This is a genomic window from Paenibacillus sp. GYB006 (genome assembly GCF_036577645.1).
GTDB lineage: Bacteria > Bacillota > Bacilli > Paenibacillales > Paenibacillaceae > Paenibacillus.
Map to the genome: position 1 here is coordinate 288,358 of NZ_JARBDA010000005.1, position 47,628 is coordinate 335,985.

The following is a 47,628-nucleotide window of genomic DNA, read 5'->3' on the forward strand; positions in this document are numbered from 1 at the left end:
GTGTTATATGGACTATCCACTTCTAAATCTTTATAAAGCAGACGTTCTTTCTGCTTACCCAGCAAATATTGAACGGTCGCATCGATTTGGAGCCTCATATTGCTCTCTAACCGGTTATAAATCACACTCGCTACCAAAGGTCTTTCCTCTGGGACGACAACTTCTCTTTCAATCAGTGAGGCCACAGTAAGGAGTTCATGCACCGTGAGGCCTCTTGCTTTTAGTTTGGCCTCAAAATCCGGGATAGAATCCAGTTTTTCCTGCATTTCAGTCAGCATACGTACAATAATATCTTCTGCTGTACTTCCTTTTGCAAGCTCATATGTCTCGGGAAATAAGTAGCCTTCCAGCTTAAATAGATAATCTGTGTTGTCTTTAATCTCAGCTACGATCGGAATACTACTAAATAACTCTGGCTGGTTTACAATATCCATGAAAAGTTCTTTTACTGTCGCACCTTCCGCGTCCAGCTTCTCCGCCATCTGTTTCAGTGTATATCCCTCAGGAATCGTAAATTTCAACGTTTCTTCTTGCTGTACATCTCCATTATTTAAAGCAGTAACAATTTCTTTGTAACTTTGACCAGGAACAAATGCATACGTACCCGCTTTAAAACCCGCACCTTCATTGTTCAGTTTCAAATATACTTTAAAGAATAAACTGTTTCGAATGATTCCATTTTCCTCTAGATTATCAGCGATCTGAGAGGTGCCCGTCCCTTTATCAATCGTGAAAATAACGGGTTCTGTGGATGCTGTAACAGGTTTTGTCGACTGCCATACATATAATGCACTGCCGGCAAGAACTACCAAAATGACCATAAGGATAATGAATCGCCTGAAGTATTTTGCTTTCAAAAAATCACAACCCCTTCACAGCCAAAAAGAGCGGACTGCTCCGCCCTCTCATCAACCGTATTTTAAGTAAGTATACCAAGAATTCTATAATAACATACAAAGCAGGCACCTCGGTAGAGGTGCCTCCTCATATTAACCTTGGTCGTCAGGTAAAGACCATTCATCATAGAGTTCCGCAATATTTTCCCATTCTTCATCATCTTCAATGGTATGAAGCTCTGGATGTCCTTCTGCTGTAAATTCTACACGCAAAAGTTCATATTCCTCGTTCTTACTTGTTAAGGATTGCAATACAGCATAACCCTGACCTTGCACTTCAAACTCAGCGAGCAGTTCATAAGGAACGGATTTACCATTCGCTTCTTCAAGCTCAACCTCTGTTCCAAATGCTTCTTGCAAGCGAGTCGTAATAGTTAGATCCGCTCTTGTAAAAGGAAAATCAGTCATCTATACATTCTCCTCGTCGTCTTCTGAATCGACGAGAGTATTAAAAGTTTCTTCCACAATCGCCCATTCTGCTTCATCTTGAATCATAAACAGCTTGATGTCGTCCCCTTCTTCTTCATAACGGAAGGCATAGACCTCTGACTCATCTTCGTCATCGTTCACATCGACAGGAACAACCATCATATATTTAGCGTCTGATCCATCTACATCGAAGGTCATGAGCACCTCAAACTCTTCGTCATTACCTTCTTCATCCGTAATATATATGATCTCGCGATCCTCTTCCATACCCATTTGAATATCAGTCATAGTAAACTCCCCCTCACCTTGTACTTTTGGCATCTAAATAATTTTGTAATATTAGGCTTGCGGCCATTTTGTCCACAACCTTTTTACGCTTCTTTCGGCTTACGTCGGCATCAACCAGCGTACGTTCCGCCGAAACGGTGCTGAGCCTTTCATCCCATAGGTGTACGGGCAAGTCCAATGTTTCCCGTAGCGTTTCTGCAAATTCGATGCAGATTTCACCACGAGGACCCACGGTGCCGTTCATGTTTTTGGGTAACCCGACGACGATTTCACTAACCTCGTTCATTTTGACAAGTTCAGTGATTCGTGCAATCTCGTCCCCTTCACGGCGCCGTTCAATAACTTCTAAACCCTGAGCAGTCCAGCCAAAGGCGTCACTAAGCGCAACGCCAATTCTGCGGTCGCCATAATCTAAGCCTAAGATCTTCATTCATTTCTCCTTATTCTTATCGGTGATTGGCCAGATAAGAACGTACTAATTCTTCAATCAGTTCGTCGCGTTCTTTTTTGCGGACCAGACTTCTTGCATTGTTGTGGCGCGGGATATAAGCAGGATCCCCGGAAATAAGATAGCCCACCATTTGATTAATGGGGTTGTAATCTTTTTCTTGAAGGGAGTCATACACTTTAAGAAGAATCTCTTGTGCAGAAGCTTCTTCCACATCGCCTTTCACATTAAATTTAACTGTCTTATCCATGGAGTCCATAACGACACCTCGCTTCTGCATAAATCAAAATTATTCATTTTGGTATGCCGAATTGATTTCTTCTTTATAATAACATATTCTGTCCTCTGTAAATATAGCAGGAAAGTGAGAATATTATGTTTTTTGTAAACGTTATAAAACCTTATCCCGCAATAATTTGTTCAGCAAGACGAAGTGCTTCATCAAGTTTAGCCGCATCTTTACCGCCAGCTTGAGCCATATCAGGGCGTCCACCGCCTCCGCCTCCGCATACTGCAGCGACTTCTTTCACGATTTTACCGGCATGCAGGCCTTTTTTCACCTGGTCTTGTGGGACAATGACAACGAAGTTAACTTTCTCCTCTGCTGCAGCACCAAGAACAATCACCGTATCAGGCAATTTCACTTTAAGCTCATCTGCCAGTGTACGAAGTGTATCCATTCCCGCTGCTTCAACGCGAGCCGTAAGTACTTTGGTATCTCCATGCTGAACTACTTTATCCGTAAGTTGTCCTGCTTCAATGGAGCTAAGTTTTCCTTGTAAAGATTCATTCTCACGAGTGAGTTCCTTGACTTGAGCATGCATTGCATCAATACGTTTTGGCACATCATTTAGATTTGATTTAAGCGAAGCTGCTGCTTGTTTCAAAAGATCTAATTGACTTTCCATGTATTCATATGCACCGCGTCCTGTCAAAGCCTCGATCCGTCTTACGCCAGACCCAATTCCGCTTTCACTCACAAGTTTAAACAAACCAATCTCCGACGTATTATTCACATGACAACCTCCGCACAGTTCAAGGCTGTAATCACCCACCTGTACAACGCGAACAATATCACCGTACTTTTCGCCGAATAGAGCCATAGCACCCATTGCTTTTGCTTCGTCAATGGATTTGTATTCGATAACAACCGGAATTTGTCTCCAGATTTGTTCGTTTACTTTACGTTCAATAACAGCCAGTTCTTCTGGTGTAATGCCGCCAAAGTGAGAGAAGTCAAACCGCAAGCGTCCTGGTTCTACAAGGGAACCTGCCTGATTAACATGGTCTCCTAACACTTCTTTTAGTGCCTTATGCAGCAAATGTGTTGCTGTATGATTTTTTACAATCGCTTCACGACTGGTTTTATCTACTTCAGCCTTGATGGAATCTCCAACACGAAGTTCCCCAGAATCGATGGTTGCCATATGAACATGTTGTCCAAGAGGCGCTTTGAAGAGACCTTTTACTTTAGCAAATACACTTTCACCGCGCAAAATACCTTCGTCACTCACTTGACCGCCGCTTTCGGCATAGAAAGGAGTACGGTCTAGAACGATCTGACAAGTATCGCCTTCACTTACGGAATCCACCATCTGTTCGTCACGAATAATGGCTACGACTTTGGCTTCGGTCACGAGGTCATTATATCCAACAAATTCACTTTTAACCGTAAGCTCCGAGATCGCTCCGCCTTGAATTTTCATACTCGCGTTATCTTGGCGTGCTGAACGTGCACGATTCCGTTGTTCTTCCATCGCCTTATCGAAGCCTTCGCGGTCAACCGTAAGTCCATGTTCCGCTGCATAATCTTCAGTAAGATCAAATGGGAAACCATAAGTATCATACAATTTAAAAGCATCGCTGCCGCTGATCATATTTTGTCCGTTTGCTTTTGCTTGTCCGCTAATCTCCGCAAGAATAGCAAGACCATCGCTTAGCGTTTCATGGAAACGTTCTTCTTCTGTTTTGATTACCTTCGCGATGAATTCGCGTTTTTCTACAACCTCTGGGTAGTATACGCCCATTACATCAGCAACCTGCTGAGTCAGCTCATACATGAACGGACGATCGAGCCCAAGCACTTTTCCGTAACGTACTGCACGGCGCAGCAATCTGCGGATAACATATCCACGACCTTCATTAGAAGGAAGTACACCATCACCTACAGCAAAAGCAACCGTACGAACATGGTCAGCAATTACTTTCAGAGCTACATCAGTTTCTACACTGTCGTTATATTTCACACCAGCCATTTCTGCTGTACGCTGAATAGTGGGCTGAAATAGATCTGTATCAAAGTTAGAATCTACGTTTTGCAAAATAGATGCAAAACGCTCGAGTCCAGCACCCGTATCAATGTTCTTGTTCGGAAGCGGAGTGTAGCTGCCATCTTTGTTATGGTTGAACTGGGAGAATACCAGATTCCATACTTCAAGATAACGTTCATTTTCCCCGCCAGGATACAGTTCTGGATCTTCAGGATCATTACCGTACGCTTCTCCGCGATCATAGAAAATTTCCGTACATGGACCACATGGACCTTCACCGATGTCCCAGAAATTCTCTTCTAATTTAATAATACGTTCTGCAGGCAGACCGATTTTTTCATTCCACAGTTTGAAAGCCTCTTCGTCTTCTGGATACACCGTAACTGACAAGCGCTCCGGATCAAATCCGATCCATTTTTTATCGGTCAAGAATTCCCATGCCCAAGTTACTGCTTCTTCTTTGAAATAGTCGCCGATGGAGAAGTTCCCCAGCATCTCAAAGAACGTATGGTGTCTGCGTGTTTTCCCTACATTCTCAATATCGTTGGTACGAATACATTTTTGAGAGTTAGCAATACGCGGATTCTCCGGTTTTACACGGCCGTCAAAGTAAGGCTTAAGCGGCGCCATACCTGCATTGATCCATAATAGAGAAGGATCGTTATGAGGTACAAGCGATGCACTCGGTTCAATTTTATGATTTTTGGTTTTGAAAAACTCGATCCATTTGGAACGGATTTCACTTGCCTTCATGGTCATAACCTCCGGTTTAAATTGTATATTGGATTAGCCGAAAAGATTACCTGCCCGCTAATTTAGGCCGCTTCATGCCCAGCTTGTTTTCCGATCGTCGTTGTTTCTGAAATCTCTGATCCAGTATTGCTTCCTGCTCTAATCATTTCAGAACCAAATACGAACGCTTCGCTTCTTCAAACATGCTGGTCATTACGCTAACGGGTAGCGGTGACATATCTTCCGGGCTAAAAAATATAAAGATTGAAAAGGTTACTCCCTACACTAAAAACAGGAGTAACAGATACAAAAAAACGAGCGGAACTTCTCAAGTAAAAAACAAAAAAACGCCCCTGAATAAATCAGGGACGAGAAGTTCGCGGTACCACCCTGGTTATCGCCATTACATTCTAATGCAAGAACTATGCAGCAAGCATGTCCTGAGCAAAAGAGTAAAACTAGCGATCGCCTTGTTAGAACCCGATAACGGAGGTCATCCGGCGGCTTTTAACCGCACTCCGAAATTAGCTTTCCGCCGCTTCATTTCAGGACTCTTCCAGCCTGCTATCCAAAAAGCACTTCGTACCTTAGATAGTAGGAGTCCCTTCTCTGTAGAAACACCCTGACGTACTTGATTTCATCACTGTATTTTACGATATACATATATATCCGATTATATCTTTAGAGCAGAATGGTGTCAATGCAAGCAGGCTGAGCTCATCAGGTTCTTTACTGATTCTTCACTGGTCCATTAAGGACCTTTTGCAGAGGCATATCTGAGAATAAATCAGCTCTATTTCAGTACTCCTAGTTCCTTCGCTACTCAATGGTTTTACGCTTGATATAGTACAAAAAGAAATGCTGGCATACCACCTTTAACACCGCAAAGACCGGGACAGCCAGAATTAACCCCACAATACCTGCCAGTTCTCCCCCTACCAGCAGGGCAAAAATAATGGTCAGTGGATGTAAATGAAGTGTTCTCCCCACAACCTGAGGAGAGATCACATTACTTTCGAGAATTTGGCATAGTGTATTTACGACAATGACGAAGATCAACATTTTTACGGATATGGTTGAAGCCATCACTACGGCAGGTGCTGCCCCAAGAAACGGTCCCAAATAAGGGACAATGTTAAACACACTCACCATACTTGCTAGAATAAGTGCATAAGGCATACCAATCACCATATATCCAATATAGGCAAATACACCCACAATAATACACACTAGGAATTGTCCTCTTATATAATTACCAAGAGCAGTATCAATCTCTTTGAGAAGCATAACAATCGATTTCCGCTGCGTCCGGGGTAAATAAGAAACAACGGCTTTTTCCATCACATCAAAATCTTTCAGCATATAAAAGATTAAGAAAGGTACGATGAAAATATTGAAAATGGTGCTGATGGTAGCCCCGATATTATCCATAAAGACAGAAATCCCGGAAGCCAGCTTATTCTCCATCTGATACATCCAGCCATTGATTCCTACACGAACGCCTGGTGGAATGAGATTACTGTTCATATTATTCAGCAAGCTTTGAGCATGCATATTCAGCTCAGGCAAATGTTCATTCAGTTGCTCCAATTGTTCTATAAACATCGGTATGACATTCATCAAAATAACAGCCAAAGATGTCAGAAATACAGCGTAGATGAGCAGAACCGCGATGGTACGCGGAACTTTACGTCCCCCAAGCATAGAAACAATCGGATTAAGAACATATGAAATAATTAATGCCACTAGAAAAGGGGCAAATATGGCTTTTAAAAAACCGTAAATTCCCAGCAGCATGGGACGCAGCAGCCACACAAAATACAGAATGACGAGGGCCAACAGCACGAGCAGTCCGTAACGGAACAGCTTGTTTTTCGATAGTTGTTCCACAGTAAGTTTCCTCCTCGGACAGGCTTATCCTTGTAAGTATATGTAATGAGTGGATAAATTAATCCTGAAGATCGAGGGGAAATCTGCTTACCTCATCTATAAAAATATAAAAACACTTGTACAGCTCGAAAAAATCATCTCAAGCTGCGCAAGTGTTTCTATATAGAAAAGCATTCTATTATATTTGATTTTTCATCCCCTATGTACCTTGCCCTGCCTCTAATCAGAAGTGCTAAACTACAATCAAGTCATATCAACGACAAAAGTGTGCCAGACCGTTTATAGAGGAAGTTATTAACAAAGGTTAAGGAGCAAGATGGATTCCTGGATACTCCTGAACGATCTCTTCTCCAAAGAAAAGATCGTCAAGTGAACTCAGTGTACCGTCTTCTTCTACTTGATACACCGACATTTTTTCCCCATTTACATTTAGTTCTATAAAACATCCCCAACAATAGAATTGATGAGAACCAATTTTACCTATATCTTTAGAGTTACAATTTGGACATTTCATTACATTTCCACCTATCCGTTAACAGAATGAATAGCATCTACTAAATGCTGCTCGCTTGCCGTAGGAACTACGACTGTATGTTCACCTATCTTCATTTCATCCGTGCGAGGCAACCATTTTCGACCTTCCATCAGATCCATTACAAAACCATCACTGATTTCAAGTCCTAATATATTCTTCCCCATTTTTTGGTCAAAATAAACATCTGTGATCCGTCCGAGTTGCAGACCTTCCTGCGTCATCACGGTCATATCCCTGAGTTTATGATGTCCTTTTAAATAACTATATTTTATGTTGTCAGCTTCCGTTTTACGGACAGCCTGTTTGTTTCGAATCATCACAGCATCGTTGCCATAAGCAAGGATGTCTTCCCAAGACACCGTTTTGACTTGTTTAGAAAAAAGAGATCTTCCATCCAATTCAATTCCGGTAAGCTGCCAATCTGTTGTTAAAATAAAATCGCAAATTTTACCGATCTTCTTGCCTTCTTCGATATCGAATACAGCAAGTCCAATCATTTCTTGAAATTTCATGACAGGATTATCCCTTCCATCACCTAGAGTCAATTATGAAATCGTATGCTCATCTTAGTATGCACAAGAAAACATATTAAGATTAGATACCTTTCCACTTAGGCTGGTGACAACAGACGTAATAATCCCTCCTTCGTCCTTGTACAAGGAAACCCTTACGCTCTACTACGCAGGCGTTTCAGGATGGTTCCAACTTTTTTTGCCGTATATTCCAAATCTTTTTTACTATTACCCAAACCAAAGCTAAATCGAATCGCTGAATCCATAATTTCTTTTGGCAAATTCATAGCTTCAAGGACATGAGAACGTTCAAGAGAACCAGATGTACAGGCCGAGCCGCTTGCCGCAGCAATCCCTTCTACATCCAAATTCATCAGCATCGTTTCTGTTTTCACTTCTGGAAAACTGACATTCACAATGTGTGATACCGTTTGCTGCGGATGTCCGTTTACAACGACCGCATTTTCTCCTGCTTCTTTTTGTAGCTCTTCAATAAAAAATTGACGCAGAGCCGCATCCTGAAGCATCCGTTCCTCCATCGTCTTCTCCAGGAGTTCCAGTGCTTTAGCAAAACCCACGATCCCCGCCATATTTTCAGTACCCGCACGGCGCTTGCGTTCCTGCAGCCCGCCATGGTTCATCGGCTCAAGCTTCATTCCTTTACGTACATATAGCAGCCCGATTCCTTGAGGTCCGTTGATTTTGTGAGCAGAAAAACTCATCAAATCTACAGGCAGCTGATGCAGATGTATTGGAATAGATCCCAATGCTTGAACGGCATCCACATGGAAAGGAATGTCGTGAGCTTTTGCAATCCGGCCAATCTCCTCAATATTCTGGACCGTGCCTACTTCATTATTGACATACATGATGCTAATTAAAATCGTATCCGGTCTGATCGCTGCCTCTACGTCAGCTGTGTCGATCATTCCATAGGAATCAACAGGGAGATAAGTAACTTCATATCCTTGCTTCTCCAGTGATGCAAGGGCATGAAGCACCGCATGATGCTCAATTTGACTTGTGATGATATGTTTTCCTTTATGCTGCGCAGCAGCTGCTATACCAAAGATGGCTAAATTATCACTTTCTGTTCCGCCTGAAGTGAACACAAGTTCGTCCGGAGAAGAGCCCAAATAAGCCGCCATCTTATCCCTCGCTTCACTTACGGAACGCTTCGCGGCACGCCCGAAAGCGTGCACGCTTGATGCGTTACCGAACTGGCCAGTCATTACCTCAAACATTGCAGTGGCAACTTCTGGATGCACAGGAGTAGATGCAGCATGATCCAAGTAGATATTCACTTTCTTTTCACCCCGCATTAAATATAGAACATATAGTTATCCGCGTCGGATTTTTCTTTATAAGATATGAGATCTTGTAACGTCGTCGAATCGAGTACATCTGCAATACTGTTTCGGATGCGGATCCATAAATCACGTTTTGCCGGATCATCTTCTTCTGTAAAGTCAACCGGTGAGATCGGTCCTTCGAGTACACGTATTACGTCTCCTGCTGTAATCGTGTAAGGTTCACGAGCTAAAATATATCCGCCGTACGCACCGCGAATACTTTTTACAAGTCCCGCATTACGAAGAGGAGCTATCAGTTGCTCTAGATAATGTTCTGAAAGTTGATTTTTCTCTGCAATACTTTTCAGTGAAGTTGGTCCTTCGCCAAAACGACCAGAGAGTTCCATCATAATTGTTAATCCATAACGGCCTTTGGTTGATATTTTCAAAGTAGGTACACCTCATTAATTTATAGTCATTTGTTTGTTATATCAGTAAAAGTCTCTTTGTCTTTTTCTATATTTCACCAATCCACTCTATTCCGATCATAACCCTTTGATAATGGTAACATAAGAATGCTGAATATGGAAAATAAACCTTGACGATAATAGTAAAAATGTCCGTCCTGGAAGGACATAAATACAGCTTTTCCATTCTATCGTAAGTTAACCACGAATGTGTTACAATAAAACGCGTAAAAACATTCTAATTAAAGATGGTGATGACGATGTCTAACGACAACAAAAACACCCGCGTCATCGTCGGCATGTCGGGAGGCGTTGATTCCTCCGTCACAGCACTGCTACTCAAAGAGCAGGGTTACGACGTCATCGGTATTTTCATGAAAAACTGGGACGACACCGATGAATTCGGACACTGCACGGCAGAAGATGATGCGGAAGATGTCCGCCGCGTCTGTGAACAACTGGATATCCCTTATTATACAGTTAACTTCGAGAAGGAATATTTTGATAAAGTATTTTCCTATTTCCTCGATGAATATAAGTCCGGACGGACACCGAATCCTGATGTCATGTGCAACCGCGAGATCAAGTTCGGAGAGTTTCTTAACAAAGCGCTTGATCTTGGCGCAGATTATGTGGCAACAGGACATTATGCAAGACTCGTTCAAGAAGATGGGAAATACACTCTTCTTCGCGGCGTAGACAATAACAAGGATCAAACTTACTTCCTAAATGCCCTCAGTCAAGAACAGCTTTCAAGAGCCATGTTCCCTATCGGGCACCTTCCTAAACCGGAAGTTCGGCGCTTAGCGGAGGAGGCAGGTCTATATACTGCCAAGAAAAAAGACAGTACAGGCGTATGTTTTATAGGTGAACGTAATTTCAAAGAATTCCTTTCTGGTTATTTGCCAGCTAAATCCGGAGACATGGTGGACATCGAAAGTGGTGAAGTAAAAGGCCGTCACGATGGACTCATGTACTACACCCTTGGGCAGCGTCAAGGTCTGGGTATCGGCGGTTCAGGTAACGGACAACCTTGGTTTGTAGCTGACAAAGATCTTACGAAGAACATTCTTTATGTCGTTCAAGGAGATCAGCATCCTAGCCTGTATTCAACAGGACTTATTGCGACAGATGTGAACTGGATTGCGGGCAGCGACCAAACGCCGAAGGAACCATTCCATTGCACTGCCAAATTCAGATATCGTCAGCCTGATCAAGGCGTTACTCTGACATGGCGTGAAGACGGTACTGTTCATGTTGCTTTTGATCAACAGCAAAAAGCGATCACCCCGGGACAAGCCGTTGTTTTCTATGATGGTGACGTTTGTCTTGGAGGCGGAACGATTGATCAAGTTGAAAAAGTGCCCTATGAGTCTAACATCCTGGTATAAAACAGAATTCTAAAATATAAGCCATCCCTCATGTATTACCATGAAGGATGGCTTTTTTCCTGCCTATAAGAAAAATCTTCTCCATTCTATCCCTTAATGAATGAAGATGCTGACAACCCAAATTCCGATCCAAGCAGCGATAAGTCCGAGCGTAACCGAACTGATCACATACATGCAAGCCTTGCGTACCTTATTTGCAGTAATCAGCTGCATCGTCTCATACCCGAATGTGGAGAACGTGGTATACGCTCCGCAAAATCCAGTGCCAAGCACTGCCCACCATACAGAGGATAACAACTCTGCTTTTGATAAAGCGAACAATACACCAAGCAAAAGCGATCCGCTGATATTAATAACCCATGTTCCCAAAGGAAATGGATGCGGCGAATCATCGTGTACCCTTTTCATGATGTAACGTCCTAACGAGTATCTCATAATTGCTCCGGCAATCCCGCCCAATCCTGCTAACCAAATCATCGCTTACTCTCCCTTGGATAGCGGGAGGGAATCATCCGTTCCCCTGCTTTTATACCGATGAGGCTCATGAGCAGCCCAATAACAACACTGAGCAAAATATAGCTTACTGCTAGACCCACTTGACGACCCTGAAACAGATGAATACTATCTACCGAAAAAGTAGAGAAGGTCGTAAATGCACCCGTAAACCCTGTACCGATAAGTAATCTCCATTCAGCAGAGATCTGCCACTTCACAGGGGTAATGGTGAAAAACCACCCTAGAAAAAAGCACCCTGCTAAATTGATCATTAGCACCGCTAGTGGAAAGTTAGAAGATGCAGGTTCCAGCCCTAACTGGACTCCATACCTAAGAACGGTGCCCAGAAAACCACCTGCTCCTACATATATCAGTTCTCTCATAACTCCGAAATTCTCCTCTGTACACATTGCTAGGGCTAGAACCAACACAAATCTCTCTATGCCCGTCCTCATTTAATTCTATGGTCAACGCCCTTGATTACGTATACGCCTACGGTCCTGGTTAATCTTAATCTTCGCTTCATTCCCTTGTTCCGAAGCTTCATAGAAAACGTAATTACTAATTTCTTTAGGCAAATACTGCTGCTCTACATAATGTCCCGGGAAATGATGCGGATATTGATAGCCTACATGACCAAGCTGTACTGAACCTTTGTAATGACCATCTCTAAGATGTAAAGGAACATCGGCAGACTTCAGGTCCTCAATCGCATTCATCGCGCTTGATATGGCTGTATATACCCGGTTCGATTTTGGACTTTCCACAGCAAACAATATAGCCTGCGCAATATTCAGCTTAGCTTCAGGCCAGCCGTTATTTCGGTAGGCATCCAGTGCAGCAACAGCCTGTACCATTGCATTTGGACTAGCCAGTCCAATATCTTCACTGCTTGCCGCAATCAGTCTGCGGATAAATACCATCGGGTCCATACCGAGCTTTTCTACAGCATATAAAAACCAGAATAAAGCGGCATCACTTGATCCGCGGATACTTTTATGAAAGGCGGATAAAACGTCATACTGGGTTGACTCGTCCGCTTTTACAATCGGCCGGCGTATCGATTCCTCCGCTACCGCAAGCGTAATATGCACCGTTCCGTCCTGCTGGGGAGGCGTAGTGAGCGCCGCCAGTTCAAGCGCATTCAGCGCTCTGCGAATATCCCCATTCGCCATCGTGGCAATATGAAGAAGAGCTTCATCATCGGCTGCAAGATCCATAAATCCAAGCCCTTTTTCTGGGTTCTGTAGTGCTCTTCTCATCGCTACTAATGAATGTTCCTTCGTTAAAGATTCCAGCTGAAACAAAGTCGAACGGCTGAGAAGGGCCCCATTTACATAGTGAAAAGGATTTTCCGTTGTTGCACCGATAAAAATAATCGTCCCTTTCTCGACAGCAGGAAGAAGCGCATCCTGCCTTGAGCTGTTAAAACGGTGGACTTCATCCAGAAACAAGATCGTCTTCGTTCCATACATTGCTTTATTATTCTGGGCTTGATCTATCACTTCGCGAACATCTTTAACCGTCGCATCAACCGCATTAAGACGAACGAAATGTCCCTTTGTATGATGAGAAATAATGTGTGCAAGTGTTGTTTTTCCGCATCCAGGCGGTCCATACAGAAGAATGGAAGATACCTGGTCTGCTTCAATCGCTCGTCTAAGCAGCTTTCCCGGACCTACGATATGTTCCTGACCAATATATTCATCTAGGTTCTGTGGCCGCATCCGGTCAGCAAGAAGCCTTGCTTTCGGCTCTGAATCCTGACTAAACGAGAATAAATCCATGATGCATTCACTTCCTTTACTTACTTAAGCCCTTAAACACTCTATCTTCTATGATAACATAGTGCCTTCTTGAGCTTGTTCTTCTGGCAATACATATACATTCTGAATGGGAACCGAGGGTCCATATTGTTTACGAATCACTTTTCTTGCTTCTATGGCAGTTCTGGCTTTTACAATCGTTTCTTTCGTTTGACCGCCTGCTTCTGTAATCACGACGTACCGTTTGGCGCCACATCTCATGAGAACACCTCCATAACAAACTTATTTTCTAACATTCCAGTTCAGCCGCATGAAACCCTTTTTTATATGGTAATATTAGTTAATCTAAACAAAATATAAGAGGGACTCTTTTATGAAAATTTCAAAATATTATCCGATTACCGCAGCCCTATCCGTTAATATCATTTTATTAGGTCGTTTTTTTCTATCTTACCACTATGATAAAGAAATCCTCATGTTACATTACGTTGTTTGCCTTGTCATGACTGTCACACTTTTATCTATCTACTTTAGTAGAGAATATCGTGAGCTAAAAACCGCTGTTTTGACAGATCAAATAATTGCGTCCGAGATGAGGAGTTTTTGGCCAAATTTAGTCACATCGATTCTCGGAATGGTAACAAGTGCTGTACAAATCTATTTTTCAGTCATCTATCATGACTCGATACCCTTGTTGAGAGAACTCGGATCAAAGTCACTAGAACACATTATTACAGATATCATATTCACCATACTACTCCACTCTTATTTACTTGTCCTATGGATCGTAAATCTTATTCGGCTCTATTTTAACCAGCGGGAACTACATCGTAAAAAGAAACAAGCTATAGTGCTCCCACCCCAAGAATCGCGGGAGAACGAGTAAAATGACTTAGAAAATCTTTTCAACTTTAGCTCTAAACAAAAAAGCTGAGGGCGATGCATATCTCTCATAAATGAGATTATGATTTTCCCTCCAGCTTTTTTTATTAGTGACATTCAGGCACAAGGCAGCTTATTCGCTTGGCCAGCCGTGTATTACCACTTCTTTTGCTTCTTGCTCCACGTAAACGGGACGCTCACTGCCATTCATAAGCCACAACTCATGGAGTGCACGGGTACATCCTACATACAGCAGTTTCGCATCCCAAGAGCTGTTTCCATAGTGATCCTGGTCGGCATCAGCTACAATCACTGCGTCGAATTCAAGCCCTTTTGATAAATACACAGGCAATACAGAGTAACCGCCCTCGTACTGCTTTTTCCCATCATCAATTAAATTCACTTCTACTCCAGCGCTTTTCAGCTCCTCGTATAATTCCTTTGCTTCATGAAGGGTACGTGTCACAATGGAAACCGTTCTGTATTCCTTATCGATTAGATGCTGCATCGCCTTTTGGAGCGCATTCTTTCTTGAATCCTCTCCATAATCAATAAGCCTAACCCCGTCACCGCTCCGGAACACCGGAACCGCTGTAATGCCGCTTTGTACCCCTTTTTCGAGAATGGTATTCGCAAACTCAATAATCTCCATGGTGGATCGGTAACTTCGAGTAAGCGCAAAGTAATCATTATGTTTTTCGGCAAAAAGCTGGCTCATCTCTTCCCACCGGTGAACTCCCCGATATGCATGAATTCCTTGTGACAAATCGCCAAGAATCGTGAATGAGTGACCCTTCACAAACAGATCCAATAATGCGATCTGAAACGGCGAGAAATCTTGTGCTTCATCGATAACAACATGATCAAAACGCTGTTCGCCTGAAATTTCATTGACGAGTACGTGTAAGTAAACCAATGCAGGAAGGTCCTCTTCTCGCACCACATTTAGCTTGAGATCCGCTGCCGTCGATTTCATTACCGATTGCGGAATCTGCTTTCGTATTTCGTCTGGAATGACACTTCCGCCTTTAGCTACCTTAAATATATGTTTATACAAAGTAAGAGGCTCATATTTGGGCCATTTATTTGCATATGCTTTTTCTCTTGCTGACGCTTTTTTCTTTCTCTCTTTCTGCACCGCTACAGAAGGGGCCTTTTTCAGTTCCATCTCGATCCAGCGGTGGATCCGGGCCATCACCCGTTCTTTTCGCTTGGCAAGGGGATAAGGTTTATATTCCTCGTCAAACCATTTGATAATCTCTGCCCGCGGCAGCACCTTCCCATCCCATGGAGAGAAATCCATATCAGGAACCGAGGTCATCTCCATCTGCTCTACACAGCTACGCAAGATGTCCATGAACTTCATTGAACCCTTAAACCTACCCGGGACTTCATCCGTAATCTCAGGCAGTTCTCCTTCTCTCTCAAACCAATAATCCAGTGTCTCTGTCGCATCGGCAAGCCGTACATCAAGGTTCAGCATTTGAAGAGCCCAGTCCGAAAATGTACTCTGCTGAATATCCCCTACACCCAGTTCAGGCAGTACATTAGAAATATAATCAAGGAACATATTGTTCGGTGCAAATATGATCATTTTATCTGCAGATACTTGTTCCTTATACTGATACAGTAAAAAAGCAAGTCTATGCAAAGCAACGGTCGTCTTACCACTTCCCGCCACCCCTTGTATGATCAGCGCTGTATTCCGTGCTGCCCGAATGATCCGGTCCTGTTCAGCCTGAATCGTAGATACAATGTCACGCAGTTTATTATCTTTATTCTCACCTAGTCGGTAAACGAGAAACTCATCCGATACAGCCGGCTGATCACTATCCCGATTATAGGTATCTGCCACACGTTCTAAAATTTGTTGTCTAATGACGATATTTCGTTTTAGATATACAAGTCCTTCTACGACCCCTTCTGGAGATTCATACTCCGCAGGCCCTTCTCCCCCGGTAAAGGAATAAAAGAGACTAGCTATAGGGGCACGCCAGTCGATTACGAGCGGCTGGTCTGTATAATCTTCCCGATCTACACCAACCTTGCCAATGTATAGCGGCTTCATCTTGTTTGTGCCTTGTTCTTCAAAATCAAGACGTCCGAAATAAGGCTCTTTTACAATTTTGGAAAGACGCTGACGGCGCTCTTCTCGTCCTGCTTCAAGCACTTGCTCTGTAAAGTCATGCCCTGTATACACAGGTATAGACTTAAACTTAGCGAGCTGCCGGTCTACTTCCTTCATTGTGTTTTTCAGCCTCTGTTCTTCTTCTTGATAGGCACTTTGAAACGTTTCCTCCATGTTCAGTTACCTCCTAAGAATTGTTTTTGCATTCGGACGTTTATCCGTACCGCAAAAGGAGTATCAATATAACACAATTGATGGAAAAAAGCTATTCTGTTTACCTGTCCCTACATTGCATAAAGAAAGAAGCCTTGCCACTTAGGGCGAAGCTTCCATTTACAAATTTCACAGCTTATTTATTTTACAAGATTCAATTTCACAGCACCTTTATATGAGTTATGAAATTGATTCACAAGAGTGCATAAATAATAAAGTTAAGTAAAAACAGGGCCGCAATTCCATACATGACTTTAGGTACTTCTTTTGCTTTTCCAGCAGCGATTTTGGCTACGGGGTATGCAATAAAACCGAAAGCCATCCCATCTACAATACTGTATGTGAATGGAATCATCACCATAATTAAAAATGCCGGAAAAGCTTCCGTGTATTCGGAAAAATCCATATCTTTCACGCTTTGTACCATAAGTCCACCGATTACAATTAGAATTGGAGCAATTGCACTATCCGGAATCAGCGTAAGAACAGGAATGAAGAAAAAGGTAGCACAGAAAAGTATGGCAGTCGTAAACGATGTCAGTCCGGTTCTTCCCCCAGCAGCGATCCCTGCCGTTGTTTCCGCAGCAGCTACGACAGGACTGGTTCCGAAAATACCGGCAAACACATTCGTAATGGATAGAGCACGCAGACTCCCAGGGAATGTTTCAGGCCGGCCAATAATACTCGTGTGAGATGCAATGAGTCCAATGTTCTCGAAGACGACAATAAGCAATAGTAAAAATACAGCAATCCAAAAAGATAACTGTACAAGTCCCCCAAATGACAACTCAGCGAAGAGCTGGCCATATTGCTGAAGAGGCTCTGCCGCCGACATCATTTGTGCAGGAAGTTCCGCCGCTCCCAGCAGATAAGCAAGGGCCGTTCCCGATACCATACTGATCAGTAGACCTCCAGGCACATTTCGAACAAATAGAACAAACGCGAGCAGTAAAGTTATACAGGCAGTCAGCACTCCTGGGTCATCAAAATGTCCGATCGTAACAAATGTCGTTTGATGTGCAACCACGATCCCGCTCTTCTGCAGCCCGATAAACGTAAGGAAGAGTCCAATCCCTACTGTAATTCCATGTTGCAGATTGTGCGGTATTGCCTCACTGATCACTTTATATAGACTCGTAAAAGCAACCACGGCAAACAAGATCCCAGTTACGGTAACTACTGCAAGCGCTTCTTGCCAGCTCAAATTCATAGAGTGAACAAGCGTGTACGTAAAAAATGCATTAATCCCCATACCCGGAACGACAATAATAGGTGATTTACCGATGAAAGCCATCAGTAAACATCCTGCAATGGAAGTCAGAAGCGTACCTACCATTGCTGCCTGCAGCGGCATTCCCGCATCCGCCAGAATAGAAGCATTAACCATCACAATATACACAATGGCAAAATACGAGATGATTCCCGCGCCTATTTCTTTCTTCACTACATCATCCTGCCTCATTCCCAGAGAACGAGTCCACCCATTTTGCTTCATGTTTATGTTCCTCTTTCCTTTCCTACATTCACCTATAGACATAGAAAAGCGTGAACACCAAGCGTTAAGTGTTCACGCGGATAAATCTAGTTTGTACATAGTTCTCTTACATTACACAGAAATGTCAGCGAGCAGATCGCGAATGGCTTCACTGACCATAATAAGCCCAACTACGGGAGGGACATAAGCATTGCTAGCCGGAGGCTGCTTTGCTTTACGAATTTCAGGTGCATTTTCGGGAACAATCTTTTCAGTCACATCTTGACGCGGCTTTATCGGTTGTTCGGTAGAGAAAACGACTTTAACTCCTTTTTTAATCCCTTCTTCTTTACGAAGCTTATTGCGTATTACTCTTGCAATGGGATCCATTGATGTTTTGGAAATATCCGCAACCTCAAATTTGGTTGGATCCATTTTATTCGCTGCGCCCATACTAGAGATCATCGGAATACCTCTCTTACGGCATTCTTTAATCAGATGGATTTTGTAAATAATCGTATCGGACGCATCTAGTACATAATCCAGATCGTATTTAAAAAGTTCTTCATAGGTTTCGTCCGTGTAGAACATATTTAGTGCGATTGCATCACATTCTGGATTGATGAGTTTTACCCGATCTACCATTAGATCCGCTTTTTTCTGACCAATTGTTGTGGTCAGCGCGTGAATTTGACGATTAATATTCGTAATATCCACGACATCTTTATCGATCAGGATAATCCGTCCTACCCCAGATCTTGCCAGGGCTTCGACTGCCATAGAACCTACGCCCCCGATTCCAAGAACAGCTACTGTGCTGTTCTTGAGTTTGTCGAGGCCTTCTGCTCCGATGGCAAGTTCTGTTCTAGAAAATTGATGTAGCATGGTGACTTTTTGTCCCCCTTACTTAATTCTTTTCTGCTTTGACTTTACGTGCCACTCGGATATGAAGTTGCTCGAGTTGTTTCGCATCAACTTCGGAAGGTGCATTCATAAGCAGATCTGTTGCGCTTGCTGTTTTCGGGAAAGCAATCGTTTCACGCAAGTTTGTACGGCCTGCAAGAAGCATAACCAGACGGTCAAATCCAAACGCAATCCCGCCGTGTGGTGGTGTACCATATTCAAATGCTTCCATCAGATATCCAAACTTATCGTTTGCTTCTTCTGGAGACAAACCAATTGCATTAAACATTTTCTCTTGGATGTCACGTTTGTAAATACGCATCGAACCACCGCCTACTTCATAACCGTTGAGTACAAGGTCATAAGCTTGAGCACGAATCTGACCTGGATCTGTTTCGAACAGGTGAAGGTCTTCATCTTTTGGACGTGTGAACGGATGGTGTTCCGCTACATAACGTTTTTCATCCTCATCATATCCGAGGAGAGGGAAGTCTACGACCCAAGCAAACTTAAATTTGTTGTCATCGATCAGACCTAGGTCACGGCCGATTTTCAAACGGAGCGCCCCGAGTACATCGGCTACCACTTTTTTGTTATCCGCGGAGAATAACAGCAAGTCTCCATCTTCTGCGCCTGTACGTTCTCTAATTGCTTCAATTTCTTCCGGGGACATGAATTTTACGATAGGTCCTTTGAATTCCCCTTCTTTTACTTGAATCCATGCAAGCCCTTTAGCTCCATAACGAGCAGCATAAGGTCCAAGATCGTCGATCTCTTTACGCGTCCAAGTTCCGCAGCCTTTTGCGTTTAAGCATTTTACTTCTCCGCCTTTTTCAATGACAGAAGCAAATACTTTCACTCCGCTTGTGGATACAATATCATTCATTTCTACCAGTTCCAGTCCGAAACGAAGATCCGGTTTATCTGAACCGTATTTGCCTATGGCATCAGCATAAGTAATACGTTGGAAAGGAGTCTCAAGTTCAATTCCTTTGGTTTCACGGAACAATTTAACCATGAGTTCTTCCATCATTGGAAGCAGATCATCCTGCTGCAAGAAGGAAGTTTCGATATCGACTTGTGTAAATTCAGGTTGACGGTCCGCACGAAGATCTTCGTCACGGAAACAACGAGCGATTTGGTAGTAACGCTCAAGTCCGCTCACCATTAGCAGCTGTTTGTAGATTTGTGGAGATTGTGGAAGAGCGAAGAACTCTCCATCATGCACACGGCTTGGTACCAAATAGTCACGTGCACCTTCTGGTGAACTTTTCGTCAGAATTGGTGTTTCTACTTCAACAAAGTCTTGTCCGTCTAAAAAGTCACGGAATACTTTTGCTGCTTTTGAACGAAGTTTAAGCGTTTTTTGCATTTCAGGACGACGCAAGTCCATATAGCGATATTTCAGACGCAGAGACTCATCTACTTCAATTCCATCTTCAATGAAGAATGGAGGTGTTTTTGCTGCATTCAGTACTTCGATTTCTGTGATTTGCACTTCAATTTGCCCCGTCGGCAAGTTTGCGTTAACGGTTTCTTCGTCACGTTTCACTACGGTTCCTGATACGGCAATAACATACTCGGAACGAACGCGATCTGCAATACTCAGTGCTTCACCGGAATATGCCGGGTTAAATACAACCTGTACAATACCACTGCGGTCACGCAGGTCAATAAAAAGAACGCCTCCCAAGTCACGGCGAGTTTGTACCCATCCGTTCAGTGTTACCGTTTGTCCAATATGTTCGGTCGTCAGTGTACCGCAATAATGACTTCTTTTCATTTGTGATTGCTCCCTTATAGTTATAATGCACCCACCTAAATCCTCCCTGACAGGGAGGACCCCAGAAGGCGCTGCCCTCTGGACACCCGGAACTAGCGAACTGATCTCAGGTAGTGGATGGTTGAAAAAACTTACGTTTGTGGAAGGAGTCGCTGCTTGTCTTGCGTACTTGCTTTGCAAATACGCAAGGCGCAGCTTCCATGCGCTGAATACGCCTTCGGCTGGTACACTGCTCAGCTTTGCTCGAGCCGCCGGTAAAAACATCTAAAAGAGTTTAAACCCTTGTAGCCTTCGGCGTGTTCTGTCCCGCTTCGCTTGGGGCAGTAAGGGCAAGTGATTCAGACCCTTAGCCTTCGGCGTGTGCTGCCCTGCTTCGCTTGGAGCAGTAAAGGCAAGTGATCCAAACCCTTAGCCTTCGGCGTGTTCTGTCCTGCTTCGCTTAGGACAGTAAGGGCAAGTGATTTAGACCTTAGCCTTCGGCGTGTTCCGCCCTGCTTCGCATAGAGCTGTATGTTAAGTTGTTGTAACTTCTAACGTAATACGGATTCGATATCTGTTAGTTTTACAACTTGTTGCTCACCGGTTTCCATCGACTTGATCGCAATTTCTCCACGCTCAAGTTCATCATCACCAAGAATTGCAGTGTAACGTGCTTTTAAGCGATCGGCAGATTTCATTTGAGCTTTCATTTTACGGCCCAAATAATCTCGTTCTGCACTGAAACCTGCTTGACGCAGTTTGAAGATTTGTTTTCCTATTTCATGTTCAGCAGCTTCACCTAAAGCTACAAAATAAACATCAAGTGGTTTAACCGCCTGCAAATCTACTCCCTGTTTATCAAGGATGAGTAAGATTCTTTCCAGTCCGATACCAAAACCAATCCCTGGCTGATCTGGACCTCCTATACCAGCCACCAGACCGTTATATCGTCCGCCTCCGCCAATGGTATCAATTGCCCCAATTCCTTCGGCTTTGAGTTCAAACGCCGTCATGGTGTAGTAATCTAAACCTCTTACTAAACGGTGATTGAGTGTATATGGAATCTCGATTTCATCCAAGTATTGTTGCACTTTTTTGAAATGAGTCATTTCCTCTTCACTAAGACTATCCAAAATAGAAGGTGCATCTGTAAATTTATCCTGATCCACTTTGCAATCCAGCACACGAAGCGGGTTACGCTCCATCCGAGATTGACAATCCTTACATAAGGTCTCTTTCATTGGATTAAGGAAGCTAAGCAAAGTCTCACGATACGCAGCGCGGCTCTCTGCATTTCCTACAGAGTTTAGCTCTACGCTAACACCTTGAAGCCCAAGTTCACGGCAGAACTGATATCCAAGCGCGATAACCTCAGCATCAATCGCAGGATCTACAGCTCCGAACACCTCAACACCAAACTGGTGAAATTGACGCTGGCGGCCCGCTTGTGGACGCTCATAACGGAACATAGGTCCGGTGTAATACAATTTGGTTACATCCGGTTCTCCATATAACTTGTTCTCTACATAAGAACGAACGACACCCGCTGTTCCTTCGGGGCGAAGTGTCATACTGCGATCCCCTTTATCGCGGAACGTATACATTTCTTTCTCTACTATATCCGTTGTTTCTCCTACTCCGCGTTCAAACAAGTTCGTCTGTTCAAAAATAGGAGTACGAATTTCGCGGTAGTTAAACCTTCTGCAGAGATCCCTTGCTTTCTCTTCGACATACTGCCACTTTTCTACGACACCTGGTAACAAATCCTGAGTTCCTGTCGGTTTTTGAAAAGCCATTTTCATCCCTCCACTACATCCTAATCAATCTTTATACAACAAAAAAATCCCTCGCACTGTTTCATTACTGAAACAGGGACGAGAGATTGCTGAATCGCAAGAATCTACCGTGGTACCACCCACATTTCGAAAGATGAACTAGTACACACCCTTTATACAGGCATGAAAAAAACCAGCCATTCCTTCGCTTCAACGTGTAACGCTCGTCAGCGCGTAATGGCTACTCAAACAAAAACCCATCTAGGATTCCATCTTTCTTTCGCCACTCGTTCTCGAGGAAGTCATTCGTCCGGTCATCATGAGAATCCTTCCAGCCAAAGGGATTCATCTCTAGGCATGTGGGGCACGGAGTACTTGGTCCTGTCATCGAATCATTTATATTATCTATTATTGTTCGATTGTAATGAACCCATACCTCAAAGTCAAGCATTTCACATCATAAATTTACACAACAGGTGAGAGATATCCATTTCAAATTACCTTATTGTGCTGACCAATTAAAAAAAGACAGAAAAAAACCTACAAAAACGGTTTGTAGGTTAAAAGAAAAATATATTAAAAAAGGGGGTCATGCTGTTATTATAAACAGCCCATATTAACGAACGATGTTGTTTATATTACAAGTATGTTACAAATATGAAAACGCTTTAATTATTTTGTCGATTCCTATACATATCATAACAAAAATCATAACAAAACAAGAGCCCTTTCCCCTGGGAAAAAGCTCTTGTTGTCTTGACTGACTATTTGTTATTCAAATGATTCTACAAAACCGCCGTTCTGACGAATTTTGTTGACTACATCATTATATTCTTCATCTTTCACTTTACAAGAAAGTACATACCGGAGTTCGTCATGATCCGCTGATGATACATCCTCCGCATTTAGAATACCGCCTTCCCGGTTACCGTTAATATCAGCAGTAGTCACTTCCCCACGGTCATCATTTGTAATAACAGGTACGATAGGTACGCCTTGAGCTGATCCTGTACCTGCTACCCCAACTCCTCCAGTTCCGCTTGCTGTGCCCGAACCTCCGTTATTCGGTACGAAGGGGAGCAGGATATGTTTTTCCCTTCCTACTCCGGACTCTAATTCACCAACCTCAAGCTGTTCTGTCGCATAGACCTGTAGTGAAGTTCTTGCTCCTTCTGCCTCATTTTCCGTTCTAAAATACGCTTGTATCCTCTTTGACATGACAAACCCTCCTTTAAAGTGATGTATCCAGGTAAAGTGACATATCTAATTAAATTGCTTTTAGAATTTCACGAACAAATGCTGGTTCATCTTCCGGTGTACGGGAAGTAATGAAGTTACCATCAACGACTACTTCTTCATCCACGAATGTAGAGCCCGCATTAACCATGTCGTCTTTCAGCGGTGGATAGGAAGTAATCGTCCGACCGGACAACAGCTCCGCACTCGCTAAAATTTGTGGACCATGGCAGATCGCTGCGATTGGTTTTTTCGATTGATTTACTTCTTTTACAAAATTCAATATGTCTTTATTGCCACGCAGGGCTTCTGGAGAAGAACCGCCTGGAATGACTACACCATCAAAGTCACTTGCTTTAACATCTGCAATTGCTTTGTCAACTTTATATTCTGCTTTCTCTTGTTTCCCTTTAACTGTCTTACCTGCTTCAAGTCCGACAATAACGACTTCGTGTCCTGCTTTTTTCACCTCATCGTAAGGTACCTTCATCTCGGAATCTTCAAATTGGTCTGCTAATAAAAATGCGATTTTACTCATCGATATCGTCTCCTTTCTGGCTAATGTGCCTCGAGATGTAATTACCCTGCTATGCGGAGTTTATAACATAAAAGGTGAAAATACTTGATCATATTCTCTTCATCACGATGCATCAAAAAAAAGCGATCCCCCTTGTTTGACTGAGATTAAGCAGCCAATCAGGAGGATCGCAATAACTTTTATGGGCGAGGCATATTTTCCCTTGCCGGTTTATCCAATTGTCTTGTTTCAAAAATAGCGGGTAGATTGCTCGACGCCTGCCTGGCAAGGTGCATCGCTTCCGAAACACTACTCGGCAGAAGTAAAGATGAGTAACTCATATTCGCTTGTTTAAAAGATTGACGCATAATAAAAGCACCTTCTTTTTAACGGATCATTTCGGTTATATCTCCTATTATGTCCGGGTCCTTTTCATATTAGTCAGGCTCTTTCCTTAAACAAACTTTCCAAGCATTCTCACACTTTACTTTCAAGTATCAAAGTAACAGGGCCATCGTTTGTGAGCGACACATCCATCATGGCTCCAAACTTCCCAGTCTCCACTCGCAGCCCTTTTTTTCTTAACTGCTCGTTAAAGTATTCATACAATGGTTCAGCTACATCTGGCTTCGCTGCAGCCATAAAGTTTGGTCTTTTTCCTTTGCGTGTATCTGCGTATAGCGTAAATTGGGATACCGATAAAATAGCCCCTTGTACATCAAGAACACTGTAATTCATTTTACCCGATTCATCTTCAAAAATACGCAAACCCGCAATCTTCTCAGCCAAATAATCTGCATCTTTCTCCTCGTCTTCATGGGTAACACCCACAAGAAGCATAAGGCCTTGACCGATTTGGCCAATCATTTCGTCGTCCACCGTAACTTTAGCGCTGCTGCAACGCTGGATAATCACTTTCACTATTTACATACCCCTTACCTTACAGCCTATTGCATAATTCGATGTACGCTATATACGTCCTTCACTCGTTTGATCTTCTCCACAACAGACTGTAGATGATCTGTATTCCGAATGAGAATCGTCATATGCACTTGAGCCAGTTTGTTCTTATCTGTTCTGCCTGTAACAGCGGAAATATTCGTCTTGCTTTCAGAGACAGCCTGAAGCACCTCATTAAGCAAACCATTCCGATCATGTCCTGTTATCTCAATATCGACACTATAGTTTGCTGTTTCGCTTTCGACTTCCCACTCCACTTCAATCACGCGGGCTGCTTCTTCCTCTTGTCCATCGACAGACGGCAGGTTAGGGCAGTCCGTTCTATGCACAGACACACCGCGTCCCCGCGTAACATAGCCGACAATTTCGTCACCAGGTACAGGATTACAGCATCTGGCAAAGCGAACGAGTAAATTGTCAATTCCCTTCACGCGAACACCATTGGTATGCTGTACTTTGCGTTCAGGGGCTACTTTGATTTCTTTCCGTTCCGTAGTTAGTTCCAGAAGATTCGTTTCTTCTTGCTCCTTACGGAGTTTTTCAGTAAGACGTGTGACGATTTGAGATGCTGTAATGCCACTAAATCCGATCGCACATAACATATCATCGATATCATTAAAAGCAAAACGCTTAGCTACTTCTTGAAGTTTTTCGTCTGTCAGCCACTGAGAAGGTTCAAGACTGAGGCGTTTCATTTCACGCTCCAGGCTCTCTCGGCCTTTTTCAACGTTTTCTTCCCGTTTTTCTTTCTTATACCATTGCTTGATTTTGCTGCGCGCATGAGAAGACTGCGCAATTTTCAGCCAATCTCGGCTCGGACCATAAGAATGCTTGGAAGTCAAAATCTCCACGATATCCCCGGTTTTCAGCTGATAATCCAGCGGAACAATCCGGCCGTTCACTTTTGCCCCAATGGTTCGGTTACCGACCTCTGTATGGATCCGGTAAGCAAAGTCCAGCGGTACCGATCCTGCAGGAAGCTCAATGACTTCTCCTTTTGGCGTAAAGACAAACACCAAATCAGAGAAGAAATCCATTTTAAGAGATTCAACGAATTCAGAGGCATCTTTTGCTTCATTTTGCAGTTCAAGAATTTCCCGGAAGAAAGTGATGCTGTCTTCAAGATTACTCGCTCCGCCCTCTTTATAAGCCCAGTGAGCAGCAATACCAAATTCAGCAGTACGGTGCATATCCCAAGTACGAATTTGAACCTCCGTAGGCTCACCATTTGGTCCAACAACCGTCGTATGAAGGGATTGGTACATATTCGCTTTTGGCATCGCAATATAATCTTTAAATCTGCCTGGCATCGGCTTCCATAACGTATGGATAATACCTAAGGTTGCATAACAGTCCTTAATATTATCAACGATAATACGAATAGCAAGCAGATCATAAATCTCATTAAACTGCTTGTTCTTTGTCGTCATTTTCTTATAAACACTGTAGATATGTTTGGGTCTTCCTGAAAGATCCGCTTGAATCCCCATTTCTCCCAATTTCTCATTAATTCGGTCAATAACGTTATCAATATAAAGCTCACGCTCTGCCCGTTTCTTATGCATCAGGTTCGCAATCCGGTAATATTGCTGCGGGTTCAGATATCTCAAAGCGATATCTTCCATCTCCCATTTAATCGCAGAAATACCTAACCGATTAGCAATAGGACAGAAAATTTCCAATGTCTCATACGAAATACGACGTTGGCTTTCTTCTGACTGATATTTAAGAGTACGCATATTATGAAGACGATCCGCAAGTTTAATCACAATGACACGGATATCTTGCGCCATCGCTATAAACATTTTACGATAATTCTCGTTTTGCTGCTCTTCCTTTGAACGGAACTTAATTCGCTCAAGCTTAGTTAATCCATCGACCAGCATGGCACACGTCTCGCCAAATTTCTTTCTGATTTCATCCAGAGGAACTGTAGTATCTTCTACAACATCATGAAGCAGGGCAGCAATAATTGATATGCTGTCCATCTGCATATTCACCACGATGTCTGCCACCGCCAGCGGATGCAATATATACGGTTCACCTGATTTGCGCGTCTGTCCGTGATGGGCTTCTTCAGCAAAGTCATAAGCCTCACGGATCAGGGTAAGCTCAGGTTCTTTGATATAGGCTCCAGCCTTCTCCAGTAATTGCTCTATGCCCATCTAGATTTGTCCGATTCCTTTCTATAATAAAATGGAACCCGCCGATCTTACATCTACACAGGTTCCCCGAAAAAGTGATTTTATAATATTATGACGCTTACCTGCTTCTACGTCAACCATCGCCAGTAGATGACATAATCTGATGGGAATCACCATTTCTCCGTATTCCTTTCCTCTGCGCTTGATCCAGCATGACCACTTTTCCGCAAAAAATTACATTGAAAAATGATGGGAATCTGTATATCCTAGTAAAGATTGTTTGCGATGACGCTTTTACAGCATGACATGAAAATTGAATAAGGAGTGAACTCATTTTGCAACGTGAAATACAAGTTAATGAGAAATTACCATTGGGTCCAGGTTTTTTACTTAGTATCCAACATTTGTTCGCTATGTTTGGAAGTACCGTACTTGTTCCTAACTACTTTGGGGTAGACCCGGGTATGATTTTGTTAATGAACGGATTAGGGACACTTCTGTACATATTTATATGTAAAGGGAAAATCCCTGCTTATCTTGGTTCAAGTTTTGCTTTTTTAGCACCTGTAGGAATGGTACTGAAAAATAATCCGGGTAATGGATACTCAATGGCACTGGCTGCTTTTATTATTACCGGTATTATCTTCTGTCTCGTAGCACTTATTGTTAAGTTTGTTGGGACAAGATGGCTGGATGTACTCTTCCCACCCGCTGTAATGGGTGCTGTTGTTGCCCTGATTGGACTAGAAATCGTCCCTGTTGCCGCAGGAATGGCAGGACTGATTAATTCTAACCCGGCAACCAATCCGAATTGGGCTCCTGACGCTACCACAATTACACTCTCTATGGTAACTCTCGGTGTAACCGTACTAGGTGCACTCTTGTTCCGCGGGTTTGCTAAAATCATTCATATTTTGATTGGGATCGTTACAGGTTATGCACTAGCCTTTTTCATGGGCGTAGTCGACATTCATTCTATTACAAATGTGGACCTTATAACTGCACCAACAATTACTACTCCTTCATGGGATATTGGCGTAATTATTACCATTGTACCTGTGGCACTTGTTGTTATAGTCGAACACATTGGTCATCTACTCGTCACAGGCAGTATTGTTGGAAAAGATTTATCGAAAGACCCCGGGCTTCATCGCTCTCTACTCGGTAACGGAATCTCAACCATCATTTCTGGTTTTGTCGGATCTACACCAAACACAACATATGGTGAGAATATTGGTGTTATGGCACTTACAAAAGTGTATTCCATTTTTGTTATTGGCGGTGCAGCGATTATTGCTGTTGTATTGTCATTCTCAGGTACGTTTACCGCTGTAGTCGCTAATATTCCTGATGCAGTCATGGGCGGCGTATCACTTTTGCTCTTCGGGATCATAGCCGCATCTGGTTTCCGTATTTTTGTAGAACAAAAAGTAGACTTTTCTAAAACAAGTAACATGATACTTACTACTTTAGTATTTGTAACAGGCCTCAGTGGTGCAACACTTACCATTGGTACGGTTGAACTAAAAGGGATGGCACTAGCAACTATAGTAGGTATGATTGCAAGCCTTCTGTTCGGTCTGTTCCATAAACTTGGATGGATTGATGAATCCACCGAAAAAAATAATCACTAAAACCAAAAAGGGTATCCTCCGAGCGGAGGATACCCTTTTTTTTGAACCTAAAAAGCAGATGACAAGTTTTTAGGATATTTCCCGAGAAACCTGTCATCATGAATCTAAAATTCAGCCTGAGAATTATTAGTGCTCTTACAACTTAGTATTTCATCAAAGAATATACGTTGATATCTGTCAGTTTATTTCTACCTTTAAGTTCTTCAAGCTCGATTAAGAAAGCAGCACCTACCACATTGCCTCCAAGTTGTTCTACAAGGCTTACCGAAGTTGCTATGGTGCCTCCTGTTGCGAGCAGGTCATCTGCGATCAGCACATTTTGTCCTTTTTCAATCGCATCTGAATGCATAGCAAGTTTGTCTTTTCCGTACTCTAGGTCATATCCAAGTTCAATAGTCTCACCTGGAAGCTTTCCGCTTTTACGAATCGGAGCAAAACCAACACCCAGTGCATAAGCAAGCGGTGCGCCCACTACAAATCCACGTGCTTCTGGACCCGCAATAACATCAATTTTCAGATCAGAAACCATTTCTTTCATTTCATCTATAGCTTTGCGATACATCTCGCCGTCTTTCAACAGGGTTGTAATGTCCTTAAAACTGATTCCTGGTTGTGGGAAGTCAGGTATAACCCGAATGTACTCTTTAAAATCCAAAATAATCTCCTCCTAATTTAAATGAGCTAGGATGCACCCTTTGTCTGAGATCTCATCCATTGCATCAGTTGGGGCGCTGCCAAATCAAACATGGCTTTCTCCATTTCAGCCAGCTGCTCAATGGCCTGGTAGTTCCTGGAATCCGTCAAACTCTGCTTCGGCGGATTTGTCACAAAGGTCAATGTACCTGAATGACGTTTGATAAATGACAACTCTTCAAACACGTCCATGACTTTTGACATCATTCTTACAGAATATCCACATTGTCGGCTTAAAGCCTCAATCATTTCTTTTTCAGGCACAGCTTCCTGTCCCCATTTTGAAACAAGGACATATATACGTTTAAAGTCATCACGACTCGGTCGTTGTAATCTTTGTTTAGGCTCAACCGTACGGTGAAGAAGAATGACATTATTCGCTTTCACAATCATGCTTTGCATGGCTGTCCATTGCTCTGCAGTTTCAGGGATGTCCAGCACAAACAGACTTTCCAGATGCTTATCGCCAATTTTTTTGGCTGAATCGTTCCACGGAACGATCCCAACCTTCCTATCATATACCCAAACGGCCTTTTCATACAAATGGTTTTCAATAGCAAATAAGTTTTTCTCTTGAACAAGAACTGCGATCTTTCCATCATTAGGAATTATTCTCTGAGATAGGTCTTTTAAAATGGTATTCATTTCCTTAAGAGGTTCTCTGCACCCACGGTAATCAAACACCTGACGTGTTTTCACCCGGATATCTTCCATCATGAATTGAGGTTTTCTAGACCCATTCCATTCATTAATTTGAAGCGTCCCCATCACATCGATTACCGATCCCTCTGGGATGTAGTCAGCAAGTTTACCTTTTCCAAAGGAAATAGCATCCAGCATTTTCCCATCCTGTTCAATCGTTAATTTCAAATGAGTTAAATCTTTTCCCATTTTCCGGCTTGCCATCAGTTTAGCATCTCGAATAATAAATTTAGGAGTAGGATTATTCATACCAAAAGGCTGCATTTGTTCCATTTCTTCAATTACATTCAGCGGTACTTCGGATATACGGCACTCTCCGTCTGTCTCTGTAACAGGAATAAAATGCTCAGGCTTCATTACTTGGCCGGCATACTCATTCAGTTTACATTCAAGCAGCTCCAGTTTATCCCGATGAAGCGTCATTCCTGCCGCAGCCGGGTGTCCCCCATAATGATCCATGATGTCTTTACAAGCGGTCAAAGCCTCATACATATCAAGTCCAGGAGTGGACCTAGCCGAACCTTTGCATTTTCCTGTGGCAGGATCAATCCCCAAGATCAGTGTAGGGCGATAATATCTCTCGAGCACTTTTGAGGCGACAATACCCACTACGCCTGGATTCCAGCCTTCACCAGCTACAACGATAACATTAGGAACTTTGCCATCCACTTTTTTTTGCTCCAGTATCTCAAAAGCTTCCTGCGTCATTTGCTCTACCACCTGCTGCCGCTCACGATTAAGCAGATCTAGTTCCTCCGCAAGATGCGCAGCTTCATCAGGATCTTCCGTTGTTAACAAGGAAACCGCTCTGCCTGCATGGGCTAGTCTGCCACTGGCATTAATACGAGGGGCAAGAGCAAATGCAACATTCGTTGAATTAACAGTAGGCATGTCCATTCCACTGATTTCTAACAGGGCTCGAATTCCGGGAAATGAGGTATCTCTCATTTCTTCGATGCCTCTTTGAACAATAACCCGATTTTCATCGATAAGCGGCATGAGATCAGCGACGGTTCCGATCGTAACAATTTCCATCCAGGCACGAGGTACACTTCCTAGAAGCGCTTCTGCCAACTTCATAGCAACTCCAACTCCGGCAAGCCCTTTAAAAGGATAAGGACAGTCCTTCTGTTTTGGATTAATTAAGGCGTATGCTTCAGGAAGAACTTCAGGCGGCTCATGGTGATCCGTAACAATAACATCCATTCCGAGGGTTTTAGCGTAAGCAATCTGTTCGACAGCACTAATTCCTGTATCTACGGTAATGACTAAGGTAACTCCTTGTTGGTGCGCCCAATCCAGTGCATGATTATGAAGACCATATCCTTCATTCGCTCGATGAGGAATATAGATATCGTACGAGGCAGACAGCTCTCTCATAAGATAAATCATAAGCGAAGTACTTGATACTCCATCAGCATCATAATCACCATAAATAAGGATATGTTCGCCTTGCTCAAGAGCTTCACGGATACGAGGAACAGCTTGGTGCATTCCTTTCATTAGGTACGGATCATGAAGCACTTCATCAGAAGGACGCAAAAACTGCTCTGCTGTTGATTTACTATTGATACCTCGGTTTAACAATAATTTTGACATCAAATGAGAAATAGATAATTCCTCTGATAAACCTTTAACCTGCTCATCTGTAATCTTGGGCTCGTTCCAATGATATTGAGAATAAAGCACTCATTAATCACCTTTCTTTCTAGCAAAAAAACAAAACTCAGATAATCCTGAGTTTTCATTTTCATTCTTATTGTAGTAACGTGTTCGTCTCTCTCTCGGCAAGATCACAATTACTTTTATATGGGTATTCTGATTGATAGGGAACGACTTTCAGCTGAACGCTAGATACTTGTTCAAAACGTCCCATTAGTAATACTTTCGATCTTTCCGCTACTTCTTGTGCTTCTGCTACGGTCATACGCGGATTGACGGTTATTGTTAAATCAATATGAATTCCTTCTTCACGTTCATAGGCACAAATATGCTCCACGGTAACAATACCATGAACACGCTGAACTGTCTGCATGTAATCATAGGTATCTACAAAAGATTCTTCTTTTTGCCGTGGTATGTGACCTGTTATAAGCAGATAGCTTCTCCAAATCACGATTCCTGAAGTTACAAGAGCAGCCAGAGGCTCAGCATAAAGAAGGTAGAAATAATCAAATGATTTACCAATCATAGATAAAATAATCCCAGTAAGCACCAATAAAGAAGTGTAAAATGCGTATCTGTGCTGTTCAAAATAACCTTTCATAATGGAACGTTCAGCGTCTTTATATGTATGGCGCCATTCATATTGAAACCAAAGTTCAGCAAAAGCGAACGCGATAACTGCTGCAATTAATGCACTGATATGCGGGGGCTCTGGATCTGCCTTAATCATGACTTTAACAGAAGATATAGCAAGTTGAAGCCCACCCAGTAGAACCATTAGCGGAACAATGAGTGCTATGAATTGGCCAACTTTCTTCGTTTTCTCTGAAGATTCTGTGGGCGATCCTTTACCGCTCCATACTTGATATTGTCGTGTAAAAAGAGAACCTGCTTCGCCTGCGGAATATAGAGCATCGCTTAATAATGCTTTATTTCCCGAAGCAATACCAACGCTTCCTTTTACAATGGTTAGAACAGTATTCTTACATACTTCCATCCAGAACATTACATGTATTGCTCGGTGTTGTTTGGTGGTCATCCGTGTTCCCCCTCTACACGTAAGACAGTTATATTAGAAAACCGCGCCTATAACCATAAGACGCGGTTTTCGGTAATCCTTGAGTAAGTTATGGAGTCGTCTTAGAAGGATTATTGTGATTTGGTTTTTGTTTGCCTTTAAGTATTGCCCATAATGGACTTGCGATAAAGATGGATGAGTAAGCCCCAAATACAAGGCCGATCACCATGGCAAGTGAGAACATCCGAATGGATTCTCCGCCAAGCAGGAACAAGAACAGCGATGCAATAAATACTGTAACTGTTGTGTACAGAGAACGAGTCATCGTTTGTGAAATACTGCGATTGACAACTTCGTTTAAATCTGTGCGTGTTTTAATTTTAGAGAAACGCAAGTTTTCACGTATACGGTCAAATACTACAATGGTGTCATTAATCGAGAACCCGACAATGGTAAGTACTGCCGTTATAAATGTTAGATCCACTTCCAATCGGAATATCGAGAAAATACTGATAACAACAAACGCATCATGCAGTAATGCCACAATAGCAGCAACCGCAAATCTCCATTCAAAACGGATCGTTACATAAATCATAATACCCAAGCTTGCAAGGAGAACAGCATAAATCGCATTTCTACCCAGCTCTTTCGCCATTTCTGGATCTACCGTATTCACTTCAAAGGAAGCCTCAGGATCGATTTTCTCGTTAAAAGACGCTTTTAAGCTACTTTCTTGTTCTTCATTAAGTACAGAAGGAAAACGAATACTAATCCGGTCACTTCCTGCAGAGATCTGAGGTTCATCCGCTGCAAGTCCGATTTCTTCAAGGACCGGCTCAATCTCTTCTTTCGTTACTGATTTGCTTGCTGTAATATCCACGTTCGAACCTGATCGGAAATCTACACCGTAGTTAAGTCCAAAGACTGCCAGACTTAAAATACCAAGCAGTGTAATGATAATAGAAAAGGTGTAGAAATACTTACTAATTTTAATATAGTCATAATCCCATTTAAAGCGCACGAATTTCACTCTCCTTCACTCCGAAGTAACTAGGCTTCTTGATGAGATTTGCTTTCACAAGCAGGTTCAATAAGAAGCGGGAGAAGAAGACATTCGTGAGGATACTTGTCACAATATCAATAATTAGAACGATGGCGAATCCTCTTACAGACCCGGTTCCTAACCAGAACATAACGGATGCGGCAATAATCGTTGTAATATTGGAATCCATGACCGTACGGAACGAAATTCTCTCACCTGATTTCACAGCAGACAGGATACTTTTACCGCTGCGAAGTTCTTCCTTAATCCGTTCGTAAGTAATAATATTGGCATCGACTGCCATCCCAATACCTAGAATGAAGGCCGCTATTCCCGGAAGAGTCAGAACAAAATCACCGAGATAGAAAATAGCGAGTACAAGCCAAGTATGTGTGATGAGCGCAAAGCTTGCCACCACGCCTGGAATACGATACAAACTAATCATAAAGACTAGGATAAAGATCGAAGCAATAATCCCCGCTTTTATCGTTTGCTCAAGTGATAATTGACCTAGGCTTGCCCCAACGCTCTGAGAATATTTCTCTGTCAGTTTAAGCGGTAATGCCCCTAAGTTAATTGTATCACGAAGCTCGTTTGCTTCTTCTCTTGTATAACTCCCTGAAATTTGCGCTTTACCATCAGTTAATGTTTGTCTAACCTCAGGAGCGGACAACAATTCATCATCAAGGTATATAGCAAGTGGTTTACCTTGGAGACGTTTTGTAATTTCAGCAAATTTTTCTTTGTCTTTCACCTGAATATCGACCATTGGTTCATTCAGAGAGTTATAAACGACGGATGCGCCGTTCTCAACAAATTCATTACCACGAAGCTCGATTTTGCTGTATGTTCCGGGCTCATCATCTTCTGTTGCACTCCGAAATGTTAGTTCGGCAGGTTCTTTCATTTTACTCCGTACCTCTACCTCATCCGTAACGCCTGCAAGCCTTAAACGAATGCGGTTCGTACCCTCTGTAGTTACTTCGGGTTCACTTGTGCCTAGTGCATTCGCACGTTGCTCCAAGCTTTTTGCGGTTTGTGTAAGTGATTCTCTGGTGATTGCTTGTCCAGCTTCGAGCGGCTGTGCTTCATATAGAATCTCAAAGCCTCCCTTAAGATCGAGGCCCAAGCGTATATCTTTGAGCAGCCCCGGGCTTGTATAGGCCATAACGCCGACCGTTACAAGCACGACCAGAATGAAACTGACTATTCTCTTCATGCCGTCCATAGTTCCCCCTTCATTCTCAATATTCCCATTATAGCGATGCAGGAAATCTCAGTCAATTTTCATTAAAAAAGTCCTCTTCCTTAGAAAGAGGAGCCTCGGTATGCAGATACTGTCATAAAGTTCATAAAACTGGTAGCTTTCAGCGACAAAATATCATTCACCAGTTGATGGAGTGGGGGGATTCCTTGTTTCTCATATTTGCGGCTGACGCAATTCCAAACATCCTTACTTGTTACATATTGATATCCCACTAATTGAAGTTCTTCTGCCTTACTGCAGCATAAGAGCTCAATTGCATTTTCCAGCTCGTGGGCGTCCATTTCTTCAATAAATGATTCCATGGCGTTAAATCACTCCTTTTGTGCTCCTGCTTACCTATTCGACATCTTCCTACAGTATTCCTGCCTGGCTGAACGAGCATCTCCCTAGTGGATAAAAGGAAATCATCTGATTGTTAACTAACAGTCATGAGATAGGACAGGTTCGGCATATTCATGAAGTAGAACTAGTACCATATGACAAACCTATTATGTACTAACCCATGGGGAAGAGGGATTAACACTTATGAAAAAACAAACGTTCATCCAGGGGACTATGATTTTGCTAGCAGCCGGCATCATTAATCGGATCCTGGGGTTCATACCCCGAATCGTTTTACCACGGGTCATTGGTGCGGAAGGCGTTGGCTTATATCAGCAAGGATACCCCTTTTTCATCGTTATCGTAACACTCATTACAGGTGGAATTCCGCTAGCTATTGCTAAGCTTGTAGCTGAGGCTGAATCCTATGGAGACGTAAAAGCGTCAGAGAAAATCTTAAAAACAAGTCTGTTCTTTACTTTGACTGCTGGTACCGTCTTTACAGCGTTATGCCTTCTATTTGCTCCATTTGTAACAAGCCGAATTCTTACAGATGAAAGGGTTTATTACACATTTGTTAGTATGACGCCCATGATCTTAATCGTCGCCGTCTCATCCGTATACAGGGGCTATTTTCAAGGGAAACAAAATATGATTCCATCTGCGAGTTCCTCCATTGCTGAAACACTCATGCGTATTTTGTGCGTACTATGGTTCTCCTACCTTCTGTTACCAAAAGGAATCGAATTTGCGGCTGCGGGAGCCATGCTCGGTGCAGTAGCAGGAGAGCTAATTGGCATGTTTGTTTTACTTTGGCAGCATGAACGCAATAGAAAAGCGGGTATAATGGTGCCCGCACCTATGCCGCAGTCCCATAAGACTAAGATGGAAAGTAAATCTATATTCAAACGAATCATGTCTATTTCAATTCCGGTTACTGCGGGACGTTTGGTTGGCTCCATCTCCTATCTTCTCGAAACCATTGTCACAGCACAAAGTCTTGCCCTTGCCGGATTCACGAAAGCAATAGCAACAGCACAGTACGGAGCGATGCAAGGTATGGTTATTCCTTTGCTTCTTTTGCCAGGTGCACTTACTTCTTCACTTGCTACGTCTTTAGTTCCTTCTCTGTCTGAAGCTGCTGCCCGAAAAGATTACAAAACAATTCACAAAAGAATGCACCAATCTCTGCGTTTAGCGCTTGTTACTGGCGGACCATTTGCAGTCATTATGTATGTCCTCGCAGAACCGCTGTGCCTGCTTCTTTACAATAACAGTTCCATTGCAGATATGCTGAGGACCATGTCTCCCTTTGCTCTATTTATTTACACGCAAGCTCCCTTACAAGCTGCTCTTCAAGCTTTAGAACGTCCTGGTAAGGCGCTCTTCAATACAATGCTGGGTGCCATCATTAAGATCAGTCTCATCCTTTATCTTGCCTCAAAACCCGAATACGGTATTTATGGCGCCATTATTGCCATCTGTATTAATGCCCTTGTTGTAACTCTGCTGCATGGGAGAAGTCTAAAGCAACTCCTTGGTTTTCGTTTTCGCTGGCTTGATGCTCTAAAAGTGGGCACAGGAATGATCATAATGGCAGCCGTTGTCGAGTATTTATTTCATCATCTCCCTTGGCCGAGTATATTGTTCCTTCAGTTTCTTGCTTCTAGCTTTATAGGTCTGCTTCTATATTTATCGGTTATGGCAGCTTGTCGCTTAATTGATCTGCATGATTTATCTCGTGTTCCTATTTTAGGCGCTTGGATTCGTCGTAAATAAATGAATTACGGTTTTTTCTTTACGTTAACGTACAGCTCTCCTTTGTGGTCAATAGAACATAAAAATACATCTTTAAAATCTTTAACTCCTTTTTCTTGAATCCGATTTTTAAGCCAGAAACGATTTTTCTCAATTAACTCCAAATTAGAATCTTGTACTTTCCCGTCCATAATCAGCGGCAATGGCAGAGCTCCATAACGTATATTTTGCATTGCCTTTATATGTTCCTTACTCTCATCACTACTTTTGATGTCTTCTTTCGATTTCAGATCGCTCTCATGTGCTGTTTCTGCAGATCCTGAGTCCCCTGTGTTGTCAGACAACGGAGCATTATTTTCTTTTTTAAAGGTGGTGAGTTTACCCGTCGTCTCCAGGATCGCAAACTGTAAATCATCAACATTATCTATACTTTGTTCTCTGAGCTGCTGCATTAGATCATCTAAGTTATAACGTTGCTTTCTCATTTCTTCTCGTTGCAATTCACCGTTAGAGACCAGGATGACCGGTTTACCATCCAAAGCGAGCCGAAACCAGCGGCTTTTCAGTCCGATTAGAGCGATACCCACTTGCAGAACAACGAGAACAATAATAGGAACGATTCCTTCATAAATCGGTCTTTTTATATCTTCAATAGCAAACACCGCAATTTCAGCGAGCATAATGGATATAACGAGATCAAAAACAGATAATTTTCCAATTTCTCTCTTTCCCATCAGTCGGATCGCAAATGCAGCTATAAAATACATGAGTATTGTTCTTCCAATATGTAACATGACGTGATCCATCTTTTATGTCATCCTCCCCTGCTTTGAGTCACAATCATTTGCACCATAACAGTTCATAGGTTGACCGAACATGGAAAAGTCATGCCATTTAATTAATGGAAAATCAAGTTCATATCATAGATAGCTTGACCATACAATGTATTAATGAGAACCGAATGATTAAGGGAGGTCACCTTCATGCAATTTGTTCGCCGTTTGTTTTCTGTACGAATTAATAATCCTCTGCTCTCTGGTTTAAATGCTGCTTTCATCTGGATGTTTATCGGCGCATTCGTCTTATCGCTTTTTCTTTGGCTTACAGGTATGCGTGAGCAGGATTTATCATTCTACACTTACGTAGTACATGCTGTTTCAATACTAATAGGGGGCTTTATATCAGGCAAAAGATCAAATGAACGCGGATGGTACCACGGTGGAATTATGGGAGCGGTATACGGACTTCTTATCCTTCTCATTGGTTTTCTTGCTCTTGATTCCTCCTTGCAACTGCAAGATGTGCTGCAATGGGGTGCTGCATTTATTTTAGGAGCAATCGGCGGTATTTTTGGAGTGAATGTAGAAAAATCCTAAAACATCAAGATCTAAATAAAAAAAGACTGTAGGCACACTAGTTAAAGCTAGTGTGCCTACAGTCAGAAAGGACTCCTAAACAGGAGTCTTCTTTTGTTACTTACGCTTTATTTTCGGCGCTCTCTCTTGGAGATACGGCACTAATACTGCTGCGGTTAAATGTCAGTTTAGTGACATCGTTTACACGCAGTACAACAGTATCATCCATTACCTCTGTGATCGTACCGTGAAGGCCGCCAATCGTTACTACTTTGTCTCCCTTTTTCAAGGAATTCAATAAGTTTCGATGTTCTTTTTGTCTTTTTTGCTGTGGTCTAATGAGCAAGAAGTAAAACACTGCAAACATAAGTACCATCATAATGATTAGCTGCAAACCACCGCCAGCTGCATTCGTTGTTGCTGTGAAGTTCAACATTTTATTCCCCCCTTTCAAGACTCGGTTATAAGTAGTTTACTTAGAACCCTTTGTCATTATCATGCAATCCATATTGATCAAAAAATTCATCCCGGAAATCAAGCAATCGATCATCCATAATAGCTTGACGTACTTTCTTCATCAAATCTAACAAGAAATGAAGATTATGGTACGTTGTAAGCCGCAGACCAAATGTTTCATCAGCCTTGATCAAGTGACGAAGATAAGCCCTTGAATAATTCCGGCAGGTGTAGCAATCGCACTCAGGATCAAGTGGACCAAAATCACGGGCGTATTTTGCGTTACGAACAACAAGTCGACCTTGACTTGTCATCGTTGTCCCATTCCGGGCAATACGAGTTGGAAGCACACAGTCAAACATATCTATACCGCGAATTGCACCTTCAATCAATGCGTCTGGTGAACCTACTCCCATTAGATAACGAGGTTTGTTACTAGGCAGCAAAGGTACAGTGTAATCCAGTACATCGTACATTAAATGTTTGGGTTCTCCCACACTCAATCCACCAATAGCATACCCCGGGAAATCCATGGAAGTCAAATCCCGAGCGCTCTGTTTTCGCAAATCTTCATGCATTCCGCCTTGAACGATTGCGAACAATCCCTGGTCATTTGGCCGCGCATGACTTTCAAGGCAACGCTCAGCCCAACGACTTGTTCTCTCAAGTGATTTTTTAACATATTCATAGTCTGCCGGATAGGGCGGACACTCATCAAATGCCATCATAATATCAGAACCTAGTGAGTTTTGAATATCCATGGCAACCTCAGGAGAAAGGAACAATTTATCTCCATTCAAATGAGAGCGGAAGTGCACGCCTTCCTCTGTTATTTTTCTCATTTCACTGAGAGAAAATACCTGAAAACCACCGCTATCTGTCAAAATAGGACGATCCCAGTTCATAAATTTGTGAAGTCCGCCTGCTTCGCGAACAATATCATGTCCTGGTCTGAGAAACAAATGATAGGTATTGCTCAGAATGATCTGTGCTTCCATCTCTTTGAGTTCTTCAGGACTCATCGTTTTTACTGTTGCTTGTGTGCCTACTGGCATAAAAATAGGAGTCTCGATTACTCCGTGCGGAGTATGAACGCGCCCAAGACGTGCTCCTGATTGTTTACAAGTTTTAATGTGTTCATAGGTTATCGCTGCTGACATTTTTCTCTCATCCTCTATCTGAATAAATAAACATCGAATCTCCAAAACTAAAGAAACGATATTGTTGTTTCACTGCCTCATTATAAGCTTCCATGATTTGCTCTCTGCCTGCAAGGGCACTGACCAGCATCACAAGAGTAGACTTGGGAAGATGGAAATTAGTAATGAGTGCATCCACTACTTTGAACGTATAGCCGGGATATATAAAGATATCCGTCCAGCCGCTGCTTGCAGCCAAGTCTTGACCTTCAAATTGATTTCCCACCGTCTCCAGTGTTCGGCAGCTCGTGGTCCCAACCGCAATGACTCTTCCGCCACTCTTCTTGGTCTCGTTAATTAATTCTGCTGTCTCTTGCGATATAGAGTAATACTCGGCATGCATAACATGATCTTCTACTACGTCTACTGACATCGGTCTAAACGTTCCAAGTCCTACATGGAGAGTAAGAAAACCAATGCGAACTCCTTTTTGTTTAATTGCCTCAAGCAGTTCAGTAGTAAAATGAAGCCCCGCCGTTGGAGCGGCAGCGGACCCTTCATGTTTTGCGTAAACCGTCTGGTACCGCTCTTTATCTTCTAATTTTTCTTTAATATACGGAGGCAATGGCATTTGACCAAGCCTATCCAATATTTCCTGGAAAATACCTTCATAATGGAAACGGATAATCCGTCCCCCCATATCGGTCTCTTCTTCAATCGTAGCTGACAACTCGTCTCCAAAACGGATGACAGCCCCTTTTCTCAGTCTTTTCCCTGGCTTAACAAGGGTCTCCCAGCGATTGTCGCCAAGATTATGGAGAAGCAGAACTTCTGCTTTAGCTCCTGTATCTTCTTTTACACCAAACAATCTTGCAGGTATAACTCTTGTATCATTCAGAATCAACGTATCGCCGGGATGAAGATAATTAATGATATCTGAAAATGTATGGTGTTCCATTTCCCCGCTGTCCTTGTTCAGCGTCAGGAGTCTTGATGCAGTTCGATTTTCAAGCGGTGTCTGAGCGATCAGAGATTCAGGTAACTCAAAATCATATAGATCTACATTCATTATGTCGTCATTCCTTAACTATAGTTACGTTCTGATAATAGTGTTTCAAAATAGACTGGTAATCATACCCTTCATCTGCAAGTCCTTTTGCTCCCCACTGAGACAGACCCAGCCCGTGCCCATATCCTTGACCTGTAAACAGAAAAGCTTGGGACTTACTAACTGCTCTTGCCTCGCTGTCTTTGTTCATGACAACCAGGGAGTTTCCAGAATAAGATGTCGTACCGGAAGCTGATACTACAGATGTTCCAGCTGCCCCAGATTTAGTCACAACCTGTCCATTTGCACCTAGTACAGTATAACTTCCGGTATTCGTAATATCAAACAAAGTACTCGGTAAACTTCCAAAAGCACTGCGATATGCATCTCCGTATTTAACACCAAGCACTTGTCCATTCGCTTTCACTTCTACTGCTCTACCCGATGGACCCCGGCTTGTTACTTCCAAGCTAGAAATAGTGGATGGAACAGTCGTTGATATTTTTCCTTGAAGCATGGCTGAAATTTCCGCAGATGTAAACGGTCCACGCATCCAGCTGTACGTACCCGATTCTTTTGCTTCTCCAAGAATAACTAATTCAGTACCTGGATTTAACTGGGCTACAGGAGATACACTCGACTGGATGAGAGGAATTTTACGAACGTTTGTATTTTTAGCAGTAACCGTAAGTTTAGGCAGCCCTGCCGCAGTTCTTCCTTCCAAGAGTTTTGTATTATCTTCCCGGATATAGCCTGTCTTTCCGTCACTTAGAAGTACATGATACCAATTATGTGTCCCTTCTTGAGCAGACTTATCTCCTGCACTATCTACGCTTGCGAATAGAGTCCCTCCACCATTCCATACTTCAGACGGATCCGCAGTTATCCCTCCCGCATTGGAAGAAAAAATAGCCTCAACAACTTTCCCGCCGCTTTTTATAACTTCCCCGGCAGTAGCATCTACTGCATTGGTTACATTCTGATGTTCCGATCCGATTCCGTTATAAGCTTGGCTTAACGTTGTATCTACCACATTAGCGATCTTAAATTTATTTCCTTGAAAAAGTGCATAGCTCCGCGCAGCAACGGATTGTGCTTTTAAAGATTCCGCTGGCCAAGATGGGTATACTTCCGCTCCAACAACGGAATACAGATACTCTTCAAGTGGTACTTGATTGACAAGAGCGAGCTGCCCGTTATATGCACTTATTTCAAAATCTCCTCGATATGTACGTCCGGAACGCTCCGTTACTTTTATGCCCGTGCTACTTGAATCCAGCATTATCTTCATATCGGTTCCGCTTACGATATAGTGGTTGGTTACTTCCGGGGAGACCAAATTAAGAGTCACATCTTGCCTAATGATTAAAGCATTCATTCCCGCACTTACCGAACTTAAAGATAGCTCTGGCAATTTTACTTTTACGAGTTTTTCTAACGCAGCTAAAGAAGCAGCTGTTGTTTCTTCACCAACCCATACTGCATATTCAGGCCTACCGCCTTCCGACTGGATGACTGTAAAGGCATCATAGCCGCTGGAAGTAATCGTATCACGCATTATATCTGCATCTTTCTTACTTGCAAATACTCCTGCTTGACTATGCTTGCTTCCTTTCGCAACTGGCTTTTGTCCAGCTAAATAAGAAGCAGCTGTCTTCTGTGTTCGTACGGCAGCTGCTTCCGCAAGAGCTGATGTCGAGTAATTTCCTGTGTAAACTTGATATATTGTTTTTCCGTTTTTAGAGGATTGATAAATGATTGGTTTATCGACTGTTCCCTGTAGTACTTTTGCAGCTCCGGAAGCCGTCTTAAATACATCTGTTTCTAGCACTTTCACACGAAAACCATCGACACTAAAACGAGTTTGTGTCGAGGCAGGTAGTGATATCCATGATTCATAACCTGATGCCCCATTCATCCCAGCAGTCCAATCTCCATCCGTTTGAAGTGTAACTGCAGGTGTAGTGGATCTATAGGTGCTTCCGAGATCTGCGAACAGTGCGACACGAATAGTGTCATTTATTGCAGCACTAGCTGATGGAAGCGGCCCCCATAAACTACCTGCCAGCAGTACTGCAGCAAGGGTCATCTTAGCTCCCTTTGTCCATAAGGAGCGGACACTTTGAGTTTTCATTATTCGGTTCATTTATCGTTCTCCTCCCCATTCGTTGACCCAGAAATTCCTATTCGCTTATTTTCAACTTGTAGCCGCGCACAACACAAAATTTGTACTGCCTAAGCATCAAATTATCGATCTGTCGGCATTGGAATTCCTAGATGCGCATAAGCAGCTGGAGTCACCATTCTGCCTCGCGGAGTTCTTTGCAGAAAACCAATTTGCAGGAGATACGGCTCGTACACATCTTCAATCGTTTGACTTTCTTCTCCAATGGTAGCTGCGATCGTATCAAGACCAACCGGTCCTCCGCGGAAGCTTGTGACCATCGATTTCAGCATCTTATAATCTATATCGTCAAGTCCACGCGGATCGATTTGCAGTCTTTTAAGTGCCTCTTCTGCTAGTGACGAAGTAATGATACCATCCCCTCGTACCATGGCAAAATCCCGAACACGTTTGAGCAGACGGTTCGCAATACGCGGTGTCCCTCTCGACCGAAGTGCAATCTCTTCTGCAGCATCTCCAACAATTTCAATACCAAGTAAATCGGCTGTACGGGAAACGATAAAAGTTAACTCATCCACAGTATAAAACTCAAGCCGGCTGATCACTCCAAACCGATCTCGAAGTGGAGCAGATAACAGACCTGCTCTTGTCGTAGCACCGATCAAAGTAAACGGCGGGAGATCTAGACGCACAGAACGCGCACTTGGACCTTTACCAATCATAATGTCGAGTGCAAAGTCCTCCATTGCAGGGTACAGCACTTCCTCTACAGAACGATTAAGCCTGTGAATTTCATCAATAAACAGGACATCCCCTTCTTGCAGATTGGTCAGCAAAGCTGCAAGATCACCAGGCCGTTCAATCGCCGGTCCAGAAGTGGTCCGCAGGTTCACACCAAGTTCATTCGCAATAATGTTTGACAGCGTGGTTTTACCAAGTCCTGGCGGGCCGTATAAGAGCACATGATCCAGTGCTTCATTTCTCATCTTGGCAGCTTCAATGTATACCTTTAAGTTTTCCTTTACTTGGTCCTGCCCAATATATTCATTCAAATAGCGGGGACGCAAACTCAGCTCCACCGCTTGATCTTCCATCATCAGGTTGGCGGATATAATCCGGTCATCCATACTTATCCCTCTATTCTATTCCTGTTTATCCGGTAAAAAGCATTTTCAGAGCTTTCTTCATAAGTACATCTGCTGTATCTTCTGCGGTTGTATCGTTTTTCATGCGAAGCCATACTTTATCAAGCTCACTGTCGGTATATCCAAGGGCTTTCAGACCTTCTCTAGCCTCGGACCAGTATGAGCCGTCGCCTTCAGCTGCTACATTAGGAGCAAATAGTCCAGTGGCATATATCGCTCCTCCAAATCCATCCAGCTTATCTTTTAGATCAAGAATCATACGCTGTGCTGTCTTTTTCCCGATCCCTGGAAGTTTGGTCAGGAAAGTAATATTCTCTTGATGAATCGCAGTAACCAGCTGATCTGGCGTACCTCCCGTTAAAATCCCAAGGGCGACACGAGGACCGATTCCTGATACTTCAATGAGTTTCCGAAACAGTTGTTGTTCTTCACGACTTCCAAACCCATAAAGCAGCATCGCATCTTCTCTTACATGGTGATGTGTGTATACTGTAACGGTACCTTCCTGTTTAGCAAAAATATAAGGATTAGGACAAAAAATCTGATATCCAATTCCCTGTACATCAACTACGACATAATCATTCTCAATGATTACGATCGGTCCTTTGATATAGTCGATCATTTTTTCAAAACCTCATTTAACTTAGAATTTAGTGTATAAGAATGAGCATGACAGATGGCTACAGCTAGTGCATCGGCTACGTCATCCGGTTTAGGGATGGCTTGCAGCTTAAGATACATTTTGACCATTTCCTGAACTTGTCTCTTCTCTGCTTTACCATAGCCCACAATAGCCTGTTTAACCTGCATCGGCGTATACTCCGCAATAGGTAATCCTCTTTGAATTGCTGCGAGAATCAACACACCCCTTGCCTGACTGACCGACATGGCTGTCGTTACATTTCGATTAAAAAATAGTTTTTCTAATGCCACAGCATCAGGCTTATATTTATCAATTAATTGCAACATCGCCTCATACACATGAAGCAGTCTTTCCTCATCGGGTGTATGTGCCTCTGTCTGTATACATCCATATTGAACAGGAGTGAGTTTACTCCCTGTTTTATCTATAAAACCAAAACCAACAATAGCAATACCCGGGTCAATTCCTAAAAAACGCAAACACATCTCTCCTTAACATACTGCGAACATATGTATCGTTTATTCATTATATCAAATGTTACAGCCCTATAACGAAAAAGTTTGCGCTTCGACGAAAACTCCGAATATTCCCTGAATTTTTTCGTATAAAAACGAAAAAAGACGGATCTTCATCCGTCTTCTCTCGCCTATCTTTTCTTACCTATTCTACAATATTCCCTACAGGGGCAACCGCGTAATCACCAAAAGTAGAAAGCACACTGTTATATTCCTCTATATCCTGAACACGTATGCCATTTTGCAGTTGCTCAAGGACGCCGGCTGGTAAAGAGGTTTCCATCGAACCAACATCAAGTTGAAAAAAAGTACGAATGGTCTTTTCTTCCTTCGGCTTTCCATCAAAGAGTGTTAGGTTCCCTTCTTTATCCAAACTCATATATGCGTTCTCTTTGCAATGCGGAGACAGGTCATTAACTGTTTCCTGTACTACTAGATCATTTCCCGCCTCAATATAACCAGACCAGCCAGGATGCTGCTTGACTAGAGTGATCATTTCTTCTGGAGTGAAGTCACCCAAATTTATGGTTTCTGTACCACAAACATAGTTCTTCTCTAAAAAAACACGCCGCAATTTGTCGTTTGAACGAATCTGTTCCAATAGACTCGCTTGGGCCATGTTGCTGTCTTCTTCAAGGGATGAGTTTTCTTCCATCACTTCAATGCTGCTGCCTGCTGTTAAGAGGGATTGTACCATCTGAGAGATCGGTAAGCCGGCCCCTGCTAATACTGCAAGTAAAATACATATTGTGAAAGTCGTTAACGTTCGTTTGATTTTTTTCCAACGTTTATTAAAATTAAGGAACTTCAATTGGATCCCCTTCTAACACACTTTTTAGTCTATTGTGACCGAGATCCAATCTTTATATACAAAAAAAGGTTATTGCCTAAGCAATAACCTTTTCATAATCGGGATGACACGATTTGAACATGCGACCCCCTGGACCCAAACCAGGTGCTCTGCCAAGCTGAGCTACATCCCGAAATATATATGCCGGTGAAGGGACTCGAACCCCCACGGTTTCCCTCACGATTTTGAGTCGCGCGCGTCTGCCAATTCCGCCACACCGGCTTATTTCTTGTTTCTTATTTAAAAATAAAATGGCGCGCCCTGAGAGATTCGAACTCCCGGCCTTTTGATTCGTAGTCAAACGCTCTATCCAGCTGAGCTAAGGGCGCAAAAAATATAAAAGCGGACGACGGGAATCGAACCCGCGACCCTCGCCTTGGCAAGGCGATGCTCTACCGCTGAGCCACGTCCGCAATTAAAGGATGCGCGTGAAGGGACTCGAACCCCCACGTCAAAGACGCTAGATCCTAAGTCTAGTGCGTCTGCCAATTCCGCCACACGCGCATATAAATGATGGTGAGCCATGAAGGGCTCGAACCTTCGACACCCTGATTAAAAGTCAGGTGCTCTACCAACTGAGCTAATGGCTCCTAACAATAAGGAAGCTAGTCCCTCAATCAGTAATACTTCTAGGATAAAAATGGCGGAACTGACGGGATTCGAACCCGCGATCTCCTGCGTGACAGGCAGGCATGTTAGGCCTCTACACCACAGTTCCAGGTATTACAATTGCGGGGGCAGGATTTGAACCTGCGACCTTCGGGTTATGAGCCCGACGAGCTACCGAGCTGCTCCACCCCGCGATATTTATATGGTGGAGATTGAGGGGATCGAACCCCCGACCCTC

The 47,628-nt window shown here is 42.9% G+C and carries 45 protein-coding genes and 8 tRNA genes (1 of these 53 only partly in view); 5 read left to right on the forward strand and 48 right to left on the reverse strand.

The window, feature by feature from the left end; genetic code table 11:
• From mltG to cymR, 11 genes are all read right to left on the reverse strand, one after another.
• Nucleotides 1–821, reverse strand: the 5' portion of a protein-coding gene (gene mltG, locus PV403_RS14695; RefSeq protein WP_332085156.1) for an endolytic transglycosylase MltG. The gene continues 196 nt to the left of window position 1, outside the view; 821 of the gene's 1,017 nt are visible here — the first part of the coding sequence; it begins with the start codon at nt 819–821; its stop codon lies beyond the left edge, outside the window.
• A 168-nt stretch (nt 822–989) separates the two neighbouring features.
• Entirely contained in the window at nt 990–1,304 is a 315-nt protein-coding gene (locus PV403_RS14700) for a DUF1292 domain-containing protein (RefSeq protein WP_213534317.1), read from the reverse strand.
• Nucleotides 1,305–1,613 (reverse strand): DUF1292 domain-containing protein, encoded by a 309-nt coding sequence (locus PV403_RS14705; RefSeq protein WP_213534319.1) that lies wholly within the window; start codon nt 1,611–1,613, stop codon nt 1,305–1,307.
• 13 nt (nt 1,614–1,626) lie between these two features.
• Complete coding sequence (gene ruvX / locus PV403_RS14710) at nt 1,627–2,043, reverse strand: Holliday junction resolvase RuvX (RefSeq protein WP_213534321.1); 417 nt, start codon at nt 2,041–2,043, stop codon at nt 1,627–1,629.
• Nucleotides 2,044–2,059: 16 nt separating this feature from the next.
• A complete protein-coding gene (locus PV403_RS14715; RefSeq protein ID WP_160034448.1) occupies nt 2,060–2,320 on the reverse strand; it encodes an IreB family regulatory phosphoprotein in 261 nt (86 codons plus the stop codon).
• 142 nt (nt 2,321–2,462) lie between these two features.
• Complete coding sequence (gene alaS / locus PV403_RS14720; protein WP_332085124.1) at nt 2,463–5,084, reverse strand: alanine--tRNA ligase; 2,622 nt, start codon at nt 5,082–5,084, stop codon at nt 2,463–2,465.
• 798 nt (nt 5,085–5,882) lie between these two features.
• Entirely contained in the window at nt 5,883–6,953 is a 1,071-nt protein-coding gene (locus tag PV403_RS14725) for an AI-2E family transporter (RefSeq protein ID WP_213534326.1), read from the reverse strand.
• A 304-nt stretch (nt 6,954–7,257) separates the two neighbouring features.
• Nucleotides 7,258–7,467, reverse strand: a complete 210-nt coding sequence (locus tag PV403_RS14730; protein ID WP_160034442.1) for a hypothetical protein — start codon at nt 7,465–7,467, stop codon at nt 7,258–7,260.
• Between the two features lie 11 nt (nt 7,468–7,478).
• Nucleotides 7,479–8,000, reverse strand: a complete 522-nt coding sequence (locus tag PV403_RS14735) for a PRC-barrel domain-containing protein (RefSeq protein WP_213534328.1) — start codon at nt 7,998–8,000, stop codon at nt 7,479–7,481.
• A gap of 155 nt (nt 8,001–8,155) precedes the next feature.
• Entirely contained in the window at nt 8,156–9,244 is a 1,089-nt protein-coding gene (locus PV403_RS14740; RefSeq protein ID WP_442951766.1) for a cysteine desulfurase family protein, read from the reverse strand.
• Nucleotides 9,245–9,321: 77 nt separating this feature from the next.
• On the reverse strand, nt 9,322–9,741 hold the full coding sequence (cymR, locus tag PV403_RS14745; protein WP_191798711.1) for a cysteine metabolism transcriptional regulator CymR: 420 nt from the start codon (nt 9,739–9,741) through the stop codon (nt 9,322–9,324).
• A 278-nt stretch (nt 9,742–10,019) separates the two neighbouring features.
• On the opposite strand from cymR, the gene mnmA reads away from it, so the two are divergent.
• Nucleotides 10,020–11,150, forward strand: a complete 1,131-nt coding sequence (gene mnmA / locus PV403_RS14750; RefSeq protein WP_442951765.1) for a tRNA 2-thiouridine(34) synthase MnmA — start codon at nt 10,020–10,022, stop codon at nt 11,148–11,150.
• Between the two features lie 93 nt (nt 11,151–11,243).
• On the opposite strand, the gene crcB (PV403_RS14755) is transcribed toward mnmA, so the two are convergent.
• The 4 genes from crcB (PV403_RS14755) to PV403_RS14770 all read right to left on the reverse strand — a co-directional run bounded on the left by crcB (PV403_RS14755) (nt 11,244) and on the right by PV403_RS14770 (nt 13,672).
• Complete coding sequence (gene crcB, locus PV403_RS14755) at nt 11,244–11,627, reverse strand: fluoride efflux transporter CrcB (protein WP_332085129.1); 384 nt, start codon at nt 11,625–11,627, stop codon at nt 11,244–11,246.
• Nucleotides 11,624–12,028 carry a fluoride efflux transporter CrcB gene (crcB, locus tag PV403_RS14760; RefSeq protein ID WP_332085130.1) on the reverse strand — a complete coding sequence of 135 codons (405 nt, stop codon included), beginning with the start codon at nt 12,026–12,028 and terminating at the stop codon, nt 11,624–11,626. The genes crcB (PV403_RS14755) and crcB (PV403_RS14760) overlap by 4 nt, the downstream gene beginning before the upstream one ends.
• Before the next feature lie 84 nt (nt 12,029–12,112).
• A complete protein-coding gene (locus PV403_RS14765) occupies nt 12,113–13,432 on the reverse strand; it encodes a replication-associated recombination protein A (RefSeq protein WP_332085131.1) in 1,320 nt (439 codons plus the stop codon).
• Nucleotides 13,433–13,480: 48 nt separating this feature from the next.
• A complete protein-coding gene (locus tag PV403_RS14770) occupies nt 13,481–13,672 on the reverse strand; it encodes a hypothetical protein (RefSeq protein WP_332085132.1) in 192 nt (63 codons plus the stop codon).
• Nucleotides 13,673–13,784: 112 nt separating this feature from the next.
• On the opposite strand from PV403_RS14770, the gene PV403_RS14775 reads away from it, so the two are divergent.
• The gene (locus PV403_RS14775) at nt 13,785–14,297 is read left to right on the forward strand and encodes a hypothetical protein (protein ID WP_332085133.1); all 513 of its coding nucleotides are present in this window, start codon (nt 13,785–13,787) and stop codon (nt 14,295–14,297) included.
• Nucleotides 14,298–14,426: 129 nt separating this feature from the next.
• Here PV403_RS14775 and PV403_RS14780 read toward each other — a convergent pair whose 3' ends face one another.
• The 10 genes from PV403_RS14780 to PV403_RS14825 all read right to left on the reverse strand — a co-directional run bounded on the left by PV403_RS14780 (nt 14,427) and on the right by PV403_RS14825 (nt 27,426).
• The gene (locus PV403_RS14780; RefSeq protein WP_332085134.1) at nt 14,427–16,595 is read right to left on the reverse strand and encodes a HelD family protein; all 2,169 of its coding nucleotides are present in this window, start codon (nt 16,593–16,595) and stop codon (nt 14,427–14,429) included.
• A gap of 232 nt (nt 16,596–16,827) precedes the next feature.
• On the reverse strand, nt 16,828–18,129 hold the full coding sequence (locus tag PV403_RS14785) for an NCS2 family permease (RefSeq protein ID WP_213534346.1): 1,302 nt from the start codon (nt 18,127–18,129) through the stop codon (nt 16,828–16,830).
• A gap of 111 nt (nt 18,130–18,240) precedes the next feature.
• The gene (locus PV403_RS14790) at nt 18,241–18,993 is read right to left on the reverse strand and encodes a tRNA threonylcarbamoyladenosine dehydratase (protein WP_160034420.1); all 753 of its coding nucleotides are present in this window, start codon (nt 18,991–18,993) and stop codon (nt 18,241–18,243) included.
• A 22-nt stretch (nt 18,994–19,015) separates the two neighbouring features.
• The gene (gene aspS / locus PV403_RS14795; protein WP_213534348.1) at nt 19,016–20,794 is read right to left on the reverse strand and encodes an aspartate--tRNA ligase; all 1,779 of its coding nucleotides are present in this window, start codon (nt 20,792–20,794) and stop codon (nt 19,016–19,018) included.
• 530 nt (nt 20,795–21,324) lie between these two features.
• Nucleotides 21,325–22,569, reverse strand: coding sequence for a histidine--tRNA ligase (hisS, locus tag PV403_RS14800; RefSeq protein ID WP_332085135.1), 1,245 nt, complete (start codon nt 22,567–22,569; stop codon nt 21,325–21,327).
• Between the two features lie 750 nt (nt 22,570–23,319).
• The gene (locus tag PV403_RS14805) at nt 23,320–23,766 is read right to left on the reverse strand and encodes a hypothetical protein (protein WP_332085136.1); all 447 of its coding nucleotides are present in this window, start codon (nt 23,764–23,766) and stop codon (nt 23,320–23,322) included.
• A gap of 49 nt (nt 23,767–23,815) precedes the next feature.
• Nucleotides 23,816–24,322 (reverse strand): type 1 glutamine amidotransferase domain-containing protein, encoded by a 507-nt coding sequence (locus tag PV403_RS14810; protein ID WP_332085137.1) that lies wholly within the window; start codon nt 24,320–24,322, stop codon nt 23,816–23,818.
• 179 nt (nt 24,323–24,501) lie between these two features.
• Nucleotides 24,502–24,669 carry a hypothetical protein gene (locus PV403_RS14815; RefSeq protein WP_332085138.1) on the reverse strand — a complete coding sequence of 56 codons (168 nt, stop codon included), beginning with the start codon at nt 24,667–24,669 and terminating at the stop codon, nt 24,502–24,504.
• Nucleotides 24,670–24,778: 109 nt separating this feature from the next.
• Nucleotides 24,779–25,222, reverse strand: coding sequence for a D-aminoacyl-tRNA deacylase (dtd, locus tag PV403_RS14820; RefSeq protein ID WP_332085139.1), 444 nt, complete (start codon nt 25,220–25,222; stop codon nt 24,779–24,781).
• A 26-nt stretch (nt 25,223–25,248) separates the two neighbouring features.
• On the reverse strand, nt 25,249–27,426 hold the full coding sequence (locus PV403_RS14825; RefSeq protein WP_332085140.1) for a RelA/SpoT family protein: 2,178 nt from the start codon (nt 27,424–27,426) through the stop codon (nt 25,249–25,251).
• 314 nt (nt 27,427–27,740) lie between these two features.
• Here PV403_RS14825 and uraA point away from each other — a divergent pair, with 314 nt between their 5' ends.
• Complete coding sequence (gene uraA / locus PV403_RS14830; protein ID WP_332085141.1) at nt 27,741–29,039, forward strand: uracil permease; 1,299 nt, start codon at nt 27,741–27,743, stop codon at nt 29,037–29,039.
• A gap of 142 nt (nt 29,040–29,181) precedes the next feature.
• Here uraA and PV403_RS14835 read toward each other — a convergent pair whose 3' ends face one another.
• From PV403_RS14835 to PV403_RS14860, 6 genes are all read right to left on the reverse strand, one after another.
• On the reverse strand, nt 29,182–29,694 hold the full coding sequence (locus tag PV403_RS14835; RefSeq protein ID WP_213534363.1) for an adenine phosphoribosyltransferase: 513 nt from the start codon (nt 29,692–29,694) through the stop codon (nt 29,182–29,184).
• 26 nt (nt 29,695–29,720) lie between these two features.
• A complete protein-coding gene (recJ, locus tag PV403_RS14840) occupies nt 29,721–32,123 on the reverse strand; it encodes a single-stranded-DNA-specific exonuclease RecJ (protein WP_332085142.1) in 2,403 nt (800 codons plus the stop codon).
• Between the two features lie 67 nt (nt 32,124–32,190).
• Nucleotides 32,191–33,138, reverse strand: a complete 948-nt coding sequence (locus PV403_RS14845) for a cation diffusion facilitator family transporter (RefSeq protein ID WP_332085143.1) — start codon at nt 33,136–33,138, stop codon at nt 32,191–32,193.
• An 88-nt stretch (nt 33,139–33,226) separates the two neighbouring features.
• Nucleotides 33,227–34,138: a protein translocase subunit SecF gene (secF, locus tag PV403_RS14850; protein WP_332085144.1), complete on the reverse strand. Its 912-nt coding sequence runs from the start codon at nt 34,136–34,138 to the stop codon at nt 33,227–33,229.
• Nucleotides 34,128–35,378, reverse strand: coding sequence for a protein translocase subunit SecD (secD, locus tag PV403_RS14855; RefSeq protein ID WP_332085145.1), 1,251 nt, complete (start codon nt 35,376–35,378; stop codon nt 34,128–34,130). The genes secF and secD overlap by 11 nt, the downstream gene beginning before the upstream one ends.
• Nucleotides 35,379–35,467: 89 nt before the next feature.
• On the reverse strand, nt 35,468–35,728 hold the full coding sequence (locus PV403_RS14860; protein ID WP_191798690.1) for a post-transcriptional regulator: 261 nt from the start codon (nt 35,726–35,728) through the stop codon (nt 35,468–35,470).
• A 223-nt stretch (nt 35,729–35,951) separates the two neighbouring features.
• On the opposite strand from PV403_RS14860, the gene spoVB reads away from it, so the two are divergent.
• Entirely contained in the window at nt 35,952–37,526 is a 1,575-nt protein-coding gene (gene spoVB, locus PV403_RS14865; RefSeq protein ID WP_332085146.1) for a stage V sporulation protein B, read from the forward strand.
• Nucleotides 37,527–37,531: 5 nt separating this feature from the next.
• Here the strand turns inward: spoVB and PV403_RS14870 are convergent, their stop codons facing one another.
• A complete protein-coding gene (locus tag PV403_RS14870) occupies nt 37,532–38,311 on the reverse strand; it encodes a DUF421 domain-containing protein (protein ID WP_213534373.1) in 780 nt (259 codons plus the stop codon).
• Between the two features lie 177 nt (nt 38,312–38,488).
• Between PV403_RS14870 and PV403_RS14875 the strand changes: the two genes are divergently transcribed.
• Nucleotides 38,489–38,881 (forward strand): TIGR04086 family membrane protein, encoded by a 393-nt coding sequence (locus tag PV403_RS14875; RefSeq protein ID WP_213534375.1) that lies wholly within the window; start codon nt 38,489–38,491, stop codon nt 38,879–38,881.
• A 100-nt stretch (nt 38,882–38,981) separates the two neighbouring features.
• On the opposite strand, the gene yajC is transcribed toward PV403_RS14875, so the two are convergent.
• The 16 genes from yajC to PV403_RS14955 form a co-directional block, all read right to left on the reverse strand.
• Nucleotides 38,982–39,296, reverse strand: coding sequence for a preprotein translocase subunit YajC (gene yajC / locus PV403_RS14880; protein ID WP_213534377.1), 315 nt, complete (start codon nt 39,294–39,296; stop codon nt 38,982–38,984).
• Nucleotides 39,297–39,336: 40 nt separating this feature from the next.
• Nucleotides 39,337–40,476, reverse strand: coding sequence for a tRNA guanosine(34) transglycosylase Tgt (tgt, locus tag PV403_RS14885; RefSeq protein ID WP_191798686.1), 1,140 nt, complete (start codon nt 40,474–40,476; stop codon nt 39,337–39,339).
• Between the two features lie 7 nt (nt 40,477–40,483).
• Nucleotides 40,484–41,524: a tRNA preQ1(34) S-adenosylmethionine ribosyltransferase-isomerase QueA gene (gene queA, locus PV403_RS14890; protein ID WP_213534379.1), complete on the reverse strand. Its 1,041-nt coding sequence runs from the start codon at nt 41,522–41,524 to the stop codon at nt 40,484–40,486.
• A 7-nt stretch (nt 41,525–41,531) separates the two neighbouring features.
• Entirely contained in the window at nt 41,532–43,649 is a 2,118-nt protein-coding gene (locus PV403_RS14895; RefSeq protein ID WP_213534381.1) for a SpoIID/LytB domain-containing protein, read from the reverse strand.
• A 101-nt stretch (nt 43,650–43,750) separates the two neighbouring features.
• A complete protein-coding gene (gene ruvB / locus PV403_RS14900) occupies nt 43,751–44,755 on the reverse strand; it encodes a Holliday junction branch migration DNA helicase RuvB (RefSeq protein ID WP_213534383.1) in 1,005 nt (334 codons plus the stop codon).
• A 25-nt stretch (nt 44,756–44,780) separates the two neighbouring features.
• On the reverse strand, nt 44,781–45,395 hold the full coding sequence (gene ruvA, locus PV403_RS14905) for a Holliday junction branch migration protein RuvA (protein WP_213534385.1): 615 nt from the start codon (nt 45,393–45,395) through the stop codon (nt 44,781–44,783).
• A complete protein-coding gene (gene ruvC, locus PV403_RS14910) occupies nt 45,392–45,895 on the reverse strand; it encodes a crossover junction endodeoxyribonuclease RuvC (RefSeq protein WP_213534386.1) in 504 nt (167 codons plus the stop codon). The genes ruvA and ruvC overlap by 4 nt, the downstream gene beginning before the upstream one ends.
• Before the next feature lie 181 nt (nt 45,896–46,076).
• Nucleotides 46,077–46,742, reverse strand: coding sequence for a BofC C-terminal domain-containing protein (locus PV403_RS14915; protein ID WP_213534388.1), 666 nt, complete (start codon nt 46,740–46,742; stop codon nt 46,077–46,079).
• Between the two features lie 98 nt (nt 46,743–46,840).
• A tRNA-Pro gene (locus tag PV403_RS14920) sits at nt 46,841–46,914 on the reverse strand.
• Between the two features lie 9 nt (nt 46,915–46,923).
• Nucleotides 46,924–47,003: transfer RNA gene (locus PV403_RS14925), tRNA-Leu, on the reverse strand.
• 30 nt (nt 47,004–47,033) lie between these two features.
• Nucleotides 47,034–47,110 (reverse strand) — tRNA-Arg (locus PV403_RS14930).
• Nucleotides 47,111–47,122: 12 nt separating this feature from the next.
• A tRNA-Gly gene (locus PV403_RS14935) sits at nt 47,123–47,194 on the reverse strand.
• Between the two features lie 10 nt (nt 47,195–47,204).
• Nucleotides 47,205–47,285: transfer RNA gene (locus PV403_RS14940), tRNA-Leu, on the reverse strand.
• A gap of 10 nt (nt 47,286–47,295) precedes the next feature.
• A tRNA-Lys gene (locus PV403_RS14945) sits at nt 47,296–47,371 on the reverse strand.
• Nucleotides 47,372–47,422: 51 nt separating this feature from the next.
• A tRNA-Asp gene (locus PV403_RS14950) sits at nt 47,423–47,499 on the reverse strand.
• Between the two features lie 11 nt (nt 47,500–47,510).
• Nucleotides 47,511–47,584, reverse strand: a tRNA-Met gene (locus tag PV403_RS14955).
• Nucleotides 47,585–47,628 lie beyond the last annotated feature (44 nt).

Bases quoted from the DNA above. Each gene is read 5' to 3' on its own strand.
- PV403_RS14700 (WP_213534317.1), bottom strand. From the start codon at position 1,304: ATGACTGATTTTCCTTTTACAAGAGCGGATCTAACTATTACGACTCGC.
- PV403_RS14705 (WP_213534319.1), bottom strand. From the start codon at position 1,613: ATGACTGATATTCAAATGGGTATGGAAGAGGATCGCGAGATCATATAT.
- ruvX (WP_213534321.1), bottom strand. From the start codon at position 2,043: ATGAAGATCTTAGGCTTAGATTATGGCGACCGCAGAATTGGCGTTGCG.
- PV403_RS14715 (WP_160034448.1), bottom strand. From the start codon at position 2,320: ATGGACTCCATGGATAAGACAGTTAAATTTAATGTGAAAGGCGATGTG.
- alaS (WP_332085124.1), bottom strand. From the start codon at position 5,084: ATGAAGGCAAGTGAAATCCGTTCCAAATGGATCGAGTTTTTCAAAACC.
- PV403_RS14730 (WP_160034442.1), bottom strand. From the start codon at position 7,467: ATGAAATGTCCAAATTGTAACTCTAAAGATATAGGTAAAATTGGTTCT.
- PV403_RS14735 (WP_213534328.1), bottom strand. From the start codon at position 8,000: ATGAAATTTCAAGAAATGATTGGACTTGCTGTATTCGATATCGAAGAA.
- PV403_RS14740 (WP_442951766.1), bottom strand. From the start codon at position 9,244: ATGTTTGAGGTAATGACTGGCCAGTTCGGTAACGCATCAAGCGTGCAC.
- mnmA (WP_442951765.1), top strand. From the start codon at position 10,020: ATGTCTAACGACAACAAAAACACCCGCGTCATCGTCGGCATGTCGGGA.
- crcB (WP_332085129.1), bottom strand. From the start codon at position 11,627: ATGATTTGGTTAGCAGGATTGGGCGGGATTGCCGGAGCAATTATGAGA.
- crcB (WP_332085130.1), bottom strand. From the start codon at position 12,028: ATGAGAGAACTGATATATGTAGGAGCAGGTGGTTTTCTGGGCACCGTT.
- PV403_RS14765 (WP_332085131.1), bottom strand. From the start codon at position 13,432: ATGGATTTATTCTCGTTTAGTCAGGATTCAGAGCCGAAAGCAAGGCTT.
- PV403_RS14770 (WP_332085132.1), bottom strand. From the start codon at position 13,672: ATGAGATGTGGCGCCAAACGGTACGTCGTGATTACAGAAGCAGGCGGT.
- PV403_RS14775 (WP_332085133.1), top strand. From the start codon at position 13,785: ATGAAAATTTCAAAATATTATCCGATTACCGCAGCCCTATCCGTTAAT.
- PV403_RS14780 (WP_332085134.1), bottom strand. From the start codon at position 16,595: ATGGAGGAAACGTTTCAAAGTGCCTATCAAGAAGAAGAACAGAGGCTG.
- PV403_RS14785 (WP_213534346.1), bottom strand. From the start codon at position 18,129: ATGAAGCAAAATGGGTGGACTCGTTCTCTGGGAATGAGGCAGGATGAT.
- PV403_RS14790 (WP_160034420.1), bottom strand. From the start codon at position 18,993: ATGCTACATCAATTTTCTAGAACAGAACTTGCCATCGGAGCAGAAGGC.
- aspS (WP_213534348.1), bottom strand. From the start codon at position 20,794: ATGAAAAGAAGTCATTATTGCGGTACACTGACGACCGAACATATTGGA.
- hisS (WP_332085135.1), bottom strand. From the start codon at position 22,569: ATGGCTTTTCAAAAACCGACAGGAACTCAGGATTTGTTACCAGGTGTC.
- PV403_RS14805 (WP_332085136.1), bottom strand. From the start codon at position 23,766: ATGTCAAAGAGGATACAAGCGTATTTTAGAACGGAAAATGAGGCAGAA.
- PV403_RS14810 (WP_332085137.1), bottom strand. From the start codon at position 24,322: ATGAGTAAAATCGCATTTTTATTAGCAGACCAATTTGAAGATTCCGAG.
- PV403_RS14815 (WP_332085138.1), bottom strand. From the start codon at position 24,669: ATGCGTCAATCTTTTAAACAAGCGAATATGAGTTACTCATCTTTACTT.
- PV403_RS14825 (WP_332085140.1), bottom strand. From the start codon at position 27,426: ATGGGCATAGAGCAATTACTGGAGAAGGCTGGAGCCTATATCAAAGAA.
- PV403_RS14845 (WP_332085143.1), bottom strand. From the start codon at position 33,138: ATGACCACCAAACAACACCGAGCAATACATGTAATGTTCTGGATGGAA.
- secD (WP_332085145.1), bottom strand. From the start codon at position 35,378: ATGAAGAGAATAGTCAGTTTCATTCTGGTCGTGCTTGTAACGGTCGGC.
- PV403_RS14860 (WP_191798690.1), bottom strand. From the start codon at position 35,728: ATGGAATCATTTATTGAAGAAATGGACGCCCACGAGCTGGAAAATGCA.
- spoVB (WP_332085146.1), top strand. From the start codon at position 35,952: ATGAAAAAACAAACGTTCATCCAGGGGACTATGATTTTGCTAGCAGCC.
- PV403_RS14870 (WP_213534373.1), bottom strand. From the start codon at position 38,311: ATGGATCACGTCATGTTACATATTGGAAGAACAATACTCATGTATTTT.
- PV403_RS14875 (WP_213534375.1), top strand. From the start codon at position 38,489: ATGCAATTTGTTCGCCGTTTGTTTTCTGTACGAATTAATAATCCTCTG.
- yajC (WP_213534377.1), bottom strand. From the start codon at position 39,296: ATGTTGAACTTCACAGCAACAACGAATGCAGCTGGCGGTGGTTTGCAG.
- tgt (WP_191798686.1), bottom strand. From the start codon at position 40,476: ATGTCAGCAGCGATAACCTATGAACACATTAAAACTTGTAAACAATCA.
- queA (WP_213534379.1), bottom strand. From the start codon at position 41,524: ATGAATGTAGATCTATATGATTTTGAGTTACCTGAATCTCTGATCGCT.
- PV403_RS14895 (WP_213534381.1), bottom strand. From the start codon at position 43,649: ATGAACCGAATAATGAAAACTCAAAGTGTCCGCTCCTTATGGACAAAG.
- ruvB (WP_213534383.1), bottom strand. From the start codon at position 44,755: ATGGATGACCGGATTATATCCGCCAACCTGATGATGGAAGATCAAGCG.
- ruvA (WP_213534385.1), bottom strand. From the start codon at position 45,395: ATGATCGACTATATCAAAGGACCGATCGTAATCATTGAGAATGATTAT.